Source organism: Ruminococcus sp. 1001713B170207_170306_F1, assembly GCF_015668065.1.
In the GTDB taxonomy this organism is placed as follows: domain Bacteria; phylum Bacillota; class Clostridia; order Lachnospirales; family Lachnospiraceae; genus Blautia_A; species Blautia_A faecis.
This window is the reverse complement of the sequence record NZ_JADPEX010000001.1, coordinates 213,864-263,538: the sequence shown is the minus strand read 5'-3', so window position 1 is coordinate 263,538 and position 49,675 is coordinate 213,864. Positions and strand designations below refer to the sequence as shown.

Annotated in this window: 42 protein-coding genes and 1 tRNA gene (1 of these 43 running past the window's edge); 31 read left to right on the top strand and 12 right to left on the bottom strand. The window is 44.9% G+C overall.

Translation table 11 applies throughout. The features are described from left to right. The 7 genes from I4V84_RS01170 to I4V84_RS01140 form a co-directional block, all read left to right on the top strand. Positions 1–912 (top strand): Rpn family recombination-promoting nuclease/putative transposase (locus I4V84_RS01170; protein WP_207748606.1); only part of this gene is annotated, 912 nt, incomplete at its 5' end. Between the two features lie 27 nt (positions 913–939). Next, on the top strand, positions 940–2,778 hold the full coding sequence (gene glmS / locus I4V84_RS01165) for a glutamine--fructose-6-phosphate transaminase (isomerizing) (protein ID WP_195991061.1): 1,839 nt from the start codon (positions 940–942) through the stop codon (positions 2,776–2,778). Between the two features lie 81 nt (positions 2,779–2,859). Beyond that, positions 2,860–4,248 (top strand): phosphoglucosamine mutase, encoded by a 1,389-nt coding sequence (glmM, locus tag I4V84_RS01160; RefSeq protein WP_195991060.1) that lies wholly within the window; start codon positions 2,860–2,862, stop codon positions 4,246–4,248. A 273-nt stretch (positions 4,249–4,521) separates the two neighbouring features. After that, positions 4,522–5,523 carry an Rpn family recombination-promoting nuclease/putative transposase gene (locus tag I4V84_RS01155; RefSeq protein ID WP_195991059.1) on the top strand — a complete coding sequence of 334 codons (1,002 nt, stop codon included), beginning with the start codon at positions 4,522–4,524 and terminating at the stop codon, positions 5,521–5,523. 137 nt (positions 5,524–5,660) lie between these two features. Continuing rightward, complete coding sequence (locus I4V84_RS01150) at positions 5,661–7,256, top strand: AAA family ATPase (protein WP_148463703.1); 1,596 nt, start codon at positions 5,661–5,663, stop codon at positions 7,254–7,256. Between the two features lie 72 nt (positions 7,257–7,328). Further along, positions 7,329–7,514, top strand: a complete 186-nt coding sequence (locus tag I4V84_RS01145) for a hypothetical protein (RefSeq protein WP_195991058.1) — start codon at positions 7,329–7,331, stop codon at positions 7,512–7,514. 155 nt (positions 7,515–7,669) lie between these two features. Continuing rightward, positions 7,670–8,050 carry a hypothetical protein gene (locus tag I4V84_RS01140; protein WP_195991057.1) on the top strand — a complete coding sequence of 127 codons (381 nt, stop codon included), beginning with the start codon at positions 7,670–7,672 and terminating at the stop codon, positions 8,048–8,050. An 85-nt stretch (positions 8,051–8,135) separates the two neighbouring features. Here the strand turns inward: I4V84_RS01140 and I4V84_RS01135 are convergent, their stop codons facing one another. The 4 genes from I4V84_RS01135 to I4V84_RS01120 form a co-directional block, all read right to left on the bottom strand. Then, positions 8,136–8,729: a hypothetical protein gene (locus I4V84_RS01135; protein ID WP_173717716.1), complete on the bottom strand. Its 594-nt coding sequence runs from the start codon at positions 8,727–8,729 to the stop codon at positions 8,136–8,138. A 123-nt stretch (positions 8,730–8,852) separates the two neighbouring features. Next, on the bottom strand, positions 8,853–9,620 hold the full coding sequence (locus tag I4V84_RS01130) for a CpsD/CapB family tyrosine-protein kinase (protein WP_173717717.1): 768 nt from the start codon (positions 9,618–9,620) through the stop codon (positions 8,853–8,855). Beyond that, the gene (locus I4V84_RS01125) at positions 9,620–10,369 is read right to left on the bottom strand and encodes a Wzz/FepE/Etk N-terminal domain-containing protein (RefSeq protein ID WP_173717718.1); all 750 of its coding nucleotides are present in this window, start codon (positions 10,367–10,369) and stop codon (positions 9,620–9,622) included. The genes I4V84_RS01130 and I4V84_RS01125 overlap by 1 nt, the downstream gene beginning before the upstream one ends. A 75-nt stretch (positions 10,370–10,444) precedes the next feature. After that, a complete protein-coding gene (locus I4V84_RS01120) occupies positions 10,445–11,455 on the bottom strand; it encodes an LCP family protein (RefSeq protein ID WP_173717719.1) in 1,011 nt (336 codons plus the stop codon). A gap of 355 nt (positions 11,456–11,810) precedes the next feature. Here I4V84_RS01120 and I4V84_RS01115 point away from each other — a divergent pair, with 355 nt between their 5' ends. The 3 genes from I4V84_RS01115 (at position 11,811) to selB (ending at position 16,832) form a co-directional block, all read left to right on the top strand. Then, on the top strand, positions 11,811–13,193 hold the full coding sequence (locus I4V84_RS01115; RefSeq protein WP_195991056.1) for an exopolysaccharide biosynthesis polyprenyl glycosylphosphotransferase: 1,383 nt from the start codon (positions 11,811–11,813) through the stop codon (positions 13,191–13,193). Positions 13,194–13,217: 24 nt separating this feature from the next. Further along, positions 13,218–15,056 (top strand): glutamine--fructose-6-phosphate transaminase (isomerizing), encoded by a 1,839-nt coding sequence (glmS, locus tag I4V84_RS01110; protein ID WP_195991055.1) that lies wholly within the window; start codon positions 13,218–13,220, stop codon positions 15,054–15,056. A 153-nt stretch (positions 15,057–15,209) separates the two neighbouring features. Then, positions 15,210–16,832 (top strand): selenocysteine-specific translation elongation factor, encoded by a 1,623-nt coding sequence (selB, locus tag I4V84_RS01105; RefSeq protein WP_195991054.1) that lies wholly within the window; start codon positions 15,210–15,212, stop codon positions 16,830–16,832. A gap of 33 nt (positions 16,833–16,865) precedes the next feature. On the opposite strand, the gene I4V84_RS01100 is transcribed toward selB, so the two are convergent. Further along, positions 16,866–16,962 (bottom strand) — tRNA-Sec (locus tag I4V84_RS01100). 261 nt (positions 16,963–17,223) lie between these two features. On the opposite strand from I4V84_RS01100, the gene plsX reads away from it, so the two are divergent. The 13 genes from plsX (at position 17,224) to queA (ending at position 31,271) form a co-directional block, all read left to right on the top strand. Further along, a complete protein-coding gene (gene plsX, locus I4V84_RS01095; protein WP_195409856.1) occupies positions 17,224–18,249 on the top strand; it encodes a phosphate acyltransferase PlsX in 1,026 nt (341 codons plus the stop codon). Between the two features lie 79 nt (positions 18,250–18,328). Continuing rightward, positions 18,329–19,012: a ribonuclease III gene (gene rnc / locus I4V84_RS01090; protein WP_118578867.1), complete on the top strand. Its 684-nt coding sequence runs from the start codon at positions 18,329–18,331 to the stop codon at positions 19,010–19,012. 18 nt (positions 19,013–19,030) lie between these two features. Next, on the top strand, positions 19,031–22,591 hold the full coding sequence (smc, locus tag I4V84_RS01085) for a chromosome segregation protein SMC (RefSeq protein ID WP_195991053.1): 3,561 nt from the start codon (positions 19,031–19,033) through the stop codon (positions 22,589–22,591). Between the two features lie 14 nt (positions 22,592–22,605). Further along, positions 22,606–23,547, top strand: a complete 942-nt coding sequence (gene ftsY / locus I4V84_RS01080) for a signal recognition particle-docking protein FtsY (protein WP_195991052.1) — start codon at positions 22,606–22,608, stop codon at positions 23,545–23,547. A gap of 29 nt (positions 23,548–23,576) precedes the next feature. Then, on the top strand, positions 23,577–24,788 hold the full coding sequence (gene ilvA / locus I4V84_RS01075; protein ID WP_118578861.1) for a threonine ammonia-lyase: 1,212 nt from the start codon (positions 23,577–23,579) through the stop codon (positions 24,786–24,788). A 242-nt stretch (positions 24,789–25,030) separates the two neighbouring features. After that, on the top strand, positions 25,031–26,092 hold the full coding sequence (trpS, locus tag I4V84_RS01070; protein ID WP_173771378.1) for a tryptophan--tRNA ligase: 1,062 nt from the start codon (positions 25,031–25,033) through the stop codon (positions 26,090–26,092). Between the two features lie 423 nt (positions 26,093–26,515). Continuing rightward, entirely contained in the window at positions 26,516–26,839 is a 324-nt protein-coding gene (ylxM, locus tag I4V84_RS01065) for a YlxM family DNA-binding protein (RefSeq protein ID WP_118578857.1), read from the top strand. A gap of 3 nt (positions 26,840–26,842) precedes the next feature. After that, positions 26,843–28,195 carry a signal recognition particle protein gene (gene ffh / locus I4V84_RS01060; RefSeq protein ID WP_195991051.1) on the top strand — a complete coding sequence of 451 codons (1,353 nt, stop codon included), beginning with the start codon at positions 26,843–26,845 and terminating at the stop codon, positions 28,193–28,195. 54 nt (positions 28,196–28,249) lie between these two features. Next, the gene (rpsP, locus tag I4V84_RS01055) at positions 28,250–28,495 is read left to right on the top strand and encodes a 30S ribosomal protein S16 (RefSeq protein ID WP_117852013.1); all 246 of its coding nucleotides are present in this window, start codon (positions 28,250–28,252) and stop codon (positions 28,493–28,495) included. A gap of 160 nt (positions 28,496–28,655) precedes the next feature. Then, positions 28,656–28,886 carry a KH domain-containing protein gene (locus I4V84_RS01050; RefSeq protein ID WP_021926512.1) on the top strand — a complete coding sequence of 77 codons (231 nt, stop codon included), beginning with the start codon at positions 28,656–28,658 and terminating at the stop codon, positions 28,884–28,886. 104 nt (positions 28,887–28,990) lie between these two features. Then, positions 28,991–29,494, top strand: coding sequence for a ribosome maturation factor RimM (gene rimM / locus I4V84_RS01045; protein ID WP_195983252.1), 504 nt, complete (start codon positions 28,991–28,993; stop codon positions 29,492–29,494). Positions 29,495–29,509: 15 nt separating this feature from the next. Then, entirely contained in the window at positions 29,510–30,259 is a 750-nt protein-coding gene (trmD, locus tag I4V84_RS01040; protein ID WP_334285963.1) for a tRNA (guanosine(37)-N1)-methyltransferase TrmD, read from the top strand. Continuing rightward, on the top strand, positions 30,246–31,271 hold the full coding sequence (gene queA, locus I4V84_RS01035; protein WP_118578849.1) for a tRNA preQ1(34) S-adenosylmethionine ribosyltransferase-isomerase QueA: 1,026 nt from the start codon (positions 30,246–30,248) through the stop codon (positions 31,269–31,271). Before trmD ends, queA begins: the two co-directional genes overlap by 14 nt. 54 nt (positions 31,272–31,325) lie before the next feature. On the opposite strand, the gene I4V84_RS01030 is transcribed toward queA, so the two are convergent. Continuing rightward, positions 31,326–32,579, bottom strand: coding sequence for a CapA family protein (locus I4V84_RS01030; protein ID WP_195991050.1), 1,254 nt, complete (start codon positions 32,577–32,579; stop codon positions 31,326–31,328). Between the two features lie 148 nt (positions 32,580–32,727). Beyond that, complete coding sequence (locus I4V84_RS01025) at positions 32,728–34,101, bottom strand: sodium-dependent transporter (protein WP_177968310.1); 1,374 nt, start codon at positions 34,099–34,101, stop codon at positions 32,728–32,730. A 258-nt stretch (positions 34,102–34,359) separates the two neighbouring features. On the opposite strand from I4V84_RS01025, the gene I4V84_RS01020 reads away from it, so the two are divergent. Further along, positions 34,360–35,193 carry a deoxyribonuclease IV gene (locus I4V84_RS01020; protein WP_195991049.1) on the top strand — a complete coding sequence of 278 codons (834 nt, stop codon included), beginning with the start codon at positions 34,360–34,362 and terminating at the stop codon, positions 35,191–35,193. Between the two features lie 72 nt (positions 35,194–35,265). Here the strand turns inward: I4V84_RS01020 and I4V84_RS01015 are convergent, their stop codons facing one another. From I4V84_RS01015 to I4V84_RS01005, 3 genes are all read right to left on the bottom strand, one after another. After that, positions 35,266–36,255 carry a 2-hydroxyacid dehydrogenase gene (locus tag I4V84_RS01015; RefSeq protein WP_118578845.1) on the bottom strand — a complete coding sequence of 330 codons (990 nt, stop codon included), beginning with the start codon at positions 36,253–36,255 and terminating at the stop codon, positions 35,266–35,268. Between the two features lie 445 nt (positions 36,256–36,700). Continuing rightward, positions 36,701–37,975, bottom strand: a complete 1,275-nt coding sequence (gene aroA / locus I4V84_RS01010; protein ID WP_195991048.1) for a 3-phosphoshikimate 1-carboxyvinyltransferase — start codon at positions 37,973–37,975, stop codon at positions 36,701–36,703. Positions 37,976–38,149: 174 nt separating this feature from the next. After that, positions 38,150–39,259, bottom strand: a complete 1,110-nt coding sequence (locus tag I4V84_RS01005; RefSeq protein WP_173717731.1) for a prephenate dehydrogenase — start codon at positions 39,257–39,259, stop codon at positions 38,150–38,152. A 210-nt stretch (positions 39,260–39,469) separates the two neighbouring features. Here I4V84_RS01005 and I4V84_RS01000 point away from each other — a divergent pair, with 210 nt between their 5' ends. Continuing rightward, positions 39,470–41,560 (top strand): elongation factor G, encoded by a 2,091-nt coding sequence (locus I4V84_RS01000; RefSeq protein ID WP_118578841.1) that lies wholly within the window; start codon positions 39,470–39,472, stop codon positions 41,558–41,560. Positions 41,561–41,645: 85 nt separating this feature from the next. Further along, a complete protein-coding gene (locus I4V84_RS00995) occupies positions 41,646–42,704 on the top strand; it encodes a hypothetical protein (RefSeq protein ID WP_195991047.1) in 1,059 nt (352 codons plus the stop codon). A 162-nt stretch (positions 42,705–42,866) separates the two neighbouring features. Here I4V84_RS00995 and I4V84_RS00990 read toward each other — a convergent pair whose 3' ends face one another. Both I4V84_RS00990 and I4V84_RS00985 read right to left on the bottom strand, forming a co-directional pair. Then, positions 42,867–44,423 carry an ABC-F family ATP-binding cassette domain-containing protein gene (locus tag I4V84_RS00990; protein WP_195699232.1) on the bottom strand — a complete coding sequence of 519 codons (1,557 nt, stop codon included), beginning with the start codon at positions 44,421–44,423 and terminating at the stop codon, positions 42,867–42,869. A gap of 137 nt (positions 44,424–44,560) precedes the next feature. After that, positions 44,561–46,309, bottom strand: a complete 1,749-nt coding sequence (locus I4V84_RS00985; RefSeq protein WP_173717734.1) for an NFACT RNA binding domain-containing protein — start codon at positions 46,307–46,309, stop codon at positions 44,561–44,563. 252 nt (positions 46,310–46,561) lie between these two features. On the opposite strand from I4V84_RS00985, the gene I4V84_RS00980 reads away from it, so the two are divergent. The 5 genes from I4V84_RS00980 to rimO form a co-directional block, all read left to right on the top strand. Beyond that, the gene (locus I4V84_RS00980) at positions 46,562–47,440 is read left to right on the top strand and encodes a YicC/YloC family endoribonuclease (protein WP_148461967.1); all 879 of its coding nucleotides are present in this window, start codon (positions 46,562–46,564) and stop codon (positions 47,438–47,440) included. A gap of 211 nt (positions 47,441–47,651) precedes the next feature. After that, on the top strand, positions 47,652–47,918 hold the full coding sequence (locus I4V84_RS00975) for an extracellular matrix/biofilm biosynthesis regulator RemA family protein (protein ID WP_118578014.1): 267 nt from the start codon (positions 47,652–47,654) through the stop codon (positions 47,916–47,918). Further along, positions 47,911–48,537: a guanylate kinase gene (gene gmk / locus I4V84_RS00970; protein WP_173772474.1), complete on the top strand. Its 627-nt coding sequence runs from the start codon at positions 47,911–47,913 to the stop codon at positions 48,535–48,537. The genes I4V84_RS00975 and gmk overlap by 8 nt, the downstream gene beginning before the upstream one ends. A gap of 135 nt (positions 48,538–48,672) precedes the next feature. After that, positions 48,673–49,017, top strand: a complete 345-nt coding sequence (rpoZ, locus tag I4V84_RS00965) for a DNA-directed RNA polymerase subunit omega (RefSeq protein ID WP_118578015.1) — start codon at positions 48,673–48,675, stop codon at positions 49,015–49,017. A 1-nt stretch (position 49,018) separates the two neighbouring features. Continuing rightward, positions 49,019–49,675 carry the 5' end (the start) of a 30S ribosomal protein S12 methylthiotransferase RimO gene (gene rimO / locus I4V84_RS00960; protein ID WP_118578016.1) on the top strand. 681 nt of this gene lie beyond the right edge of the window, so 657 of the gene's 1,338 nt are visible here — the first part of the coding sequence; the start codon lies at positions 49,019–49,021; its stop codon lies beyond the right edge, outside the window.

The window sequence follows — 49,675 nt, the reverse complement described above, 5'->3', positions numbered from 1 at the left end:
GATGTGTTCAACCATATGATTTACAAAGGAGAAAAGGTCATTGACCCTAAGAATTTGAAGGAACTGGATACGGCGAATGTAATTATTCCATATGGAGCTGATGGGGCAGAGGTGCCTTATCAGAAATACCGGGATGTGTTTAAAATCTTGTGTGCTATGGAAGATGAAAATGCGGTGTATCTGCTCCTGGGAGTGGAGAATCAATCCAATGTTCATTATGCAATGCCAGTGAAGAATATGGTTTACGATTCGCTGGAGTATGCAGCGCAGGTGCAGAAAGCAGAGGCTTCTCATAAAAAAGCGCGGAAGGAGAAAGAGCCTAAGGAGAAGAAACCGGATTCCGCAGAGTTTCTTTCAGGCTTTTACAGAGAAGACAGGCTGCTTCCGATTATAACAGTAGTTGTGTATTTCGGGGCTGATAGCTGGGATGCGCCTAGGTCGTTACATGAGATGTTGGTGGTACAGGATAAAAACATATTGTCGTTGGTTCCTGACTATCGGATTAATCTGATTGCACCAGGGGAGATGAGCGAAGATGAGTTGGAACATTTTACTTCTAATTTCCGGGAAGTGATGAAGTTCATCAAATATTCTGGTGATGGAGAGAAATTAGAGCGGTTTGTAAATGCGAATGCAGCATTTGAAAATGTGGATAGGAAGGCTGTCCGTGTAATGGAGGAGATGACTGGAATGAAGATAGAAAGAAAAGAAGAGGAAGAAACGGTGAATGTTTGTAAGGGACTTCGGGATTTACAGGAAAAGGGACGAGTTGAAGGAATCCAGATCGGTGCAGAACATGAACAGCGACTTACCAAAGCTCTGTTGAATGACAACCGCATCGACGACCTAAAGCGTGCCCTTGAAGATCCTGCCTTTCGCCAAACGCTCTTGGAAGAGTATGGAATTGACTAAACAGCTATAGAGGAGAGAACAAATTTTATGTGTGGTATCGTATCCTACACCGGCCATTCCCAGGCCGCGCCCATCCTTCTGGATGGTTTATCGAAACTGGAATACCGCGGCTATGACTCAGCCGGTCTTGCCGTTCGTGACGGGGAGAACAAAACGAAAATCGTAAAGGCGAAAGGCCGCCTGAAAGCGTTGGCGGAGAAAACCGATCATGGTCATGCCCTGGCTGGTACCTGTGGGATCGGTCACACTCGTTGGGCTACCCACGGCGAACCTTCTGAGACAAATGCCCATCCACATACCTCCGATGATGGAAATGTGGTTGGCGTTCACAATGGTATCATTGAGAATTATCAGGAACTGAAGAATAAGCTTCTTCGCAAGGGCTATGAGTTCTATTCTTCCACAGACACCGAAGTGGCAGTGAAGCTCATCGATTACTATTACAAGAAATATGAGCATACTCCGGTGGATGCCATCAACCATGCCATGGTCCGTATCCGCGGTTCCTATGCCCTGGCGGTCATGTTTCAGGATTATCCCGGGGAGATTTATGTTGCTCGTAAGGACAGTCCTATGATCATCGGCGTGGAGAACGGAGACTGCTATGTGGCTTCTGATGTTCCGGCAATTCTGAAATATACTCGCAATGTTTATTACATCGGAAACCTGGAGATGGCACGTCTGGCAAATGGGACCGTTACCTTTTATAATCTGGACGGAGATGAGATTGAGAAAAAGCCAACGCAGATCAAATGGGATGCAGAAGCAGCTGAAAAAGCAGGCTACGAGCATTTCATGCTGAAGGAGATCCATGAGCAGCCAAAAGCTGTTCAGGATACGTTGAATTCCGTATTAAAGGATGGTGCTATCGACCTGTCTTCTGTGGGACTTACTGAGGAAGAGCTTCAGTCTTTTTCACAGATATATATTGTGGCATGTGGTTCTGCCTATCACGTAGGCGTGGCATGTCAGTATGTGCTGGAGGATCTGGCGCAGCTGCCGGTACGTGTGGATTTGGCATCTGAGTTCCGTTACCGAAACATGCCTCTGGATCCCAACGGTCTGGTAATCGTGATCAGCCAGTCCGGCGAGACTGCAGACAGCCTTGCAGCCCTCCGTCTTGCAAAAAAGAAGGGGCTGAAAACCCTTGGAATTGTCAATGTGGTGGGAAGCTCCATTGCCCGGGAAGCAGATAATGTATTTTATACCCTTGCCGGTCCGGAGATCGCAGTTGCCACAACGAAGGCCTACAGCACCCAGTTGATCGCCGGTTATTGCCTTGCCGTTCAGTTTGCGCTGGTGCGCGGATGTATTTCCCAGGGGCGCTATCAGGATCTTATCTCCCAGCTTCAGTGCCTTCCTGAGCAAATCCAGAAGATCCTGGACGACAAGGAGCGGATCCAGTGGTTTGCTGCCAAACAGGCCAATGCCAGGGATGTGTTTTTCATCGGACGTGGACTTGATTATGCCATCAGCCTGGAAGGCAGCCTGAAAATGAAAGAGATCAGTTACATCCATTCTGAGGCTTATGCAGCAGGAGAGCTGAAGCATGGTACTATCAGTCTCATTGAGGACGGCACTCTTGTGATTGGTGTGCTCACCCAGTCTGAGCTTTATGAGAAAACCATTTCCAACATGGTAGAATGCAAAAGCCGCGGGGCTTATCTCATGGGACTGACTACATATGGAAATTATAATATTGAAGATACTGCTTCCTTTACCGTTTATGTTCCAAAGACAGAGGAGTGCTTTGCCACAAGCCTTGCGGTGATTCCGTTACAGCTTATGGGATATTACGTCAGCGTGGCAAAGGGACTTGACGTGGATAAGCCGAGAAATCTGGCAAAGAGTGTTACGGTAGAGTAAATTTGCAGCAGGCTTATGGGTGCGATGAGCAGAAACGGCAGATGTTTTTCGGGGGAAAAACAACAGGATGAGGTTATAAAAATGGGAAAATATTTTGGTACAGATGGCTTCCGCGGAGAGGCAAATGAAAACCTGACAGCAGATCATGCATATAAAGTAGGCCGTTTTCTCGGCTGGTATTACGGAGAACTGAAACGTCAGAACGGTGATGACACTCCGGCACGTATCATAATAGGAAAGGATACTCGCCGTTCCAGCTATATGTTCGAGTATACACTGGTTGGCGGACTGGTGGCTTCCGGTGCGGATGCATATCTTCTCCATGTCACGACCACACCTTCTGTGGCTTATGTGGCAAGAGTGGATGAATTTGACTGCGGTATTATGATTTCTGCAAGCCATAATCCATATTTCGACAATGGAATCAAGCTGATCAACGGAAACGGGGAGAAGATGGACGAGGAGACCATTTCCCTTGTGGAAACTTATCTGGATGGAAATCTGGAAGTTTTCGGGCAGAAATGGGAGGAGATCCCTTTTGCGAAAAAGGAAAAAATCGGCTGTACAGTAGACTATGTTTCCGGAAGAAACCGTTACATAGGATATCTGATCTCTCTGGGTGTCTATTCCTTCCGCGGCGTGAAGGTGGCGCTGGACTGTGCCAACGGAAGCTCCTGGAACATTGCCAAGGCTGTTTTTGACGCTCTCGGCGCCAAAACCTACGTGATCAACGCCCAGCCGGATGGCACCAACATCAACAACAATGCCGGTTCTACCCATATCGGGGGACTGCAGAAATACGTGGTGGAGAACGGAATGGACGTTGGTTTTGCCTATGACGGTGATGCAGACCGCTGTCTTTGCGTAGATGAGAAGGGCAACGTGATCACCGGTGACCACATTCTCTACATCTACGGAAAGTACATGAAAGAGCGCGGCAAGCTGCTGACCAACACTGTTGTCACCACCGTCATGTCCAATTTCGGTCTGTACAAGGCCTTTGATGAGCTTGGAATCGACTACGCGAAAACAGCCGTGGGAGACAAATATGTATATGAGTACATGATGAAAAACGGCTGCCGTATCGGCGGTGAGCAGAGCGGTCACATCATTTTCAGCAAATACGCCAGCACTGGGGATGGAATTCTTACCAGTCTGAAGATTATGGAAGTTATGATGGCGAGAAAGAAAAAGCTCAGCGAGCTTTCAGAAGGCTTCACCGTTTATCCTCAGGTGCTCACCAATGTGAGAGTGACCGACAAGAAGGCAGCGCAGGATGATGCAGATGTGCAGGCAGCTGTGAAGATGGTTACAGAAGAACTGGGTGATATCGGAAGAATCCTTGTCCGTGAGTCCGGAACAGAGCCGGTTGTGCGTGTTATGGTGGAAGCGGAAAGTGAAGAAATCTGCCAGAAGTATGTGGATATGGTTGTGAATGTAATTAAAGAAAATGGGTATGTGGCCGGATAAGGGCTGGATGCCGTGGATGCTGCCGCCCGGCGTGTGCTGGGCGGTGGAGGTGTATATAAGATAAGTTATAAAATAATATAACAATTGACCTTGGAGTTACAATGTTTTGAGGCACTTATGAAAATCACATACTTAGGGCTAGCTGTTGTATTTCATACTTTTCCAATATATTTTTCTTCCAGAAAAGAAAATAGTATGCTATCCTATATACATCATAAGAGTTTCAAACTTACATAAGCTCTTCTGAAAAAATCATAGAAGGTGGTGAAATCCATGGGAAGAAAGGATATCATCACAAAAGAGTACATGGAGGACACAGAAGTTTTTGCGGACGTGTTCAACCATATGATTTACAAAGGAGAAAAGGTCATTGACCCTAAGAATTTGAAGGAACTGGATACGGCGAATGTAATTATTCCATATGGAGCTGACGGGGCGGAGGTGCCATATCAGAAATACAGAGATGTGTTTAAAATCCTGTGTGCTATGGAAGATGAAAATGCGGTGTATCTGCTTCTGGGAGTGGAGAACCAGTCCAATGTTCATTATGCAATGCCAGTGAAAAATATGGTTTACGATTCGCTGGAATATGCAGCGCAGGTGCAGAAAGTAGAGGCTTCTCATAAAAAAGCGCGGAAGGAGAAAGATCCTAAAGAGAAGAAACCAGATTCCGCAGAGTTTCTTTCAGGCTTTTACAGAGAAGACAGGCTGCTTCCAATTATAACAGTAGTAGTGTATTTCGGGGCTGATAGTTGGGATGCACCCAGGTCGCTGCATGAGATGTTAATTGTACAGGACGAAAGCATGTTGTCATTGGTTCCTGACTATCGGATTAATCTGATTGCACCAGGGGAGATGAGTGAAGAGGAGTTGGAGCTTTTTACTTCTAATTTTCGTGAGGTAATGCAGTTTATTAAGTATTCAAAAGATACGGAGAAGCTGAGCCAGCTTGTGGAGGAGAATACTGCATTTGAAACTATGGACAGGAAGGCTGTTCGTGTAATGGAGGAGATGACTGGAATGAAGATTGAAAAAGAAGTTGAGGAAGAAAAGGTGAATGTTTGTAAAGCGATTCAAGGGATTGAGGAAAAGGGGCGAATCGCTGGATTGGCAGAGGGACGTGCTGCTGGGCTGGCGGAAGGAAAAGAGGCTTTGGAGCGTGAACAGAAACTTACCAAATTCCTGTTGTGCGATAACCGCATCGACGACCTAAAGCGTGCCCTTGACGATTCTGCTTTTCGCCAGAAACTTTTGGAAGAGTATGGAATTGATTAAAAAGATATAAAAACGAGACGTATACGCTAATGGTTTAAAAGCACATATTTTATAGATTTTTTTGCAGTTCCATGGTATCATTATTTCAAGCAAAAGCAATTGATACTGTGGAACTTTTTATCAGGAGTGTGTGTAATATGGGAAGTTATCTGAATCCTGGAAGTGCTTCTTTTCGCAATAGTCTGAGGTCCAAGATTTATGTGGATAAGAGTGAATTGATAGCCAGAACAAATGAATTGATCTGTACAGAGCAGAGATATGTATGTGTCAGCCGCCCGAGACGATTTGGAAAGTCTATGGCGGCTAATATGCTTGCTTCATATTATGAGAAAGAAGAAAATAGCGATGATTTGTTTGGCGGTTTGCGGATCAGCAGAGCAATCACATATAGAGACCATTTAAACCAATATGATGTTATCAAAATCAATATGCAGGAATTCCTGAGCGTTACCAACAGTGTAGATGAGATGCTGGGACGATTGAAGCGGTATTTACTGTTTGATTTGTTAGATGCTTATGGAAATCTGCACTTTCGGGATTCTGAAGATTTGATACAGGTGATGAAGGATATTTTTGCAAAAACAAAATGCCCTTTTGTGATTTTGATCGATGAGTGGGATTGTCTTTTCCGGGAATACAAGAAGGATAGAGAGGCACAGAAGAAGTATCTTGATTTTTTGAGAGTGTGGCTGAAGGATCAGGATTATGTTGCGCTGGCATATATGACAGGAATTTTGCCCATAAAAAAATATGGTTCTCATTCCGCTTTGAATATGTTCACAGAGTATTCTATGACAAATCCCCGTGAGATGGCTGAATTCTTTGGTTTTACAGAAGATGAAGTAAAAATGTTGTGTGCCCGGTACAAGAGAAGCTTTGAGGAAACAAAGGCCTGGTATGATGGCTACGAACTGATAACAGTAGAAGAGAATCAGAAAAAGATTTATTCCATGTATAGCCCGAAATCTGTAGTGGATGCAATGCTCAGTGGGGTGTTTGATAATTACTGGAATCAGACAGAAACCTATGAAGCACTTAAAACTTATATTAGATTGAATTATGATGGCCTAAAAGATTCTGTCATAAAAATGCTTGGAGGCGATAAGGTACAGATTAACACGGGAACTTTTTCGAATGATATGGCGACTTTTCAGGGAAAAGATGATGTATTGACCCTTCTGGTCCACCTTGGCTATTTGAGCTATCATTGGCCGGATAAAACTGTCTATATTCCCAATAAAGAAGTATCTCAGGAATATATAAATGCAATCAGCACTATGGAGTGGCCTGAGGTTATTGACTCTGTAGAAAATTCTAGAAAGCTGCTGGAAGCTTTGTGGAGAATGGACAGTGATACAGTGGCAAAGGGAATCGATAAAGTGCATCAGGAAGTATCTATCTTACAGTATAATGATGAGAATTCTTTGAGCTGTACGATCAATCTGGCATTTTATTTTGCAAGAGAGTACTATACAGTTATTCGAGAACTGCCAAGCGGGAAAGGGTTTGCAGATATTTGCTTTCTTCCCAGAAAGCTTCATCTGGACAAACCTGCAGCCATAATTGAACTTAAATGGAATAAAAATGCTTCCGGAGCAATTGCCCAGATTAAGAGACAGCAGTATAGTGAGGTGCTAAAAGATTATCATGGGGATTTGCTGCTGGCAGGTATTAATTACGATAAGAAGACGAAACTGCATGAGTGTGTGATTGAGAAATTTCAGAAATATTAAAATTCCTGGATTTACAGTATTTTATCATTATCGGAGTTAGAGGATTTCAAGTAAACATAGCGAGGAGAAACTATGATGAAAAATACATATAATGCTATGCTGAAAAATAGACCCAAAGAAAACGATGAACAAAATGCAATTGATTTTATACTGGCGGAATATAAGGATATTTCTGACGGTATAGTTATTGATGATACTGTAGACATAGGGGGGCCGCCAGCTATGGTTGTTGTAACGGATGCAGTACCTGCACAGTAAATCTGGAATGTGACAAATACAGAGCAAAAAATCTCGAAATTTTTAGATAAAAACAGACAGATAAAACTTGTGAAGCTCCTGTTTCCGTGTTATTATGAGCATAGAAATTTGAAGCAGCAAACAGCTGTGGAAATAAAGAAAAGATGTGAGAGAAAATGATGGAAACAATACAGGACGTACTTCAGCTGATTTTACAGGCCGATGATATCAAATATGTAAAAAATAGCGGTATATTGAATTATGGACTGGATTTGAAACAGGTGGTGGAACGTGAAATTGAATTGTCTGTTTGCAAGGGTGATAAGGAAATATTGCTTGCGATGAATTATGACATAGAGCAATGCTCTGTTCAATTTCAGATTGTAGACTGCACGGAGGAAGAGGAGAAGAAGATTATAGATCTGGATTTTGCTTTAAACGGTGCCGAAGCTACGGTGGATTTTACAAAAGCGCTTAATTTATATTTGTTGAGTATCGGCTATATTGACGAAGGCAACCTGGAAGAGTATCGCCAGAAGGTCAGCCGCCTGAGCTGAGAATAATATGTGAGGCGTAAATCAGTAACAATAAAAAAACAGCTCCCTGCGTGGTCAGAGAGCTGTTTTTTATTATACACCAGGATTATTTAACTGTAACGGTGATGTATTTGTTTACTGTCTTGTAGTTTTTAGCTTTAACAGTAACTTTTACCTGATAGGTACCTTTCTTGGTTCCCTTAGCAACTACGATCTTACCGTTTTTGTTAACTTTGATCTTGGAGTTGTTTGTTGTGTAAGAAACTTTACCAGTTTTCTTAGTTACTTTGATAGCTTTCTTAAGAGTCTTGCTACTCTTCTTAACTGCAGAAGCCTTTACAGTATACTTATCAGCAGACTTTAAGGTTACCTTCTGAGTTTTAGCTTTGATCTTGTAAGTAAGAGTCTGTGTATATCCGGCATATTTTCCTTTACCGATGATGGTAACTTTGTATGTTCCGGCATTCTTACATGTTTTAACTTTTACTGTGTAGTATTTAGCTTTGATTGTTTTTCCAGCTTCATTCTTAACTACAACCTTTGGCTGCTGTTTCTTACCAGTGTAAGTTACAGTTTTCTTGGTAAGAGAAGCATTGAAAGATGTTTTTACAGGTGAATCTGCTGCAAAAACAGTAGTGCTGATGAGAAGCATCATTACTGCAGCCAGGATAGTTACAGCTACTTTTTTGAATGATTTCATTGGTAACACCCTCTATTTCTTAATTTAATGTATTTAATAAACGGTCTCCCCACGCAGACCCGTTTATCCAGAAGTTGAGTTGCTGTAAACAAAGTTCACAGCCGGTAAAAATAGTACAAACGGTTATTTTCCGGTAGAATTCTTATCTGCAGCAGCGGAGTCAGAGCTGTTTTTTTTATCCTTAGGCTCATAACCATAGCCGTATCCATAACCATAACCGTATTTTCCATAGCCATACTTGCCATAAGCACGTCCCTTTACATCGGCACGGTTCAGAACTGTACCGAGGAGCTTGCAGCCAGACTGCTGGATCTCATAAAGAGACTGCTTGATCAGAGTACGCGGTGTGGTACCGGCACGTACAACCAGAACTGCGCCGTCGCACAGAGAAGCGATAAGCGCTCCATCTGATACACTGCCAAGCGGCGGGGAATCTATAATAACAAAACGGTAATTCTCTGAAAGAGTATTCAGAAGCTCTTTGAAACGAACATCTTCCAGAAGAGCGGAAGGATTCTCAAGGAGCTGTGTACACGGAACCATATAGCCGTTTGGAATATTGGTACTGTATATAACGTCCTCATATTCTGCCATACCGGAAAGATAGTGGTTCAGTCCCATAGTAGTGTCATCGTCGTAGTCCATCTGAAAACGTGTTTTCATAACGGATTTACGAAGGTCAACGTCTACCAGAACAGTAGGAAATCCTGCTTCTGCAAGCATTTTCCACAGGTAGGAGGAAATGGTACTCTTACCTTCATTAGGCTGGCAGCTGGTCAAAAGGATCTTGCGGGTATTTTTACCGCAGAATTTAATATTAATACGAAGTCGGTTCATCGCTTCGGAAACTGCATAGGGCAGCTCCGGAAGGTTTACATTAAGCTGGTTCATTATTTCGTACGACCTCTCTTTCTGCCGCGTCTGCGGTGCTGCTCCTCATCCAGATCGATTACCTGATCGCTGTCAGGGATAGTGGTAAGAGGTACCAGCCCAAAATATTTTTCCATATCATCTGCAGTATGAATGGTGTCATCCATCAGATATTTTACAATAAAGAATGCTGCACAGATGAGAAGTCCAAGCAGGGCACCGATTATGGTGAACTTGGTATAGCTTGGAGCCACTTTACTCTCAGGAAGTTTGGCAGGCTGTGCCAGATTCGGAGCAAGTGTGCTCATGGTATCCGGGAGATAATCAATGGCTTCCTCAGCCATAGTTTCAGCCAGATCCATAGCCATCTGCGGATCGGTAGAAGTAGCGGTGATCTCCAGAATACGGGTATCGCTTGGGTTGTTCAGTGAAAAAGCTTTAGCCAGTTCATCGGATGTAGAATCCAGATTCAGACGGTCAATAACACGGTTTAGTACCGGATAGCTGAGCATCAGCTGTTCATAGTCTGCAGTCAGGGAAGTACCAAGATTCAGGTCACTTAAATTGACTACAGAATCGTCTGAGGCAGATACTACGTAAAGCTTGGCTGTGGATTCATAGGTAGGTGCGATAAAGAAAAGGGAATACGCACCCAGAAGTACAGCGCCTGCAATAAGACTGATCAGCAGATAACGCCATTTGTCTAACAAGACGTTGCCTAGATCCACAAGGTCGATTTCCACCTCGTCGTTTGTGAGTTCTTCGTTCATGTCGGGTCTCCTTAATTTTGTTTATTGTAGCTGTTTAGAATCTTCTCTTCTCCGATTTATTTTCTAACAGGAAAATTATTTCTTTTCCTTATAAAAAAGCGAAAGGATCGCTTCCTGAAGGCTGTTCGGATCAGGAGTGAAAGTCTGCCAGCCATCCTCGTCGAAGTCGGCAGTTCCTTCTATGGATACTTTCTCCTCCTCTTTCTCATCGGAAAGAAGAAGGGCAAGACGGGAAAACTTCTTGGCACTGATGTTGGTAGTCATGTAGTCCTCAAGTGCATGATAAAGATCCAGCGGGAACGTCTTATCTTCACTGCATTTCGCCTGGAAAACAGGCTTGAAAGCTTCCTCGTACTGGGCCTGACGGCTCATCCGGTTCTCGTTCAGTCCGTCGGCAACGGTCTTGCGCTCACGGATGAAGCGCTCAGCGTCCTTACCGTGCAGAGTTACGGTCTGTCCCTTGATCAGTGTGTCACTGTCCGGGAAATCATCCTCGATGGTGACGGTGACACCGCCAACCATATCATTTACCACTTCAATGGCGCTCATGTTTACCATTGCAAAGCCGTCAATCTTGTGACCGCCAAGGAGCGTGGAAACTGCATCCACAGTATTCTCTGCACGGGTCTCATGATCCAGGCTCATGGCGTGTGCCAGGGAAATCTGGCATTCTGTGGTATCTATGTAAGAGCCGTCATCTGCAAGGCTCTTCACCGGAGTCATGGTGTTCCGGTCGATGGTGAGAAACTTGCAGGTGTCTGTGCTTCTGTCGCGGACAAGCACAAGCAGCACATCACACTGACCGGTGCCGTCGTATTCCTTGATCTCGGTTACCTTATCCGGAGAATCAATTCCGGCGAAAAGGTAAGTCTCAAGATTCCCTTTCGGAACATAGGTAACACCTTTATAAGTAATCTGGTCAGTATCCTGTGTGGAAGAGGATGCGCTCCGGGTCACAGCATGGCTGTTGGCAGAAGTGAGAACACCTGCAGCTGAGCCTATGCCAAGAACGCCGGCGGCAAGTCCTATGGCGAGATATTTTATTTTTTTATTTTTATTCTGTCTGGAAATTTGATTATGACGCATTGATTCCTTTCTGCAGACCGAGGTATACTTCGCAGCTGTTCACTGGTAATGCTCCCCAAAATATCTTGCAGAACATTACCAATGAACAGTACCTGTAAACCATCACTCTGAAAATTACATATTGACAAAACTTAGAATCTGTTATTTACTTCACATTATAAAATATCATATTGTATAAATACTATATTGCTTTACCACAATATGTACTGATTTTATCACGGTTTGGTCTGGATATCAACCTGCTCTGTCATTTTTGGGCAAAATAAGGTGACGAAAAAAATCGTTTTCCTCTGGGATTTTTTGTGCTATACTTATACGACGTATAGATTTCAGAGGAAATTTACTGGAGGAAAAAATGGAAAATCGCGAACGATATAAGAGACTGATCATGTTTTTGGCGTCTGCGGTGATTATAGCTATTGAAACATTGCTTTTCGCCTATATCTGGTATAAATTTTATGCCCACAAGGAGGTCATCGGCAGACGCTTTGACAGAGGTAATCAGGTAGTCATCGGTCTGTATGTGCTGATGATATACTTCTTTTACAAAATTTACGGTGGTTTTAAGGTGGGTTATCTGCGGGTATTTGAAGTAATCTATTCCCAGATCCTATCTGTGTGCTGCGTGAATTTTATTACTTATTTACAATTGTGCCTGATCGGCCGCTGGCGTCTGGGAGAGCATCTGACACCTATGCTGGCTATGACGGGGATTGATCTGGTGATCGTTGTCATATGGGTGGTTGGTATGCGTTATGTGTACACCAGACTGTATCCGCCCAGACAGATGCTGATGATTTATGGCGGACGTAATCCGGGAGATTTAAGGAATAAGTTTGAGACCAGAGAGGATAAATATGCCATTAAAGAAATGACACCCCTTTCCCTTGGCATTGACGTGATCAAGGAGAAGATCAACGGATATAAAGCAGTTGTGATCGGGGATATCCCGTCCCACGAACGAAATCTTCTTCTGAAATACTGCTTTGAGAAGGATATCCGCTGTTATTCTATTCCGAAGCTTTCTGATATTATGCTCCGAAATGCAGACGACATTCATTTATTTGATACCACGCTTCTTCTTTCCAGAAACCTGCGTCTGACAGCAGAGCAGCTGTTTTTCAAAAGAATTGTGGATATTATATTTTCCCTGGCGGGGCTTGTGATCGCATCTCCGTTTATGATTCTGATCGCACTTGCAATTAAGCTTTATGATGGCGGTCCTGTTTTTTATAAGCAGCCGCGTCTTACGAAGGATAAGCAGATCTTTATGATCCTGAAATTCAGAAGCATGAAGATGGACTCTGAAGTGAAGGGTGCCCAGCTGGCGAAGAAAGAGGATGACAGGATCACACCGGTCGGGAAGCTTATCCGCCGGATCCATTTTGATGAGCTGCCACAGATTTTTAATATCCTGAAAGGTGATATGTCTCTGGTAGGTCCAAGACCGGAGCGGCCGGAGATTGCTGCACTGTATAGTGAGAGGATTCCTGAATTTGATTACCGCCTGAAAGTGAAGGCCGGACTTACCGGTTATGCCCAGGTTTATGGTAAATACAACACGACACCTTATGATAAGCTGAAACTGGATCTCACCTATATTGAGACCTATTCTCTGAAGCTGGATCTGAAGCTTCTGATGCTTACCTTCAAAATCCTTTTCCAGAAGGAAAATACAGAAGGGGTTGAGGCATGGCAGAAGACAGCCGGCCAGGAGAAAAATGAGGAGAATGATTAAGACTGAGACTGAGGAGGAAATTTTATGTGTGGAATTGTTGGTTATGTAGGAGATGAACAGGCGGCACCGATTTTGCTGACAGGCCTTTCCAAGCTGGAGTACAGAGGCTATGATTCAGCCGGTATCGCAGTTCGAAACGAGGCAGCTGATAAGATCGCAATCGTAAAGGCGAAAGGGCGCCTGAAAACTCTGATCGAGAAGACAGACGGCGGCTCAGCCGTACCGGGTACCTGCGGTATCGGTCATACCCGCTGGGCGACTCATGGAGAGCCTTCTGAGACAAATGCCCATCCTCATTGTACAGATGATAGGTCCGTAGTACTTGTTCATAATGGAATTATCGAGAATTATCAGGAGCTGAAGGCGAAGCTTCTTCGTTCCGGCTATACGTTCTATTCTCAGACAGATACAGAAGTGGCTGTGAAGCTGGTAGATTACTACTATAAGAAAACCGGAACCCCGTTGGAAGCAATCTCCAGAGCAATGCTCCGTATCCGCGGTTCTTATGCTTTTGGTGTTATTTTCAAGGACTATCCGGGTAAACTGTTTGCAGCCCGCAAGGACAGTCCGCTGATCATTGGAAAGAGCGAGAACGGAAGCCTTATCGCTTCTGATGTTCCTGCGATACTGGATCAGACAAGAAGGGTTTATTATATCGGCAATCTTGAAATTGCGGAGCTTTCCCGTGATGAGATCCATTTCTATAATATTGACCGTGAAGAGATTGAGAAAGACGTTGTGGAGATCCAGTGGGATGCAGCAGCTGCTGAGAAGGGCGGCTATGAGCACTTTATGCTGAAAGAGATCCATGAGCAGCCGAAGGCCGTTCAGGACACCATTGGCGCTTATGTAAAAGAGGGACACATTGACTTTTCTGAGACAGGACTTACAGATGAGAAGCTGGCTTCTCTTAAGCGAATCTATATCATCGCATGCGGTTCTGCTTACCATGTTGGCATGGTTGGCAAATATGTGATCGAATCCATGGCGAAGATCCCGGTTGAGGTGGATGTGGCTTCTGAGTTCCGTTACCGTGATCCGATTCTTGTGGAGGATTCCATGGTGGTTATTATTTCCCAGTCTGGAGAGACCGCAGACAGCCTGGCTGCCCTTCGTCTTGCCAGGGATAGAAATGTTCCGGTACTTAGCGTAGTCAATGTTGTAGGTTCCAGCATTGCAAGAGAGAGCGATTATACGTTATATACTTATGCAGGACCTGAGATTTCTGTTGCCACCACCAAGGCTTACAGCACCCAGCTGATCGCCATGTATCTGCTGGCTATCCAGAGCGCTTTTGTCCAGGGAAAGTTTGAGGAGGGAAAAGTGACCCGTCTGCTTGCTGAGATGGAGACCCTGCCGGACAAGATCAGCCGTGTTCTGGATGATAAGGAGCGTATCCAGTGGTTTGCAAGCAAGTATGCAAATGCCCATGATATTTTCTTCATCGGACGAGGAATTGACTATGCTATCAGCATGGAAGGAAGCCTGAAGATGAAGGAGATCAGTTATATTCATTCTGAGGCTTACGCAGCAGGTGAGCTGAAGCACGGAACTATCAGCCTTGTAGAGGATGGTACTCTGGTGATCGGTGTGATGACGCAGAAGGATCTTTTTGAGAAGACACTGAGCAATATGGTTGAGGTAAAGAGCCGTGGTGCTTATCTGATGGGACTGACCAGCTATGGCAATTACAGTATTGAGGATACCGCTGATTTCTCCGTATATGTTCCCAAGACGGAGAAGTATTTCACAACCAGCCTTGCAATTGTTCCGCTGCAGCTGATGGGATATTATGTCAGCGTAGCGAAGGGCCTGGATGTGGACAAGCCGAGAAACCTGGCAAAATCTGTTACTGTAGAATAATGTTATTAAATTACTGAATTATATTTCTGAACAACAGAAAAAAGACAATATTGTTATAAACGTAAACATGGCGCGGAGAAGTGGCTTCTTCGCGCTGTTTATTTGGAAATGAAATAGTGGGATTGTTCGAACAAAATGGGGCGTGAAAAAGATATGGAAGAAAAAAGGCACAGGATCATAGGTACTGCCGGACATATTGATCATGGTAAAACCTGGCTGGTCAAGGCGCTGACAGGCACGGATACGGATCGCCTGGCAGAGGAAAAAAGGCGGGGGATTACAATTGAAAATGGTTTTGCGTTTCTGAAATTTCCGGATGGCAGGGAAGCAGGGATTATTGACGTGCCAGGTCATGAAAAATTTATAAAGAATATGCTGGCCGGAGCTGGCGGAATGGACATTGCCATGGTAGTGATCGCAGCGGATGAGGGAGTTATGCCTCAGACCAGGGAACATCTGGCAATACTTTCCCTGCTTGGTATTCAACAGGGTGTGATTGTACTCACCAAAGGCGACCTGGAATGGAAAAAGGGACTTGACCAGGAAATCAGGGAATTTGCAGAGGGAACATTTCTGGAAAATGCGGATGTGGTAGTGACCAGTGCTGTGGATGGGCGTGGAATTGAGGAACTGCGCAGGGTGTTGTGGAAACTGTGCACCGCCGGAAAAACCACGGGAAATCAGAAGCTTTCCCGAAAAGAAGGTGACAGCTGCACAGGCAGAATAGGTACAAAAGGATCTGCGTTTCGTCTGCCCATAGATCGTGTGTTTTCTTTAAAGGGTTTTGGAACCGTAGTGACAGGGACGCTGCTTGATGGCAGTTTAGGCTTGAATTATGACACTATGCTTTATCCCAGGGCTGAAAGGGTAAAAATCCGAGGAATTCAGGTGCATGGACAGGAAGTATCCGAAGCTGCTCCGGGACAGCGGGTGGCAGTGAACCTTCCGGGGATTGGAAAAGAGCATATCTCCCGGGGAGAAATTCTGGCAGCAGCAGGAAGTATGGAAGGTACCATGATAGCAGATGTACGGCTGCAGCTGTTGAAATCAGGACAGCGTTCTTTAAAAAGCGGTACCCGTGTTCATCTTTATCATGGGGCAGCAGAACTGGTGTGTAAAATAATTCTGTTTGACAGAGTAGTGCTGAAGCCTGGTGAAGAGGCCATAGTCCAGCTTCGGATGGAGCAGGTGACGGCAATGAAAGCAGGAGATCATTTTGTTATAAGATTTTATTCGCCAGTAGAAACCATTGGCGGTGGAGTTGTGCTGAATCCCAATGGGGTAAAAAGGAAAAAAGGACAGAATGCAGATGCTGCTGTTCATTGCGCATGTACGGGAAAGGAAAGAAAAAAAGCACATGCTGCAGGAAAAATAACAGAAGAAATATGTGGAAATTCTGTCTTTTTGCAGCTGCAGGAATTATATCTGAAATCGGGCTTTAAGCCTCCGCTGACAGATGAAGTGAAGAAAGTATTTTCCGGTGAGCGGGATTTTTCAGAAGTGTTCTTTGCCATGGTGCGGGACGGTGTTCTTGTACGGTTTGACGAGAAGCATTATATGTACCGGGAAATACGGCAGAAAGCCCTGGATATGGTATATCAGTTATTTAAAGAAAAGGGTATGATCCAGACTGGAGATTTTCGTGACCGTCTGGGAATATCCCGTAAATGTGCGATCATACTGCTGGAGGGGTTTGACAGAGAGCGGATTACAGTTATGGAAAATGGAGGAAGAGTGTTAAAACGAAACTTGCAGCAGGCAGATCGGTCTCAATGAGAAGAGTAAGAATGGAAAGCTGGGTACGTTTTTTGGCGGGAACATATGGGAATCGAACCCATCCGGGACGGGATTAGCGCCCCACACTGGTTTTGAAGACCAGGAGGCACACCGGCACCTATCTGCTCCCAGTGAGAGTATAGCGGAGATTGGAAGCTTCGTCAACCACAGTCTTTGGGTCAGAAACCTTTCTTTGATTTCCTATTGACTAAGAGGGGGCAGATAAAGTAGAATAGTATTATTCGGGATAGTGTACCTTGTAGCCTTTTTCAAACATGCTCTGGTATGGAGGAGCTGTTGAATTGGGCTGTGTTTTGCATATCCCGATTATAATGGATGTTTTCACATTACCAGATTACAGTATTGAAGAATATCCGAAGAGGAGAAAAATATGGCAGAGACAGTTAGAGTTGTAGTAGATGCCATGGGCGGAGACAACGCTCCGGCAGAACCAGTGAAAGCAGCTGTAGAGGCTGTTGCCGAGAGGGAAGACATTGATGTGATCCTTACCGGCAGGCAGGATGTAATTGAGAAAGAGCTGAGTAAATTTCAGAATTACCCCAAGGAAAGAATCCAGATCGTGAATACCACAGAGGTGATCGAGACAGCAGAGCCTCCGGTTCTGGCGATCCGTAAGAAGAAAGATTCTTCCATTGTGGTAGGACTGAATCTTGTGAAGAAGCAGGAAGCAGAAGCATTTGTTTCCTCTGGAAGCTCAGGCGCCATTTTAGTAGGTGGTCAGGTGATCGTAGGAAGAAGCAAAGGAGTACAGCGTCCGCCGCTGGCACCCTTGATTCCTACCCAGAATGGTGTGTCACTTCTTATTGACTGCGGTGCGAACGTAGATGCCAGACCAGAGCATCTGGTACAGTTTGCGAAGATGGGTTCCATCTATATGGAAGACGTGGTTGGAATCAAGAACCCTCGTGTTGCCATTGTAAACATTGGTGCAGAGGAGGAGAAGGGAAATGCCCTTGTGAAGGAGACGTTCCCTCTTTTGAAGGAATGTCCGGGGATCAATTTCATCGGAAGTATTGAAGCAAGGGATATTCCGGCTGGTTATGCAGATGTGATTGTCTGCGAGGCTTTTGTTGGAAACGTGATCCTGAAGCTTTATGAAGGACTTGGAAGTACCTTTATAAAGATGCTTAAAACCGGCCTTATGAAAGACACCCGCAGCAAGGTTGGAGCTCTTCTGGTGAAACCGGCCGTCAAAGAAACCATGAAGGCATTTGATGCAAGTGAGTACGGCGGAGCTCCTCTTCTGGGTCTTAAGGGACTGGTTGTGAAGACACACGGCAGTGCCAGGGCAGTTGAGATCCGTCACGCTATTTTTCAGTGTGTTCAGTTCAGACAGCAGAAGATCAATGAGAAAATCGCTGCCCATATGGTGGAAGAGACACCAGAAAAAGCATGATCATCCATGCATTGCAGCAGACTCTTCGGCAAAGACCTGCCGGGGGGCTGCCAGCTAGTCAGAGGGAAGGAAGTTTATCATGGAAAAAAAGTTAAAAGCATTGGAGAACCGGATCGGTTATGAGTTCAGGAACAGAAACCTTCTGATCCTTGCACTGACACATAGTTCCTATGCAAACGAGAAGAAGCTTGGTAAGGCAGGCTGCAACGAGCGTCTGGAGTTTCTTGGAGATGCAGTTCTGGAGCTGATCAGCAGTGATTTTCTCTATAAGAAATTCACCCAGATTCCAGAGGGCGAATTGACCAAGAAGAGAGCCAGCCTGGTTTGCGAACCCAGTCTTGCTTATTGTGCAAGAGATTTCGGACTGCCGCAGTATCTGCTCCTTGGAAAAGGTGAGGATATGACCGGTGGAAGAAACCGTGACTCTATTGTTTCCGATGCAACAGAGGCTCTGCTTGGAGCTATCTATCTGGACGGTGGTTTTGCTAGCGCAAAGGAGTTTGTTCTGAAATTCATTCTGAACGATCTTGAGAATAAACAGCTCTTTTATGATAGCAAGACCATCCTGCAGGAAATCGTACAGGAGAAGGGAACCCATCTTGTGGAGTACCATCTGATAAAAGAAGAAGGCCCGGATCACAATAAAAGCTTTACCGTGGATGTGCTTGTCAGCGGTCATGTGATGGGTACCGGAGTAGGACATACCAAGAAAGCTGCCGAACAGGAAGCTGCTTACCAGGCAATCCGGAAGATGAGAAAATAATAACAAGGATTCGAATACATGTATTTAAAAAATATTGAAGTGCAGGGGTTTAAGTCCTTTGCACAGAAAATCAATTTCGAATTTCATAATGGAATTACGGGAATCGTTGGCCCCAACGGCAGTGGGAAAAGCAACGTAGGTGATGCGGTCCGCTGGGTTCTTGGAGAACAGAGTGCCAAGCAGCTTCGAGGCGGAAACATGCAGGACGTTATTTTTTCCGGCACGGAGACCAGAAAGCCCCTTAGCTTTGCTTCTGTTGCCATTACTCTGGATAACAGCGATCACAAGCTTCCGGTTGATTTTAATGAGGTTACGGTTACCCGAAGACTTTACCGCTCCGGCGAAAGTGAATATCTTATTAATGGAAGTGCCTGTCGTCTGAAGGATATTAATGAGATGTTTTACGATACCGGTATTGGTAAAGAGGGCTATTCCATCATCGGGCAGGGACAGATCGATAAGATCTTAAGTGGTAAGCCGGAAGAGCGCCGTGAGCTTTTTGACGAAGCTGCCGGAATCGTAAAGTTTAAGCGAAGAAAGGCAACTACCATTAAGAAGCTACAGGACGAGCAGGCGAACCTGGTGCGTGTTACCGATATTTTAAGTGAGCTTACCAGACAATTGAGTCCTTTGGAGCGCCAGTCCGAGACAGCCAGAATTTATCTTGCCAAAAGAGATACTTTGCGGGAACTGGATGTGAACAGTTTTCTTCTGGAAAACGAGGAGACCAGCCGTGAATTAAAAGAGCTGGATACCAAGAATACCCGGGCTGCTGAGGAGCTGGAGGAGAATCAGAAGGCCTACGAGCAGACGAAAGTGGAATATGACCGTCTGGAAGAGGAACTGGAACAATTGAATTCCCAGATGGATCAGCTGCGTGAAGAGACGCAGAATAAGGCAATTCGCAGGCAGCAGCTGGATGGCGAGACCAAGGTGCTTCGGGAACAGATTTTGTCCGGAGTGCAGAGCGAAGAGCATTACAAGAGCCGTCTGCAGACCATTGAGGCGGATCTGAAGGAACGTCAGGAATCTCTAGAGAGGCAGGAAGCGGAGAAATCCCAGCTCCATGCAGCTCTTCTGGAAGCAAGGAAACGCCAGGAGGCAGAAGAGGACCGGATTTCCAATATTCAGGCACAGATCGAAGAGTGCTCTCAGGCAGTGGAGAATGGCAAGAACGAGATTATCGAGCTTCTCAATACACGCGCCACTACCAAGGGAAAAGCCCAGCGTTTCGATACCATGATGGAGCAGATCGACATCCGTAAAGCGGGAATCAGTCAGAGACAGCTTCATTTGAAAACAGAGGAAGCCCAGCAGCAGAGCGAGCTGGAGAGGGCAAAGGAAAAGTTTCAGGGAATTACCACACTTATCCAGGACATGAATGCAGAGTGTCAGCGCCTGGATAATGAAGTACATAAAATTACAGATGAATTAAAGAAACAGAACAGCCAGATGGAAATCGGCCAGAGCGCATATCACCGTGAGGCTTCCAGGCTGGAATCTTTGAAAAATATTACAGAGCGCTATGACGGATACGGAAACAGTATCCGCCGTGTAATGGAACAGAAGGACCGGGTACCGGGAATTAAGGGTGTTGTAGCGGATTTGATCCAGGTAAATAAGGAGTATGAGATCGCCATTGAGACGGCTCTTGGTGGAAGTATTCAGAACATTGTCACAGACAATGAACAGACTGCCAAGCATATGATCGAATTTCTGAAGAAAAACCGTTTCGGCCGTGCTACGTTCCTTCCACTTAACAGTATCAATACCAGAGGTGGTTTTACCCAGAGGGATGCGCTGCAGGAGCCGGGAGTGATCGGGCTTGCCAGTGAACTGGTAACTACAGGTCCGGAGTATGCTGGACTTGCCACTTATCTTCTGGGGCGTGTGCTTGTGGTGGATCACATTGACAATGCCATTGCCATTGCGCGAAAATACAGGCACAGTCTTCGTATGGTAACTGTGGAAGGTGAATCCTTCAGTCCGGGCGGTTCTATGTCAGGTGGTTCTTTTAAGAATAACAGCAACCTTCTTGGCCGCCGCCGTGAGATCGAAGAACTGGAATCCAGTGTGAAGGCTCTTCAAAAAGACATGGATGACATGCAGACGGCTATTAATGATAATCGAAGCAAGCGTAATGTTATGCGTGACACCATTGCAGATCTGCAGGAAAAACTGCGTCAGCAGTATGTTGCCCAGAACACGGCGAAGATGAACATTAACCAGGTAGAAGCCAAGACAAAGGAAATCCAGGCTGGCTATGGAGAGATTCAGAGAGAGCAGATGGAAATCCGCCGTCAGATCCAGGAGGCAGAGGCTGATCACAGCAAGATTGCCGAAGAATTGAAGGCTTCTGAGCAGGATGAGAAAGAACTAGAGACTTTTATCCAGAATAAACAGGAAGAATTAGAGACCTGGAGGGCTGAGGAGCAGGAGGTTTCCAGGAAACTGGAGGCTCTTCGCCTGGGAGCAAGTACAGCCCAGCAGAAAGAAAGTTTCGCAGCAGAGACTCTGGGCCGTCTGACTCATGAGATGGAAGCTCTTCGTCAGGAGGAAGCAGATATTCATGAAACGCTGGAGCTTGGCGTCGAAGAGAATGAGAGAAAGCGCCAGTCTGTAGAGAATCTGGAGGCAGTGATCCGGACTTTGGAAGAGGATGAAACCAAGGCGAAGGCTCAGATGGAGAGCTGGCAGAGTGTGAAGGATGAAAAAAATGCCAGCCACAAGGCATTTTTTGAGAAGCGGGACCAGCTGTCTGGCAGGATTTCACTTCTGGACAAAGAGTGTTACCGTCTGAAAAGTCAGATCGAGAAGCTGGAAGAGCACAGGGAATCTCAGATTTCCTACATGTGGAATGAGTATGAGATCACCCCGAACAATGCCCTTCAGTACAAAAAAGAAGAGCTGAACGATCTGAAAGCCATGAAGAAAGAAATTGCCCAGGTGAAGGATGAAATCCGTAAGCTTGGTAACGTTAATGTAAATGCAATTGAGGAATATAAGGAGATTTCAGAGCGTCATGCTTTCCTTTCCGGACAGTATGAGGATCTGAAAACCGCAGAAGCACAGCTGGAGAACATTATCCAGGAACTGGATGAGGGAATGCGTAAACAGTTTACGGAGAAATTCCAGGATATCCAGAGAGAGTTTGACAAGGCTTTCAAGGAATTGTTTGGAGGCGGTAAGGGCACTCTGGAGCTTGAGGAAGACGTGGACATTCTGGAAGCAGGAATTCGCATTATTTCCCAGCCGCCGGGCAAAAAGCTTCAGAATATGATGCAGCTTTCCGGTGGTGAAAAGGCACTTACTGCAATCGCACTTTTGTTTGCAATCCAGAATCTGAAGCCGTCGCCATTCTGTCTTCTTGATGAGATCGAGGCGGCACTTGACGATTCGAATGTAGGCCGTTTCGCAGGCTATCTTCAGAAGTTGACGAAGAACACTCAATTCATTATAATAACACACAGGCGTGGTACTATGAATGCCGCAGACAGACTTTATGGTATTACCATGCAGGAGAAAGGCGTCTCTACGCTGGTTTCCGTTGATCTTGTGGAAAACCAGCTTACGCAGTAAAAGGAGGAGAGGAAATGGCAGAGGAAAAGAAGGGCTTTTTTAAAAGACTTGTCAGTGGCCTGACAAAAACAAGAGACAACATTGTGGCAGGATTTGATTCTCTTTTCACCGGCTATTCAACAATAGATGATGATTTTTATGAGGAACTGGAAGAAATCCTGATCATGGGTGACATTGGAATCAATGCCACCACAGCCATTCTGGATAAATTAAAAGACCAGGTGGAAATCCGAAATATCAGGGATCCCAAGGAGTGCAAGCAGCTTCTTATTGATACCATCAAGGAGCAGATGACGGTAGACAGCACAGAGTACCAGTTTGAAAACCGTAAATCCGTTATTCTTGTGATTGGTGTCAATGGTGTTGGAAAAACAACTTCCGTTGGAAAACTTGCCGGCAAGCTGAAGGACCAGGGCAAAAAGGTTATTCTTGGAGCTGCGGATACTTTCCGTGCAGCGGCAGGGGAACAGCTGACCCAGTGGGCGAACCGGGCAGGAGTGGAAATCATTGGCGGTCAGGATGGAGCAGATCCGGCATCAGTTGTCTATGATGCAGTGGCAGCTGCAAAGGCCCGCAATGCAGATGTTCTGATCTGTGATACCGCAGGAAGACTTCATAATAAAAAGAATCTTATGGAAGAGCTTCGCAAGATTTACCGTATCCTGGAGAAGGAATATCCGGAAGCGTATCTGGAAACTCTGGTGGTTCTGGATGGAACGACAGGGCAGAACGCACTTGTGCAGGCAAGACAGTTTGCAGAGGTGGCAAATGTAACCGGTATCATTCTTACCAAGCTTGATGGTACAGCCAAGGGTGGTATTGCGGTGGCAATCCAGTCAGAGCTTGATATTCCGGTGAAATATATCGGCGTTGGTGAGAGCATTGACGATTTACAGAAATTTGATGCAAATTCTTTTGTGGATGCGTTGTTTGATATTCATCCGGATGAAAACTAACCCCACAAACTACAGGAGGAAAAATAAAAATGCTTACATTAGAGAGTTTTGAAGAAGCGGCAGAAATAGTTAAGCAGGTAACCCAGGAGACCAAGCTGGTGAAGAGCAGTTATTTCTCTGAACTCACTGGAAACAAGGTCTTCTTCAAACCAGAGAACATGCAGAGAACAGGTGCATATAAGGTGCGTGGAGCTTATTATAAGATCAGTACTCTTTCCGACGAGGAGAGGGGCAAAGGCCTGATCACAGCTTCCGCTGGAAACCATGCACAGGGTGTGGCATATGCAGCACACAAATACGGTGTGAAGGCCGTGATCGTAATGCCGACCACTACACCGCTTATTAAAGTAGAGCGTACAAAAGGGTATGGCGCAGAGGTTATTCTTCATGGTGATGTTTATGATGAGGCCTGTGCATACGCTCTGGAGCTTGCTGAAGAAAAGGGCTATACCTTTATTCATCCTTTTGATGATCCTGCTGTTGCTACCGGACAGGGAACCATTGCTATGGAGATCATTCAGGAGCTTCCTCTTGTAGATTATATTCTGGTGCCAATCGGTGGAGGCGGACTTGCAACAGGTGTATCCACACTTGCCAAGCTTCTTAATCCTCATATTAAAGTAATCGGTGTAGAGCCAGCAGGTGCAGCCTGCATGAAGGCTTCTCTTGAGAAAGGGGAGGTTGTTACACTGCCCCATGTAAACACCATTGCAGATGGTACTGCAGTTCAGACTCCGGGCTCTCATATTTTCCCATATATCCAGGAGAATCTGGATGAAATCATCACGGTTGAGGATGATGAGCTGATCGTTGCTTTCCTGGATATGGTAGAAAATCATAAGATGATCGTTGAGAATTCAGGACTTCTGACAGTGGCTGCGCTTCGTCATCTTGATTTCAAGAATAAAAAGGTTGTGTCCATTTTAAGTGGTGGAAATATGGATGTGATTACCATGTCTTCTGTAGTACAGCATGGCTTGATCCAGCGTGACAGAATCTTTACAGTATCTGTTCTTATCCCGGATAAGCCTGGTGAACTGGTACGTGTGGCCTCTATTATTGCAGAGAATCAGGGAAATGTTATCAAGCTGGATCATAACCAGTTTGTAAGTACAAACCGTAATGCCGCTGTAGAACTGAAAATCACTCTGGAGGCATTTGGTACAGATCATAAGAATCAGATCGTGAAAGCACTGGAGACTGCCGGATGCAGACCGAAAGTAATTCGCGCAAGTCTGTAATTGAAAAATAGAAGCATTTCCCCGCCTTGCAGTTAATAACTGAAGCAACATTACAAATGGTATGAATAAAGTTAGTTACTGTGAACGGAGTGAACAGTAACTAAAGTTAGTCTATGTGCTTTGGGTGTTTTGCATATTCATGTAAAAAATGGGGAGTGTTTGCTGAAATGATTATAAATAAGTACAACTGTGTTGGTTAAAAAAAGGATCGGCATGGCGGTGAATATAAGGAGTAGCAAACTATGAAAAAAGTAATTTTAACAGGAGACCGCCCTACAGGACGTCTTCATGTGGGACATTATGTAGGCTCTTTATCTGAGCGTGTAAAGCTTCAGAATTCTGGAAATTATGACGAGATTTATATTATGATCGCGGATGCCCAGGCGCTTACTGATAACGCAGAGCACCCGGAGAAGGTTCGTCAGAATATTATCCAGGTAGCACTTGATTATCTGGCTTGCGGGATTGATCCGGAGAAATCCACAATTTTCATCCAGTCTATGGTTCCGGAGCTTACAGAGCTTACTTTCTATTATATGAATCTGGTTACAGTAGCCCGTGTTCAGCGTAACCCTACTGTGAAATCTGAGATCCAGATGCGTAATTTCGAAGCCAGCATTCCGGTTGGATTTTTCTGCTATCCGATCAGCCAGGCAGCTGATATTACAGCCTTCCGTGCAACAGCAGTTCCGGTTGGAGAGGATCAGCTTCCTATGCTGGAGCAGTGCAAAGAGATCGTACACAAGTTTAACACAGTATATGGTGAGACACTTACAGAGCCGGAAATCGTACTTCCTTCCAACAAGGCGTGCCTGCGTCTGCCAGGTATTGATGGTAAGGCAAAAATGAGTAAATCTCTTGGAAACTGCATTTATCTTTCCGATGAGGCAGATGAGGTTAAGAAGAAGGTTATGTCCATGTTCACGGATCCGAATCATCTTCGTGTTCAGGATCCGGGAAATGTTGATGGTAACCCGGTATTTATTTATCTGGATGCTTTCTGCAAACCAGAATACTTCCCGGAATTTCTTCCGGATTATCAGAACCTGGACGAGCTGAAAGACCATTATAAGAGAGGCGGACTTGGAGATGTTAAGGTTAAGAAGTTCCTGAACAACGTTCTCCAGGCTGAGCTTGGCCCGATCCGCGAGCGCCGTAAAATGTGGGAACAGCGTATTCCAGATGTTTATGACATTTTAAGAGAGGGCAGTAAGGTGGCTGAGGCAAAGGCTGCTGAGACTCTGAGGGATGTAAAGGCTTCTATGAAAATTAATTATTTTGATGATGATAGTTTGATTCAGTAAAATATGTGAATTTTAAGTTGACATTTCGTTGGTTATGGCATATGCTGATAGTAGCTAAGGAATGCGGTGAAATTCCATGCGGCGAAATGAAAGCCCCCAGAGTTGCAGCTCTGAGGGCTTTCTTGCTCGTTACGGTGAGCTGATCCGTTTAGGCTGTTGCTGCCTATTGTTTACCGTCCAGCCATTTGCATATGTAGTAGCTAACTACACCTGCTAAAACGGAAACAAGAAATGCGGTGAAAATTTCTTCCATGTGATTCACCTCCTTTCTGCTGGAGGCTCGGCAGCTTTTATAGTATAACATAAGGGCAGATAATTAGAAATAGCGTATAATAAATTTGGACATATAAAAAATATTGCGTGTAAAGAAAAAACACTTGACACACACCACAAAATACGGTATGATACCCAAGGTGATAACGAATGGAAAAGTTTGTGGAACGTACTTTGCTCTATGATTTTTACGGAGAGCTTCTTACGAAGAGACAGCAGCAGATCTACGAGAGTGTAGTTCTGGAGGATTATTCTTTAAGTGAGGTTGCAGAGGAACTGAATATCAGCCGTCAGGGCGTACATGATATGATCAGACGCTGTGACAAGGCACTGGAAGGATATGAAGAGAAGCTGCATCTGGTGGAGAAGTTTGTGAATATCCGGGGACAGGTACAGAAGATACATGAGCTTGCATCCGGATATCACGCTGATGATATTGAGGCAATATCCAATGTGATTTTAGAGGAGTTATAATTCATGGCATTTGAAAGCTTAACAGATAAACTTCAGAATGTATTCAAGAAGCTGAGAAGCAAAGGCCGTCTGACCGAAGAGGATGTTAAGATTGCTCTTAAAGAAGTTAAGATGGCACTCCTTGAAGCAGACGTTAACTTCAGAGTCGTGAAACAGTTCACGAAATCTGTACAGGAACGTGCAGTTGGACAGGACGTTATGAACGGACTGAACCCAGGCCAGATGGTCATCAAGATTGTAAATGAAGAGCTGGTTAATCTTATGGGAAGCGAGACTACAGAGCTTCCGATCAAGCCTGGCAATGATCTGACTGTCATTATGATGGCAGGTCTTCAGGGAGCTGGTAAGACCACTACGGCAGCCAAGCTTGCAGGTAAGATCAAGTCTAAAGGTAAGAGACCTCTTCTGGTAGCCTGTGACGTTTACAGACCCGCAGCGATCACTCAGCTTCAGGTAAACGGTGAGAAACAAGGCGTGGAAGTCTTTACCATGGGTGATAAACAGAGCCCGGTAGACATAGCCAAGGCAGCTGTTGCACATGCCAAGACGAATCAGCAGAATGTAGTGATCATTGATACAGCAGGACGTCTTCATGTCGATGAGGATATGATGCAGGAGCTTGCTGATATTAAGTCTAATATTGAGGTAGATGCTACAGTCCTTGTAGTAGATGCCATGACCGGACAGGATGCAGTCAATGTAGCCCAGACCTTTGCAGAGAAGGTTGGAATCGATGGAGTGATCCTGACCAAGATGGATGGTGATACCCGAGGTGGTGCAGCTCTTTCCATCAAGTCCGTAACTGGCAAGCCAATCCTGTATGTAGGTATGGGAGAGAAGTTATCCGATCTGGAACAGTTTTATCCGGAGAGAATGGCATCCCGTATCCTTGGTATGGGAGATGTAATGAGCCTGATCGAGAAGGCAGAAGCAGCCGTAGATCAGGAAGCAGCCCAGGAGATGTCCAAGAAGCTGAAGAAGATGGATTTTGATTTCAATGACTATCTTACCAGCCTTGAACAGATGAATAAGATGGGCGGAATCTCTAGTATCCTGAATATGCTCCCAGGTGTGGGAAGCAAGATGAAAGATGTGGAGAGCATGATCGATGAGAAAGCAATGGACAGAACCAAGTCCATTATTCTTTCCATGACCCCACAGGAGCGTTCCAATCCGGGAATCCTAAACCTTTCCCGCAAGAATAGGATTGCCAGAGGCGCAGGTGTGGAGGTTGCAGAAGTCAATCGCCTTGTGAAACAGTTTGAGCAGAGCAAGAAGATGATGAAGCAGATGCCGGGTCTCATGGGCGGCGGCAAAATGGGTGGTAAAAGAGGCGGCTTCAAGCTTCCTTTTTAACATAAAATAATTAAATTAACTAATAAAGAGAAAGTAAATTGGAGGAAAATTAAAATGGCAGTTAAGATCAGATTAAGAAGAATGGGACAGAAGAAAGCACCTTACTATAGAATCGTTGTTGCAGATTCCCGCAGCAAACGTGATGGAAGATGTATCGAAGAGATCGGAACATATGATCCAAACCAGGAGCCAAGTGTATGCAAGGTTGACGAAGAAGCAGCTAAGAAATGGCTTGCAAACGGTGCTCAGCCTACAGAAGTTGTTGCTAAGATCCTCAAACAGGCCGGAATCGAGAAATAATTTAAGGAGTATCTTAGAGGTTGCCAGAATGGTTCAGACTGCACAGTATTTCCTGTGAAAGTCGTGAACTGTAACCGGCAATTTTCAGGGGGTATTTCTGTAACGTCCAGATGAGGGCATTTTTTGAATATGCTCCGGGGCGGGATCAGGGAGGTGTGTAATGAAAGAATTAGTAGAAGTAATTGCAAAATCTCTTGTTGAAAATCCGGACGAAGTAGTCGTTACCGAAACAGAAAAGGATGACGCTGTTGTTATCGAACTGAAGGTAGGACCATCTGATATGGGTAAGGTGATCGGACGTCAGGGCAGAATCGCCAAGGCCATCCGTACCGTAGTAAAAGCGGCTTCTTCCAAAAGCAGCAAAAAAGTGATTGTAGATATTCTGCAATGATAAGCAAGATATATGGATGCAGGAGCTGTGGAGACATGGCTCCTGTTTTTACTTATGAAAGTCCTGGACGGCAGACATATTCGTTTTTTGTAGAGGAGTTTTGAATGGAAGATTTATTAAAGGTTGGAGTAATTACCACCACTCATGGCGTGCGGGGAGAAGTAAAAGTATTCCCTACCACAGATCCGGAGCGTTTCCTGGATCTTGAATATGTGATTCTGGATGCCGGCAGAGAGATGAAAAAGCTGGAAATCCGTAACGTGAAATTTTTTAAGAATCTTGTGATCCTGAAATTTAACGGGATTGATAATATAAATGATATTGAAATGTACAAAGGCAGAGACCTGTGGGTTCCCAGAGAAGAAGCCCAGGAACTGGATGAAGATGAATATTACATCGGCGACCTGATTGGCATGGAAGTGGTTCTGGAGGACAACACCCATTTCGGAACCCTGAAAGATGTTATGGAGACAGGAGCCAATGATGTTTACGTAGTAGAGCTTCCAGATCATCAGGAAGTACTTCTCCCGGCAATCAAGGAATGCATCCTTGACGTTGATCTGGAAGAGAATGTGATGACGGTACATTTGATGAAAGGACTTTTATAAATGAATTTCCATGTTTTGACCCTTTTTCCGGAAATGATCCGGAATGGAATGAACACCAGCATTACAGGGCGTGCCATTAATGCAGGAATCCTTTCTGTGGAGGCCATAAATATCCGTGACTATGCTTTTAACAAGCACCAGAAAGTAGATGATTATACTTACGGCGGCGGTGCTGGAATGCTGATGCAGGCAGAACCGGTTTACCTGGCTTATGAAGCGATTGCCGAGAAAGCCGGGAAGCGCCCCCGTGTGGTTTATCTCACTCCGCAGGGACAGGTGTTTAATCAGCAGATGGCAAGAGACATGGCGAAAGAGGAAGACCTGGTTTTCCTTTGCGGTCACTATGAGGGGATTGACGAGCGTGTTCTGGAGGAAATTGTGACGGATTATGTGTCTATCGGTGATTATGTGCTTACAGGCGGCGAGCTTCCGGCCATGGTTATGATGGATTCTATTTCCCGCATGGTTCCAGGCGTGCTCAGCAATCAGGAGTCTGGCGAGACCGAGTCCTTTGCAGGAAATCTTCTGGAATATCCCCAGTACAGCCGCCCGGAAGAGTGGCATGGTAAAAAGGTTCCGGAGGTTCTTATGTCCGGTCATCATGCAAATATAGAGAAGTGGCGCAGAGAGCAGTCTATCATTCGTACAGCCAGAAGGCGCCCGGATCTGCTGAAAAAGGCAGATCTCACCAACAAAGAATGGAATTTTGTGCGGCAACTGAAAAAGCAGTGGAAAGAGGAGGAATCCAAAGATGAGAACATCTGATTTTTACTATGAGCTCCCTCAGGAGCTGATCGCCCAGGATCCGCTGGAGGACAGAAGTTCTTCCAGACTTATGCATCTTTCTATGGCAGATGGCAGTATTGAGCATCGCCATTTCAGGGATATACTGGACTATCTGAATGAAGGTGATACTTTGGTTATCAATGATACCAAGGTTATTCCGGCAAGGCTTTACGGTCACAAGGAAGAGACTGGCGCAGTGATCGAAATCCTTCTTCTGAAAAGAAGAGAGAACGATATCTGGGAATGCCTGGTAAAGCCTGGCAAAAAGGCTCGTCCAGGTGCCAAAATCACATTTGGTGATGGTATTTTAGAGGGCGAGATTATCGACGTGGTGGACGAAGGCAACCGTCTGATCCAGTTCCATTATGAAGGCATTTTTGAGGAGATTTTGGACCAGTTGGGAGAGATGCCGCTGCCGCCATATATCACTCATAAATTAAAGGATAAGAATCGCTACCAGACTGTTTATGCAAAGAATGAGGGTTCCGCAGCAGCTCCTACAGCAGGTCTGCATTTCACCAAAGAACTTCTGGAACAGGTGAAAGCCAAGGGCGTAAATATTGCCCATGTAACTCTTCACGTAGGTCTTGGAACTTTCCGTCCGGTTAAAGTAGATGATGTAGAACAGCATCACATGCATTCTGAATTTTACATTGTGGAAGAAGACCAGGCGAAGCTGATCAACGACACCAAAAAAAATGGCGGCCGTGTGATCGCAGTTGGAACTACCAGCTGCCGTACACTGGAGTCTGCAACTGGTGAGGATGGAGTTCTAAAATCTGGAAGTGGCTGGACTGAGATTTTCATCTATCCAGGCTATAAATTTAAGATGATCGACGGTCTGATCACCAACTTCCATCTGCCGGAATCCACACTGGTTATGCTGGTGTCTGCACTGGCTGGAAAAGAGAATATTCTGCATGCCTATGAGGTTGCAGTGCAGGAGAAGTATCGGTTCTTTTCATTTGGGGATGCGATGCTGATATTATAATCAAAAAATACCCCCGGAGCTTTCGCTCTGGGGGTGCTGAATAACATATTTTTTCTATCCGATCCAGGAACTTCTTTCCTGGATTTTTTCCATAATTCTGGTCTTTTCATCCCCTTCAGCAGGTGTTGGCTGGTAATTGTTATAGCCGTAAGCGGAGGAGATGGAACATGGGATGATATTTGTTACATTATCTGCTTTTACGCCGTCGTTTGAGATGGTAAAGGTCTGCTGGAAAATCATACTGTCCATGTCACTTGGGGCGCTGTTTCCGCCGAAGCAGAAGTTTCCAAGGCTGTATACAATATTCTTTCCTTTATATTCTTCAATTCCCTGAAGTACATGAGGATGATGTCCACACACAAGATCAGCACCAAGGTCAATGGCAAGATGTCCAAGTGTGGTCTGATTGGAGTCTGGAACGGTTTCTTTTTCATTTCCCCAGTGGAAGATAACGATGATCAGCTCTGCGCCATCTTCTTTTACCTTGGCAATGTTGTCTTTCAGCTGCTGTTCACGCTCTAGATGATCGTATAACTCATAGATTCCCACAAGACCTACTTTTACCCCTTTTATATCCATTACAGCCGTCTCATCATAGCCGAAATGAACAATTCCCTGGGCATCCAGGGCATCCATGGTATCCTGAAAGCTCTGCTCGCCGTAATCATGGCTGTGGTTGTTGGCTGTGTTTACTGCTTCTACAGAACTGCTGGAGTAAATTCCTGCAAAAGATGCGGGTGCTTTGAATGCGAAGGTTTTATCCTCGCGGCTGCTGCTGTCTGTGAAGGTTCCTTCATTGTTGGCGATAGTCAGGTCATCTGCTTCAAAAATGCTCTTTACATTCTGTAAAAAGTATTCTTTTCCATAATTTTCAAAATATGCATTCAGGCTGGTACTGTAATCGAAGGCTTCATCTGTACCAAGGGTACAGTCTCCCACAACGCTTATAGTAAGGGTGACTGGGGTGTCGTGCTTCGATTTTGTTGAAACAGTATCGCTGCTTTCGGAATCAGAAGATGAATCTGAGCTGTCGCTGGAAGACTCGGCAGTCTGCTTAGTTCCATCGGCAAATGAAGAATCGTTCTTTTCACTGTCAGAAGAAAGAGCAGAACCAGTTGTCTTTTCGTCGGTTGCGTTGTTTACATTCGAAGAGTTTACACTCTTTGCCTTTCCTGCACATCCCCGGACGATCAGGATCAGAACCACCAGCAGCAGGACACCACCCGCGGCCATGCAGATCTGCCGGATCTTTTTCTGGCGCTGGCGGTAATATTTGGATTTTTTGTATAAATTCTTTTTCTTTTGCATACGTCTGTCCTCATATGGCTTTTTGTATATGATGTCGCCGACAGGCGACGTGTTTGCTTCGTATAAACATTGAGGCAAAAATCCATAGGTCATGTTTTGAGTGAATAGCCCTGTGAACTTTTGCCTTTGATTTACATTACAATAATATTTATCTGAAGAACTTATCGTAATAACCCATTACGAAAATCAACAGTACAATAAGCGGCAGTACATAGGTAAGATATGGACGTGCCCACTTCGGAAATTTAATGCCGTTTCCTGTATCCGCTTCTTTGATGAAATTGTCCCATCCCCATCCGTAGCGGGTTACGCAGAACAGCAGGTAAACAAGGCTTCCAAGCGGAAGCAGGTTATTGGAGATAATGAAGTCCTCCAGATCCTGGATGGTGCTTCCTGCGCCCAGTGGCTGAAATCCGCTCCATACGTTGAAACCAAGTACGCATGGCATGGATAAAACAAAGATTGCAATTCCGTTTACCAGAACTGCCTTTTTACGGCTCCAGCCCCACAGATCCATGGCAAAGCTTAAGATATTCTCAAATACTGCAATGATGGTGGAGAGAGCTGCGAATGTCATAAAGATAAAGAACAGTGCACCCCAGAAACGACCGCCCATCATCTGGTTAAACATGTTCGGCAGTGTTACGAATACAAGTCCAACACCCTGTGTAGGGCTTACATTGTAAGCAAAGCATGCCGGGAAAATAATAAGTCCGGCCATTAGTGCCACGAAAGTATCCAGAATACCAATCTGGATGGATTCGCCCATAAGGCTGCGGTCTTTGTCGATATAACTTCCAAAGATTGCCATTGCGCCGATCCCAAGGCTCAAGGTGAAGAATGCCTGTCCCATAGCGGCATAAATACCGGAAAGCAGTCCGTTCTCTTTCAGACGGCCAAAATCCGGGAGAAGATAGAACTTAATACCCTCGATGGCACCTGGAAGCGTACAGCTCTTAACGCAAAGAACTACCATAATAGTAAGAAGACATACCATCATAACCTTTGTGATACGTTCAACACCTTTCTGCAGTCCCATGCAGCAGGTACCAAAACCGAATGCAGTTACGATTACCATCCAGAAGGTCATTTCTCCAGGATTGGAGAGCATGGTGTTAAATACGTTTCCTACCGCTTCTGTATCAAGACCTGTGAAGGTGCCGCTTGCTATTTTAAAGAAGTAAGCCAGCATCCAGCCGCCTACAGTGGTGTAAAACATCATCAGCATATAGTTGCCAAGCATGGCTCCATAGCTGTAAAGGTGCCATTTGGTGCCCTTTGGCTCAAGGAGATGGAAGCTTCTGGCAGCGGACTTGCGGCTTGCGCGTCCGACAGCAAATTCCATAACCATAATAGGCAGTCCAAGAATTACAAGGAACAGAAGATAGATCAGTACAAATGCTGCGCCGCCGTACTGTCCTGTTATATAAGGGAAGCGCCATACATTGCCGATTCCAATGGCGCAGCCGGCTGAAATGAGAATAAATCCAAGCCGGGATGAAAACTTTTCACGTTCTTTCATGTTGATTTCCTTCCTTTTTTCTATGTATGAATTCTGTGAAAAAGTATGGGACAAAAGTCTTTTTTACAGAAGAGCACACCTTTTAACAGTATAAGAATAAAATGAGTTTTCGTCAATAAATATCTTGAAAAAGAGGGGGAAAATGCTAAAATATATAGAATATACTTAAGGAGTGCTTGAAAGTCAGCTGTTTCGCGCCTATGGCGCTCCCGCAGCTGCTGACCGAGACTTTCATAGTTAATAAGAAGGGAAAACGACATGTTATATATAGGAAATCATACTTCATCATCCAAAGGCTACGCAGCCATGGGACGCCAGATCGTAAAAAATGGCGGCAACACGTTTGCATTTTTTACCAGAAATCCAAGAGGAGGGAATGCCAAAGCTATTGACCCTGCTGATGTGGCGAAGTTTCAGGAGATTGCCAGGGAGCATGAGTTCGGGAAAATCGTGGCGCATGCACCTTATACCTTAAATGCCTGCGCGGCCAAAGAAAATCTGCGGGATTTTGCCAGAAATACTTTTTTGGATGATCTGAAACGCATGGAAGCCACACCAGGAAATTATTATAATTTCCATCCAGGCAGCCATGTGGGACAGGGAATAGAGGCTGGAATTCAAAAGATTGCGGAAGTGCTGAATGCAGTTCTTACTGAAGAACAGACCACTACAGTTCTTCTTGAAACCATGGCTGGAAAAGGCTCTGAGGTGGGAAGCCATTTCCAGGAGCTTCGTGCCATTATGGACCTTGTAGAAAAACGCGATAAACTTGGAATCTGCCTGGATACCTGCCATGTGTGGGATGGCGGCTACGATATTGTAAACGACCTGGACGGTGTCTTAACTGAATTCGACCGCATCATCGGTCTCGACCACTTAAAAGCCATCCACCTGAACGACAGCCTCAACCCTCTCGGTAGCCACAAAGACCGCCACGCCAGAATCGGGGAAGGCCAGATTGGTCTTGATGCCCTTGTCCGTGTCATCCGGCACCCGGCATTGGAGGGTAAGCCTTTTATTCTGGAAACGCCTAATGATGATGAGGGTTGGACAAGAGAAATTGCACTTCTTAGGGAAAGATATTCAGAATAAATACCTATTTAGCAAAACGGTGTTTCAATGTCTGTTCATTGAAACACCGTTTTTTCTATAGTGATTTATGAATTATGAAAGAACTTCGTTCTTCAGTTCATCCCCATTGATATAAGCCTGGGCATTCTCCATTGTAGTTTCAGCAATATTGGTGAGCGCTTCTTCTGTAAAGAATCCCTGATGGGAGGTCATGGTTACGTTCGGGAAGGAGAGAAGCCTCTGGATCAAGGAAGTCTGCATGATGCTCTCAGACAGATCCTCGAATACATAATCAGATTCCTCCTCGTAAACATCCAGACCAACTGCGAAGAACTTATGGTCGCGGATACCGGAAATCAGATCCTCCGTCTTGATAAGACCGCCACGGGAAGTGTTTACAAGGATAACTCCGTCCTTCATCTGGGCAATTGTCTTTTCGTTGATAATATGTTTGGTTTCGTCAGTAAGCGGGCAGTGCAGGCTGATCAGATCACTGGTAGCCAGCAACTCATCAAGAGAAACGTATTCCAGGAAGTCAAGATTCTTGTTTGGGAAAAGATCATATGCAATGACCCGCATTCCAAATCCCTTGCAGATTCTTGCCATAGCCTGACCAATTTTACCAGTACCGATAATACCAGCTGTTTTCTTGTAAAGGTTCACGCCCATAAGACCGCTTAAAGTAAAGTTGTTCTCACGGCATTTGATGTAAGCCTTGTGAGTGTGACGGTTAGCTGTAAGCGCCAGCGCCATTGCGTGCTCTGCAACAGCCTCGGGAGAGTAACCTGGTACACGCAGAACTTTCATGCCATATTTGTGGGCTGTCTTAAGATCCACGTTATTGTAACCAGCGCAGCGCATAAGGATCAGTTTTACACCCTGCTGATGTAATTCTTCAATAACAGGAGCGCCAAGGTCTGCATTTACAAAAGCACAGATGGCTTCATAACCTTTTGCAAGAGAAGCGGTCTCCTCATGGATATTTGCTTCAATAAATTTAATCTTAATATCTGGAAATTCAGGTAAAAGTTTTTCAAAAAACTGCTCGTCATAATTTTTGGTTCCGTAAAATAAAATTTTCATTATTTCTGGCTCCTTTCTTGTGGCAGCCGCTCTTTTGTCTGGGCTGTTCACCTTCGCTTTGTTTGTTTTAGTGTTCCTCAACTTACAGTGGGATTATACGTTATTTTTTTGAAGAAAAAAAGAGGAAAACGGAAAGTTTTTTAACTTCGTCGAAATCGTTAAAAGAATATCAATATAGAAATGAGATTAAAACGAATTTTAAAATTGCACAGAAATTAATACATGGTAAAATGTGCAATATGTATATTTAAAAAGAAAATACAAGCATATAATCTGGCAAAGTATGACAGTTGCACTAAACTAACATTGACTATTATTTAACATAAAATAATAGGAATGTACATCTTAACAGGCAAAAAAACAGGAACCTAAATGGAAAAATGGTTACTGCTCACTCCGTTCACAGTAACGAAAAATGTTCTCATTTAAGTTCCTGAGGTTTAGATTATTCCCCTAACCTATACAGATCCTCATAAAATTCCGGATAAGAAATCTTCACACAGTCCCCCCCCTTAATAGAGAGTGGTCCATCACAGAGCAGTCCGGCAACAGTGAAGGACATAGCCACTCTGTGATCCAGGTAAGAGTCAATCTCTGCCCCATGCAGTGGTTTTCCCCCATGAATGATCATGCCGTCATCTGTAGGTGTAATGTCCGCACCCATGCGGGAAAGATTCTCTGCCATAACCAGAATACGGTCTGATTCTTTTACTTTAAGTTCTTTTGCATCCTTGATCACAGTAGTTCCCTCTGCGAAAGCCGCCATAACTGCAATCATCGGAATCTCATCAATAAGCGTCGGGATAATTTCTCCGCCAACAGTTGTACCATGAAGAGAACTGGCGCGGACAAGAAGGTCAGCAGTAGGTTCTCCATCCATATTAACATTTAGCAGGGTAATGTCTGCGCCCATGTCCTTACACACACGGAGCAGTCCGTCTCTTGTGGGATTGATTCCCACATTCTTCAGAAGAATCTCACTGCCTGGCACCAGAAGTCCGGCAGCGATGAAATAAGCAGCAGAAGAAATATCCCCAGGTACTGTAATTTCTCTGGCAAAAAGAGATGGTTCCGGAGCAATGGAAGCGGTAGTTCCCTCAGAAGTTACCTGAGCTCCAAAGTAGTTCAACATGATTTCTGTATGGTTCCTGGAAAGAACCGGTTCGGTGACACTGGTAATTCCGTCAGAATACATTCCGGCCAGAAGTACACAGGATTTTACCTGAGCAGAAGCAACTGGGGAATCATAGTGAATGGCCTTCAGAGGATGACCTATGATCCGAAGAGGAACACAGTTATTTCCCTTTATGCTTGCAATATCAGCGCCCATGGAAAGGAGAGGCGTCATGATCCGTTTCATGGGACGGCTCTGGATAGAGTCATCGCCGGTAAGCTCCGATACAAAATTCTGTCCTGCAAGAATACCGGAAATCAGGCGGGTAGTTGTGCCACTGTTTCCAACATCCAGAATATCAACAGGGGCAGATAATCCGTGGAGTCCTTTTCCATGAACCAGGATTTCTCCGCTGTTATTCTCAATATCAATGCCCATTTTGCGGAAACAGGAGATGGTGGAAAGGCAGTCAGCTCCTTCCAGAAAATGGGTGATCTTTGTGGTTCCTTTGGCAAGGGAACCGAACATGACGGCACGGTGGGAGATGGATTTGTCGCCTGGAACTGTAAGTTCTCCGTGGAGATTTGTAAGTTTTTTTGTTTCCATAATAATCGTTCCTTAAATATAAAGTTTCATACAGTAAAAACGGGTATCGGCTATATTACTTATAAAGAATTAGACGAGTCAATATGGCGGTTACTTCGTATTTGCTGTATTGATACAGAGTTTGTCTGAAAAATTAATTGTGATGTATCCAATAAACAACTGCCGGTGCGCTGGTTATCGCTCATAAACAATATAATTGCGCTTTTTCAAAAGTGCAATGGCCTTTTCCATAGCGTCTTCTTCATAAAATTCGATTTTCAGAACACCCTGCTCAAATTCACGGTTGTGGATAATTCCGATGTTCTTAATGCTGATCTTATCCATGGCAAGGATAGTGGCAATGGTAGCGATTCCACCGGCTTCATCTGCAATATCCAGATAAAGCACATAAGCCTTGCGGATAGGACCATTATCCACAACATCAATGGAATCACGGTAATCCCTGGAGCTTGCAAACATCTGATAAATAGCATCTGCCTCCTTACCATCTGTAGCACAGTTGTCTACAGAACAGCGGATCTGGATCAGCATGCGGATGTAGTCGTCCAGAACATTGGAAATGTTCTCATGGTTTTCCATGCAGATCTGCTGCCACATAACAGGAGAAGAAGAGGCAATCCTTGTAATATCGCGGAAACCGCCTGCAGCGATGGTCTTCATATATTCGGCATCGTTGTCTAGGGTTTTTACCAGATTTACAAGGGCGGAAGCAATAATATGGGGCAGATGGCTTACACCTGCTGTAATAAAATCATGTTCTTCAGCTGTAAGCACCATAGGGATAGCACCAAGAGAACTGATCAGCTCTGTAAAATCTGAAATATATTCCAGTCCCACTTCCCCGCCCGGAGTAAGAATATAGTATGCATTTTCCAGAATGCGCTCGTTGGAATGGTCAAAACCGGTTTTCTCAGAACCGGCCATAGGGTGACCGCCGATAAAGCAGTCTGTCATTCCCAGCTCATCCACTTTCTGATGGATGATTCCCTTTACACTTCCCACATCTGTGATAATGCAGCCTGGCTGGCGGATCTCTTTCAGATATGCAAGGCACTCCAGGTTGATCTCTACCGGAGCACATAAAAATACATAATCACAGGATCCAAAGCGTGGATCCTTCATTTCCTCACAGACACCATCTATAATGCCGGTGCTAATGGCGGAGGCAAGTGCTTCCTTACTGCGGTTATAGGCCAGAATGTGGTAATCCGGATGGTACTTCCGGATGGCCTTGGCGATAGAGCCGCCGATCAGACCGAGACCGATAAAACCGATTGTCTTCATAATATAATGTCGTTTCCTTTCCTTCGTTAAAGTGAAAAATTATCTTATGATATTGTACGAGATTCCTCGCAAATTGTCAATTCCTACAGAAATGACAAAATAATCTAAACTTTTTTGAAAAAAGACCGTCAAAATCCCAGAAAATACTTGAAATTCTTCTGAATATTTAGTAAAATATGAACATATTAGACAAACAGGGAGGTATTACATATGGACGTTTTTAGAACTGACCGAATCAGAAATGTAGTGCTGTTAGGACACGGCGGTGCTGGAAAGACAACTCTGGCAGAAGCAATGGCATATCTTGCCGGCTTGACCAACCGTTTAGGCCGTGTAGAAGATGGCAATACAGTCAGTGATTATGATAAAGAAGAAATCAAACGACATTTCTCTATCACTACATCTCTGATTCCGGTCCCGTGGCAGAAGAACAAGGTAAACATTCTGGACACTCCCGGATATTTTGACTTCGTAGGAGAAGTTGAGGAAGCTGTCAGCGCTGCAGACGCAGCAATCATCGTAGTATCAGGTAAGGCAGGGGTACAGGTTGGTACCCAGAAGGCATGGAATCTCTGCGAGAAGTATAAACTTCCGCGAATGATTTTCGTTACTGATATGGACGTGGACGATGTAAGTTACCGTAAGGTAGTAGACCAGCTTACTGAGCTTTATGGCAAGAAGATTGCCCCGCTGCATTTCCCAATCCGTGAAGATGGCAAGTTCGTGGGATATGTTAACGTTGTGAAACAGGCCGGAAGAAAATATATCGACAAGGGACAGAAGGAAGAATGTGAGATTCCTTCTTATCTGGATGAGTACCTTGAGAAGTATCATGATATCCTGATGGAATCTGTAGCAGAGACCAGCGAGGAATTCATGGATCGTTATTTTGAGGGAGATGAGTTCTCCGTTACAGAAGTTTCCGCAGCACTTGCCGCCAATGTACAGGATGCAAGCATTGTTCCGGTATGCATGGGATCCCCGATCAATCTTCGCGGCGTATCCAACCTTCTGGACGACATCTGCGGATATTTCCCAAGCCCGGACAAACGTTCCTGCAACGGTATTTCCCAGAAGACCAACGAGATTTTTGAAGCAAATTACGATTTCGCCAAAGCAAAATCAGCATATGTATGGAAATCCATCGTGGATCCATTCCTTGGCAAGTATTCCCTGATCAAGGTTTGCTCCGGTGTTATCAAATCTGATGATACCCTTCTCAATGTTGAGAAAGGCACAGAAGAGCGTCTTAACAAATTATATGTTCTTCAGGGTTCCAAGCCCATCGAAGTTCCAGAGCTCCATGCAGGTGATATCGGTGCAATTGCCAAATTAGTAAGTGTTCAGACTGGTGACAGCCTTGCCACCAAGGCGAATCCGGTTCTTTATCCGAAAGCAATTCTTTCCACACCTTATACCTATAAGAGATTTAAGGCTGTGAACAAGGGCGATGAGGATAAGATTTCCCAGGCTCTTGCCAAGATCATGAGCGAAGACAGGACTGTTCGTGTTGAGAACGATGGTGCTAACCGTCAGAGTCTGATCTATGGTATGGGTGATCAGCATCTTGATGTTATTGTCAGCATGCTGAAAGAGCGTTATAAAGTTGATGTAGAGCTTTCCAAGCCGAAGGTTCCATTCCGTGAGACCATCCGCAAGAATTCTGACGTAGAAGGCAAACATAAGAAACAGTCCGGCGGACATGGACAGTATGGACATGTTAAGATGCGTTTTGAGCCGTCTGGCGATATGGAGACTCCATACGTATTTGAGCAGGTTGTTGTTGGTGGTGCAGTTCCGAAGAACTACTTCCCGGCAGTTGAGAAGGGCCTTCAGGAATGCGTTCAGAAAGGACCTCTTGCAGCATATCCGGTAGTTGGTGTAAAGGCTACTCTTTATGATGGATCTTATCATCCGGTAGATTCCTCAGAGATGGCATTTAAGATGGCTACCATCCTTGCATTCAAGAAAGGCTTCATGGATGCTTCTCCGGTACTGTTAGAGCCAATCGTTTCCATGAAGGTTACAGTTCCGGATAAATATACAGGTGACGTTATGGGCGATCTGAATAAGCGCCGCGGCCGTGTTCTTGGAATGAATCCGGATCATAACGGAAATACCATTATTGAAGCTGACGTTCCTCTTCTTGAGATTTATGGATATTCCACAGATCTTCGTTCCATGACTGGCGGAAGTGGTGACTTCTCCTACGAGTTCGCCCGCTATGAGCAGGCTCCTGGTGATATCCAGCAGAAAGAGATCGAAGCAAGGGCAAGTAAGGTTGACGCTGCTGATGAATAAGTAGTATAATGAGACGGAGAATTTCTTGAAGAAGTTCTCCGTCTTTTATGATGGAAGTTCATATGAGGAAAGAAGGAGGAATATTATGAACAGAAAAACAATCAAAAAGATTATGCTGTTTTTACTTGCTTTTATGCTTGTATTTCCGGTTTATTCATTTGGAAAAGCAGAGGCAGTTCAGGCAGCAGCATTAAAAGCACCGAAGCTTTCCAAGGTGGTACGTGTAAACAAAAGTGTTAAAATCACCTGGAAAAAGAGTAAAGGCGCTTCCGGCTACTATGTTATGCGTAAGACAGAAAACAGTTCCTGGAAAAAAATCAAAACTGTGAAAGGCGGTTCCAAAACATCTTACACAGATAAAAAAGTGAAGAGTGGAACTACATACTACTACACAGTAAAAGCCTACAAAGGAAAGAAAGTAAGTTCCTATAACAAAAAAGGACTGAAAATTGTTTATGAGGTGCCAACCACAACGAAACCGGATACTGCCGGCGGAAATACCACAGCAACAGGTTCAACTGCTGCAAATACAGCTTCCGAATATACCATTGAAACGGATGTGGTACTTTCCGGTTCCGGTTCCGGTTACCATGCGAAGCTGGTTGCCTGCACAGCGACCTCTGCAGTAAGCTTTGGTATCCAGTATGACAAGCATGCAAGAGCTCCTTATACAGGTAAGGCGTGGTTCATGATCGAGAATGTAGCCCACAATGGTGCAGGCGGTCAGAACTATATCTGGGTTCAGAAAGCGGCCAGAGATAAGACTTACCATGTAATGCTGACTGTGAAAAAAGACGGAACCTGCAATTGCTATATCAATGGCAAACTTGTCAAAACAGTTAAAAACAGCAGCCTTGCAAACACAACTGTCTATCTTCGCGTAGAGGGTTCTGCAAGATTAAACGGAGATTCTGTAAATGCCACATTCAGCAATATTGAATTGAAGGCTGACGGCAAATATTATGCAGATAAGATCTGGGGTACACATGATTTCACAACCAATAAGGGAATCAAGGCAGATGCTTCCGGATATGCAGCTTCCAAGAGAGTGACGATCAAAGGAAAAGTAAAAGGACTGGCAAGTGGTCAGGACTGGGATAGTGCATACGAGCAGGTATCCGGAATCATTCAGTTTGTGAACTGATAGAATGAGATATAGTAGAATGACAAATTATTCTAAACGGACATGCTGCTGCAAATGACATCACTATATATGGAATAAAAACAGCATTCAGACAGAATTATGAAGAAGTATATTCTGTCTGGATGCTGTTTTATTTATAAAATAATAATCTTAATATAGCATTTACAGGATCTTAGTTGTCCATTTACTGCAGTCCCACACCTGTGAAACCACATCCTGATAAAATTCCGGCTCATGGCAGATGAGAAGCACACTTCCACGGTATTCCTTTAGTGCCTCCTTCAGAGCCTCTTTTGCATCCACATCCAGGTGGTTGGTAGGCTCGTCAAGAAGAAGGACATTTGTCTCTTTGTTTACCAGCTTGCAAAGGCGGACCTTGGCCTGCTCACCGCCGGAAAGCACACGGACCTGACTCTCAATATGTTTGGTGGTGAGACCGCATTTTGCAAGTGCGGAGCGGACTTCATACTGGGTATAAGACGGGAATTCTGCCCAGATCTCATCAATACAGGTGGTTTTGTTGTCACCTTTTACTTCCTGCTCAAAATATCCGATCTGCAGATTGTCCCCTAATTCCCTGGTTCCCTTTAATGATGGGATCAGACCAAGAATACTTTTCAGAAGTGTGGTTTTTCCAATTCCGTTGGCACCTACAAGCGCGATTTTCTGGCCTCTTTCCATGGAAAGGGTGAGAGGGCGGGAAAGGGGCTCGTTATATCCGATCACAAGATCCTTTGTCTCGAAGATGTATTTGCCTGGGGTGCGTCCCTGTTTGAAATGAAACTCCGGTTTTGGTTTCTCGGCAGCCAGTTCGATCACGTCCATTTTGTCTAGCTTTTTCTGGCGGGACATTGCCATATTTCTGGTGGAAACCCGGGCCTTGTTTCTGGCAACGAAATCCTTCAGTTCGCTGATTTCCTGCTGCTGGCGGCGATAAGCCGCCTCTAACTGAGCTTTTTTCACTTCATAGACTTCCAGGAAGTGGTTATAATCGCCTACATAACGGTTCAGCTCCTGATTTTCCATATGATAAACGATATTGATCACATCATTGAGAAACGGAATATCATGGGAAATAAGGATAAAAGCATTCTCATATTCCTGAAGATAGCGTTTCAGCCATGCAATGTGCTCTTCATCCAGATAGTTGGTGGGCTCATCCAGAAGAAGAATATCTGGTTTCTCCAGAAGCAGCTTGGCAAGGAGCACCTTAGTACGCTGCCCGCCGCTGAGATCTGTGACATCACGGTCAAGTCCAAGATCCAGAAGACCAAGTGCCCGGGCAACCTCTTCTACCTTGGAATCAATTACGTAGAAGTCGTGCATGGTCAGGGTATCCTGGATAGTTCCCAGTTCCTCCATAAGAGCTTCCATTTCTTCCGGGGAGGCTTCGCCAAGGGAATCGCAGATAGTATTCATTCGTTCTTCCAGTTCAAAAAGCCAGGAAAAAGCAGATTTCAGCACGTCGCGGATGGTCATGCCAGGAGCGAGGACAGAATGCTGGTCCAGATAACCTACGCGGACATTTTTTGCCCACTGGATCCTGCCCTCATCCGGCATCAGTTTGTCAGTTACAATATTGAAGAAGGTGGATTTTCCCTCTCCGTTGGCGCCTACCAGGCCAATATGTTCTCCTTTTAAAAGGCGGAAGGAAACATCATGGAAAATGGCTCTGTCACCAAAGCCGTGGGTAAGGTGTTCAACATTTAAAATACTCATAGATAACTCCTGTTCTTAAATCAGAGCGTGCTTGAAACAGACTCCGGTATATATAGATAGCAGCTTGCGGTTTGCGGAGCGGCCGTTTTGCAAATTCAAGGCTGTATGCAAATGCAAAGAGGGAAAAACGGTTGCAATTAGGAAAGCTGCTGGATTCCTGCAATATCTGGTGAAGCCATCAAAGAATAATTGGTATAATAAACTACAAATCCCGGTTTGGCTCCAGCCGGCTTTTTCACATTCTTTTTCTGGAGATAATCAATCTCTACCTTTGGTGCAGTGCGTCCCTTGGAATAAAAGGCTGCAAGATTTCCTGCTTCTTCAAAGGTGCGGTCCGGAAGTGTGCCGTCTTTTGTCTTTACCACAACATGGGAGCCCGGCATCTTTTTGGCATGGAACCACCAGTCATTTCCTGTGGCAAATTTAAAGGTCAGCTCATCATTCTGGTAGTTGTTTTTTCCTACATAAATATCGTAGCCATCACTGGAAACATAATGGAAGGGTTTGGATTTCACCTGCATTTTGGCACCTTTTTTATTTCCGTAGTGGCGCTTCACATAGCCGTATTCCATAAGCTCTTCCTTGATCTGGGAAAGGTCGCTCTCCTCAGCGGCAATGTCCAGGGCATTGGAGATGGATTCCAGATGTTCGATCTCGCTGGTGGTATCTGCAATCTGAACCTCCAGAGCTTCCTGGGTACGCTTCAGCTTACCGTAACGATCGAAATACTTTTTGGAATTCTCCTGTGGGGTTAGGGTAGGATCAAGAGGAATGGTGATTTCTTCTCCATTATAATAGTTCACAGCCTTAAAGGATTTACAGCCTTCTTCCAGACCGTAGCCGTAGGTGTTGATCAATTCGCCGTAAACCTTGTATTTGTCTTTTTTCTCAGTGTCTTTCATCTGCTTCTGCTGAAGGCTTAATTTTTTTCGGTTGCGGTCAAGGGCAGTCTGGACGATCTTTCGGAGATCCGCAGATTTCTGACGGATACGGGTGATCACGTCGCGGGAGGCATAATAGGTTTCCAGCATCTCTGACACAGATTCAAAGGTCCGGGTGGTGAAGCCTTCTCCATATTGGGAAAAAGGAAGAACACCGTATTCAACCGGCTCGTCCCCTTTGAAAACAATAACCGGGGTAAATTCTTCCCTCCGGATCTGTTCCATTAAACGGGTGAATTCTGTATAAAGCTGCTCTCTGGTATTCTCATCTAATGTCTGGACATCGTCATTTCCATCAATGGAAGCGCGATAGCAAAGTTCCTGAGCCATTACCGGGCTGAAACCGGTAAGCGTCTGATAGAGAGCTTTGGAGACAGCATTGGATCTGCCACATACTTTTTCCATGAAATCCTCTCTGGAAATGGTAAGAGGATCCAGCTTGTCCTGAGTGTGGGGGATGAAATAAGGACGTCCTGGCAGAACTTCACGTACAGAACTTACGTTGCAGGATACGTGCTTGATACTATCCAGGATCATATTATTATCATCACAGAAGATAATGTTGCTGTGCTTTCCCATCAGTTCCATAATGAGAACCTTATGGCATACATCACCAAGTTCGTTCAGGTGCTCCAGCTCAAATTCTACAACACGCTCCAGACCAGGCTGGCGTATCGCAGTGATCCTGGCGCTTCCGATGTGCTTGCGGAGAAGCATGCAAAAATTAGGAGCAGTCAAAGGGCTGATCCGGTTTTTGCCTGTAAAATAGATCAGAGGCAGGGAGGCGCTGGCGGAGAGAAGCAGACGCTTCTGACCATTTGCACCTTTTCCGGTGATCAGCAGTTCGTCACTTTCCGGCTGGGCAATTTTGTTAATGCGTCCCCCGGAGAGATTTTTATTTAATTCAGAAACCATTGCAGCAATGGTAATTCCGTCAAAAGCCATAAAAAACTCCTTTCTGTTGACAGGTTACCGGTCGCTCCGTGACCAGTAACCGTGACATGCAGACTTTATTATAACAGCAAAAAAAGGATTTGACTAGGGTTTTAGAATGAACTATAATAAATCTGTATGCGTAGGCAACTGTGAACGGTAACCTGCGTAGAGTTATTGCCTGAATATCAGAGATGATTCTGTTATGCGGAATGGTACTCTTTTCAGACAGTATTCGGAATAAAAATAAAGAAAGAGATTACTATGATAAAAAGTATGACCGGCTTTGGAAGGGCCGAGGTGATTACAAAAGAGCGGAAAATCACCGTTGAGTTAAAATCCGTCAATCACAGATATCTGGATCTGAGTATCAAAATGCCAAGGAAGCTGGTTTTCCTTGAGGGCGCGATCCGGAATCTTATGAAGACCTATATGCAGCGTGGTAAAGTGGATGTGTTTATCACATATGAGGACTACACCTTAAGCTGTGGCGCACTGAAGTATAATAAGGAGCTTGCAGGAGAATATCTTGCATATATCCGTCAGATGGCAGAGGAATTTGGCCTTGAGAACGATGTGAAGGCAGGAGCTCTTTCCCGTTATCCGGACGTGCTGACTATGGAGGAGCAGTCTGTAGATGAGGACGCATTATGGGCAGTTCTGGAAGCACCGCTTCGTGAGGCCTGCGAGAAATTTGCCCAGTCCCGTGCAAGAGAGGGAGAGAATCTGAAGAACGACCTGATCGCCAAGCTGGATGCTCTTGATGAGAAGGTAAGTCAGGTAGAAGCCCGCTCTCCGGAGGTTGTGGATTCTTACAGAGAGAAGCTGGAAGCCAAGGTTCATGAGCTTCTGGAGGATTCTCAGATCGAAGATTCCCGTATTGCAGCAGAAGTTGTCCTGTTCTCTGACAAGATCTGCAACGATGAGGAAACCGTCCGTCTCCACAGCCATATCCAGGGAATGAAGAAGATGCTGGAGGAGAAGGAAGGCATCGGACGCAAGCTTGATTTTATGGCACAGGAGATGAACCGTGAGGCAAATACCATTTTGTCGAAATCAAGTGATCTGATTATTTCCAATATAGCGATTGATCTGAAGACAGAGATTGAGAAGATCAGAGAACAGGTTCAGAATGTGGAGTAACCTAGTACATCGTTTTCGAAATAACTATACCACTCACTTGTCTGTGAATCCGATTGCACAGGTATAAAAGCCTCGGCGTAGCCCGCTACGCCTGCGTTTTTATACCTGCACACTCGAATCCACATCCTACGTGATTGGTATAGTTATTTACGAAGCGATGTACTAGAGAATCAAAGACGTAAGCTTTCCTTATTGACAGAAGGGTGAAAACATGGCAAAATTAATCAATATCGGATTCGGCAATGTGGTGAATTCCCAGAAAATCGTAGCTGTGGTAAACCCGGATGCCGCTCCGGTGAAACGAATGGTTCAGAGTGTGAAGGGTTCCAATTCCCTTGTGGATGCCACTCAGGGAAGAAAGACCAAGTCTGTGATCGTTACCTCAGACCACATTCTGATATTATCTGCGATCCAGCCGGACACGATCGCTCGCAGATTTGCAGAAGTTATAGAAAATAAGGGAGAGGGCCATGAGTAGAGGAGTTTTGGCAGTTGTTTCCGGATTTTCCGGAGCAGGAAAAGGCACCATTATGAAAAGCCTGATGGCGAAGTACGACAATTACGCATTGTCTGTATCTGCCACCACCAGAAACCCCAGACCAGGGGAAGAAGACGGAAGAGAATACTTTTTCCGCACAAAAGAAGAATTTGAGGAAATGATCCGTCAGGATCAGCTGATCGAATATGCCCGGTACGTGGAGAATTACTACGGCACACCTAAGGCTTATGTGGAGGAGCAGTTGTCAGCAGGCCGGGATGTGATCCTGGAGATCGAGATTCAGGGAGCCCGCAAGATCAAGAAGAAATTCCCGGAAGCTGTGCTGGTATTTGTAACAGCGCCCTCCATGGAGGAACTGAAAGAGCGTCTTGTTGGAAGAGGCACTGAGACTGCGGAAGTGATCCACCAGCGTCTTGCAAGAGCTGCACAGGAGGCAGAGGGAGTTGACGAGTACGACTATCTGCTGGTGAATGACCAGCTGGAGGATGCTGTAGACAGGCTTCATAATATTATTCAGAGCGAACATTTCGCCATGAGGCGAAACCTTGGTTTTATCCATGAGATCCAGGCACAGGCAGCAAAGTTTGTGGAAGAATAATCCAAATAAAGAGCAGATGAAACTGCCATAAAATGAAATATCGATTTGCGACTTTATTCGCGAAAATACAGTTTGAAGCTGCGAATCTTTATAAAAATTATAACAATAATCACAATTTTTGAAAGGAGTATATATATGATCCATCCATCTTATTCTGAGTTAATCGAAGCAATCAATACCAACAATGAGGACGACGATGAGAGCATGGTGCTCAACAGCCGTTATTCCCTGATTCTTGCTACAAGCAAGCGTGCGCGTCAGCTGATCGGCGGTGCAAAGCCGTTGGCAGATAATGTTAAAGGCAAGAAACCTCTTTCTATCGCAATTGACGAGTTATATCACGGAAAGGTTAAGATCCTTCCAGGTAAACATGAGGAAGAGGATTTAGCAGAGATCGCAGGACATTCTGCAGAGGAGATTGCTGCTGAAGAACCTGCAGCTGCAGTTGATCCTGCTGAGTCTGAGGAGAGTGCAGAATAATATGAAATTACTGTTCATTTCCCTTGGATGTGATAAGAATCTGGTAGATTCTGAGGAAATGCTTGGAATGCTTGCTGCAGACGGACATGAGATCGTTGATGATGAGGACGAAGCAGAGGTCATTATTGTCAATACCTGCTGTTTTATCGGTGATGCCAAAGAAGAAAGTGTAAATACCATTCTTGAAATGGCAGAGAAGAAAAAGGCAGGTACCTGCAAGGTGCTGATCGTTACCGGCTGCATGGCACAGCGTTACAAGAAAGAAATTTCAGAGGAAATACCTGAAGTGGATGCTATTCTTGGTACAACCTCTTACGGCGATATCAGCAAGGCTGTAAAGGAAGCCCAGGCAGGCAGACACTTTGAAGAGTACAAGAGCATTGATTTTCTTCCGGATATTTCCGGTAAGCGTATGTTGACCACAGGTGGACATTTTGCATATCTGAAAATTGCAGAAGGCTGTGACAAGCATTGTACCTACTGTATTATCCCAAGACTCCGGGGCGGCTACAGAAGCGTGCCTATGGAGCAGCTCGTAAAAGAAGCCCGGTCTCTTGCTGAAAAAGGGGTGAAAGAGCTGATTCTGGTTGCCCAGGAGACTACTGTATATGGTAAGGACATCTATGGAAAGAAATCTCTTCATGTCCTTTTAAAGGAG

Bases quoted from the DNA above. Each gene is read 5' to 3' on its own strand.
- rnc (WP_118578867.1), top strand. From the start codon at position 18,329: ATGGAAAAAAAGTTAAAAGCATTGGAGAACCGGATCGGTTATGAGTTC.
- ylxM (WP_118578857.1), top strand. From the start codon at position 26,516: ATGGAAAAGTTTGTGGAACGTACTTTGCTCTATGATTTTTACGGAGAG.
- I4V84_RS00980 (WP_148461967.1), top strand. From the start codon at position 46,562: ATGATAAAAAGTATGACCGGCTTTGGAAGGGCCGAGGTGATTACAAAA.
- I4V84_RS01000 (WP_118578841.1), top strand. From the start codon at position 39,470: ATGGACGTTTTTAGAACTGACCGAATCAGAAATGTAGTGCTGTTAGGA.
- I4V84_RS01020 (WP_195991049.1), top strand. From the start codon at position 34,360: ATGTTATATATAGGAAATCATACTTCATCATCCAAAGGCTACGCAGCC.
- I4V84_RS01025 (WP_177968310.1), bottom strand. From the start codon at position 34,101: ATGAAAGAACGTGAAAAGTTTTCATCCCGGCTTGGATTTATTCTCATT.
- rpsP (WP_117852013.1), top strand. From the start codon at position 28,250: ATGGCAGTTAAGATCAGATTAAGAAGAATGGGACAGAAGAAAGCACCT.
- I4V84_RS01150 (WP_148463703.1), top strand. From the start codon at position 5,661: ATGGGAAGTTATCTGAATCCTGGAAGTGCTTCTTTTCGCAATAGTCTG.
- trpS (WP_173771378.1), top strand. From the start codon at position 25,031: ATGAAAAAAGTAATTTTAACAGGAGACCGCCCTACAGGACGTCTTCAT.
- I4V84_RS01005 (WP_173717731.1), bottom strand. From the start codon at position 39,259: ATGAAGACAATCGGTTTTATCGGTCTCGGTCTGATCGGCGGCTCTATC.
- glmS (WP_195991061.1), top strand. From the start codon at position 940: ATGTGTGGTATCGTATCCTACACCGGCCATTCCCAGGCCGCGCCCATC.
- queA (WP_118578849.1), top strand. From the start codon at position 30,246: ATGAGAACATCTGATTTTTACTATGAGCTCCCTCAGGAGCTGATCGCC.
- glmS (WP_195991055.1), top strand. From the start codon at position 13,218: ATGTGTGGAATTGTTGGTTATGTAGGAGATGAACAGGCGGCACCGATT.
- I4V84_RS01125 (WP_173717718.1), bottom strand. From the start codon at position 10,369: ATGAACGAAGAACTCACAAACGACGAGGTGGAAATCGACCTTGTGGAT.
- gmk (WP_173772474.1), top strand. From the start codon at position 47,911: ATGAGTAGAGGAGTTTTGGCAGTTGTTTCCGGATTTTCCGGAGCAGGA.
- aroA (WP_195991048.1), bottom strand. From the start codon at position 37,975: ATGGAAACAAAAAAACTTACAAATCTCCACGGAGAACTTACAGTTCCA.
- I4V84_RS01130 (WP_173717717.1), bottom strand. From the start codon at position 9,620: ATGAACCAGCTTAATGTAAACCTTCCGGAGCTGCCCTATGCAGTTTCC.
- plsX (WP_195409856.1), top strand. From the start codon at position 17,224: ATGGCAGAGACAGTTAGAGTTGTAGTAGATGCCATGGGCGGAGACAAC.
- glmM (WP_195991060.1), top strand. From the start codon at position 2,860: ATGGGAAAATATTTTGGTACAGATGGCTTCCGCGGAGAGGCAAATGAA.
- I4V84_RS01140 (WP_195991057.1), top strand. From the start codon at position 7,670: ATGATGGAAACAATACAGGACGTACTTCAGCTGATTTTACAGGCCGAT.
- I4V84_RS00975 (WP_118578014.1), top strand. From the start codon at position 47,652: ATGGCAAAATTAATCAATATCGGATTCGGCAATGTGGTGAATTCCCAG.
- I4V84_RS01050 (WP_021926512.1), top strand. From the start codon at position 28,656: ATGAAAGAATTAGTAGAAGTAATTGCAAAATCTCTTGTTGAAAATCCG.
- I4V84_RS01015 (WP_118578845.1), bottom strand. From the start codon at position 36,255: ATGAAAATTTTATTTTACGGAACCAAAAATTATGACGAGCAGTTTTTT.
- I4V84_RS00985 (WP_173717734.1), bottom strand. From the start codon at position 46,309: ATGGCTTTTGACGGAATTACCATTGCTGCAATGGTTTCTGAATTAAAT.
- ilvA (WP_118578861.1), top strand. From the start codon at position 23,577: ATGCTTACATTAGAGAGTTTTGAAGAAGCGGCAGAAATAGTTAAGCAG.
- I4V84_RS01135 (WP_173717716.1), bottom strand. From the start codon at position 8,729: ATGAAATCATTCAAAAAAGTAGCTGTAACTATCCTGGCTGCAGTAATG.
- ftsY (WP_195991052.1), top strand. From the start codon at position 22,606: ATGGCAGAGGAAAAGAAGGGCTTTTTTAAAAGACTTGTCAGTGGCCTG.
- I4V84_RS01155 (WP_195991059.1), top strand. From the start codon at position 4,522: ATGGGAAGAAAGGATATCATCACAAAAGAGTACATGGAGGACACAGAA.
- rpoZ (WP_118578015.1), top strand. From the start codon at position 48,673: ATGATCCATCCATCTTATTCTGAGTTAATCGAAGCAATCAATACCAAC.
- I4V84_RS01145 (WP_195991058.1), top strand. From the start codon at position 7,329: ATGATGAAAAATACATATAATGCTATGCTGAAAAATAGACCCAAAGAA.
- I4V84_RS01115 (WP_195991056.1), top strand. From the start codon at position 11,811: ATGGAAAATCGCGAACGATATAAGAGACTGATCATGTTTTTGGCGTCT.
- I4V84_RS00995 (WP_195991047.1), top strand. From the start codon at position 41,646: ATGAACAGAAAAACAATCAAAAAGATTATGCTGTTTTTACTTGCTTTT.
- I4V84_RS00990 (WP_195699232.1), bottom strand. From the start codon at position 44,423: ATGAGTATTTTAAATGTTGAACACCTTACCCACGGCTTTGGTGACAGA.
- selB (WP_195991054.1), top strand. From the start codon at position 15,210: ATGGAAGAAAAAAGGCACAGGATCATAGGTACTGCCGGACATATTGAT.
- I4V84_RS01120 (WP_173717719.1), bottom strand. From the start codon at position 11,455: ATGCGTCATAATCAAATTTCCAGACAGAATAAAAATAAAAAAATAAAA.
- ffh (WP_195991051.1), top strand. From the start codon at position 26,843: ATGGCATTTGAAAGCTTAACAGATAAACTTCAGAATGTATTCAAGAAG.
- smc (WP_195991053.1), top strand. From the start codon at position 19,031: ATGTATTTAAAAAATATTGAAGTGCAGGGGTTTAAGTCCTTTGCACAG.
- rimM (WP_195983252.1), top strand. From the start codon at position 28,991: ATGGAAGATTTATTAAAGGTTGGAGTAATTACCACCACTCATGGCGTG.
- I4V84_RS01030 (WP_195991050.1), bottom strand. From the start codon at position 32,579: ATGCAAAAGAAAAAGAATTTATACAAAAAATCCAAATATTACCGCCAG.